Raw genomic sequence first — 57671 nt, 5'->3', positions numbered from 1 at the left:
GACCGCCATGCTGGGACGGATCAAGCGCAAGGTCGCCGCAACGTCCCGGTCCGTGTCCTGATCACCTGACCGGAAACTGAACGCTTTGGGACGCAAAAGTTCTTCAAACGGAACGCCGGCCACAGCCGCACTGGCTGCAGCCGGCGTTCCTTTTGTGCTGCATCCGTATGCCCACGATCCTTCCGCGGCCAGCTACGGCACGGAAGCCGCCGAAGCTCTGGGCATCGCCCCGGAGAAGGTCTTCAAAACCCTCATGGTGGAAGTGGAGGGCCGGCCGGCCGTGGGGGTTGTGCCGGTCAGCGGAAACCTTGACCTGAAGGCATTCGCGGCCGCCCTGGGCGCCAAGAAGGCTTCGATGGCAGATCCTGCGGCTGCTGAACGCCGCACGGGCTACGTCCTGGGCGGGATCTCGCCGCTGGGCCAGCGCCAGTCATCACCCACGGTGGTGGACAGCAGCGCCCTCAATCTGGGAACGATGCTGGTTTCCGGTGGCAAACGCGGCCTGGACGTTGAGCTTGCGCCGGCCGACCTCATCCGGCTGACGTCCGCGGTGACAGCCGCCATCGGCACCCGCACGCTTTAGCGGTTCTGGCCGGGATTAAGCCGCGGAGCCAACTGGGGCCGGAGCCACGCCTTGATCAGGTTCTCCCAGCGCTCGGGATCGACATTCCATTCCTTGGTGTGCCTGGCGTGATTGAACGTTTCGAACGTGACCATGTCCGGATTCCGCTCACCCAGGAGGGCGGAGGGCTCATAGGGGACGTACTCGTCATCAACGCTGTGGATGATCAGGGTGGGCGTCCGGACTTCGACGGCGCGCGCCACCCAGTCCATCGCCTTGAGGTCCACGGGTGCGGCCAGGCCGGTGAGCCTGCGGCCCACGGGGTGGCCCAGCATCAGCTGCCCGTAGCGGCCCACAAGGGACGGAATGCGGTTGATCTGCGCATGGTGGGCCAGCACATTGACCCAGTTGATAACAGGCGCATCCAGGACCATGGCCCGGATCAGGTGACGGTGAGGCGACAGATCGGCCGTCTGCAGGCAGATGGCGCCGCCCATGGACCAGCCGAAGAGGACAATTTCCTCGGCGCCGTTGGCCAGGGCGAACTCGATGGCCGCCTCCACGTCATGCCATTCCGTGGATCCCAGGCCGTACCGGCCATCCTCGGCCGACGGCGCCAACCCGTCATTGCGGTAAGAGACCAACAGGCTGGTGAGCCCGAGTTCGAGGGCGGGGCCTACGGCACGGAGGGCCTCCTGGCGGGTGGCCCCGCGGCCGTGAACCATGACTGCCCAGGTACGGGCAGGTCCGCCGGCCCGGACCAGCCACGCCGGTGCTGTGCCGCCGTCGACGTCGATCTGCACGTCCTCCGCCGCAAAGCCGGCGGCAGCGGGATCCGGGTAGAGCGCACCGCTCCACCATCCGCGGCGGGCCGTATCAAGATCGCCGGCATAGACGGCTTCCACTTCGCGCAGGACCGTGCCGTCCGCCGGCGAATAGGAAACGATCCGCCCGATCCGCGCGTGCCCCTTCCCGCCGTCGAAAAACAACCCATAGACGCCCTCCACAGTGGTCTCCGGAGTGGCTGTCAGGATGACCTGGCGGCCGCCTCCTTCCCGGAGCACGGCGAGGACTTCCTGGTCCGCCGTCCGCTGCCGGACGGGGGTGATCACACGCCGGGCGAAATAAAGCGCCAGCGCGGAGGAGCCTGTGGCCAGCAGGCCGGCAAGGGCCCCGCCGCCAATGACGCCGCCGAGCGCCCATTTGGCGCGCAGCGACATACGGCCGTCGGCCTGGGTCGGAACTGCCGCCGTCAACGTGGAGGTGCGCGTGGAAGGTGCCATGGAACCATTCTTACTGCCGCAGACGGGTTGACCATATTCCGTCCGGCACGTGGCATCGGAATTCTGCCGGCCCCGGGGACGCCGCGCTCATGACACCGCGCGCATCGTGCGGCCCAAATGGATGCAGGCGCCGGTGCGCACGACTAGGCTGATGCCATGAGCGATCCAATCGTCATCCTGACCGAAGAACCCCTGGGCGCGGACGACCGCGTCAACATAGAACGCCTGGTGGACGGGCAGGACACTCCCCTTGTCCTGCTGGTTCCAGGGAACACTGAACGGCATCTGCTGGTGGATTTCCTTGAGAATCTCTCCCTGCTGGACGTTGCTAAGGCGTTCCGCGAACTGACCGCCCACGCCCCGGATCCCACCGTTGAACGGGCCGAGGCTGCAGAGACGCTGGCCGTCTCGCTTGCCGCCTTGGAGGGGCTGGGCGCAGGGGTAACGGGCGAGGTAGTGGACGGCGGGGCCGTCAATGGCCTCGTTGCCAAGGTCAAGGAACTCGGCGCAGCCCAGGCAGTGGTGATCACCCGTCCTCACGCCGTTGCGGATACGTTCCACACGGACTGGGCCAACAAAGCCCAGGACCAGTTAGGGCTCCCCGTGCTCCACCTGTATGCCGGTTCGGGATTTATCGGCGACTCCTGAGCGTTGAGCTGACTATGAGCATCTTTGGTAAGAGCATCTTCGAGAACAAGGCCACGGATTCCGTACCCGGTCCGGCCGCCGACGCCGTCGCTGCGGAACCCGCCTACCGGAAATCCGACGCCGAGTGGCGGCAGGAACTCACGCCGGAGGAGTACCACGTGCTGCGGCAGGCGGGCACGGAGCGCCCCTTCACCGGCGAGTACGTCGACACCCATACGGAGGGTGTCTACCAATGCCGTGCGTGTGGCACCGAGCTCTTCCGGAGCAACGAAAAATTCGACTCGCATTGTGGCTGGCCGTCCTTCTGGGCACCGCTCGCCGAAGGCACCGTCCGTTACATCCACGACCGGACGCTCGGCATGAAGCGGGTGGAGGTACGGTGCGCGCACTGTGATTCACACCTGGGCCACGTATTTGAGGGTGAGGGCTACGGCACGCCCACGGACCAGCGCTTCTGCATCAATTCGGTGTCCCTGAAACTGGTGCCGCGCGGCGCTGCGGGGGACGAATCTACGAAGTCCTGAGTCAGCCAGCCGTGGCTCCGCCTACATCTGGCGGAGCCACGAGGCGCCTCGAGCCCGAGAGTATCTTATGCTCAGGCTCGATTTGAGTTAGAGACTCTGGTTGCTTGCTACGCTCGCCGTAGATGCCCCAAGCAATGAGAAAGGCAGTCGCACCATGACCGTCACCGTGACCGTGGCCCCTCCGAGGATCACCGCCGAAAATCCCGCCTGGCTCCGCCTGAGGAGCGCCGCCGAATCTCTGCAGGCACTGCAGGTCCAGGACGGCTCCGTGCCTGATGCCGGCCATCACGCCGAGGCAGCCCTGCAGGTTGCCGCCATCACGGAGTCGCTTGCCGAACTGGCACCGCTGTTCCCGCACGACGCGGCCTACCTTGACGCCGTCGTCGCTGATTTCCAGGCGTGGGCCACGGCTGGATTCGCCGTCCCGGACTTCCTCGCATCGCTGCTGGCGTTCCAGCCCCAGCTGCTGCGCCAGGATGGCCTGCAGCATGTTGTCATCTTCCCCATGTACACCCAGAACGGAAGCAGCAGCCGGCTGGTGGAGGCCGTACTGATCGAGGTCATCTGGCCCGATTTTGTGGCCGGCCTTGAGGCCGGGGACTATTCCAACAAGCTCTTTGTGCCCATCCGGTTCCTGGACTTCACCCACGGCTACAACACCAACTCGGCGGTGCTGTTCCCCGAAACCGTTGCTGTCCGGGCGACACCCACCTTCACCTGGGGCGCTATTTTTGCGGACCGTGAAGCTGCCCGGTTCCGCCGGGTCCTGCGCGCGGCCGCAGACATCACCTCCCTGGACCTGCCCGCGGGCGCCGCGGAACTCCTGGCCGACCAGGAACTGACCGAGGCCACGTTTGTGATGTGGGACCTGATCCATGACCGGACCCACATGCGCGGCGACCTGCCCTTTGACCCGTTCATGATCAAGCAGCGGATGCCCTATTTCCTGTATTCGCTGGAAGAACTCCGTTGCGACCTCACAGCCTTCCGGGAATCCGTCCGGATCGAACAGGACAAAGACGCCGGGCCGGAAGCTCGCCGGCACGCGAAACTGGTCCAGTACGCCATCATCTTCGACCGGATCTTCCGCTTCGCGATCACCGGCAACCGGGTGCGCAACTACGACGGCCTCGGCGGACAGTTGCTCTTCGCCTGGCTGCACCAGCACCACGTCCTGCACTGGACCGACAGCCGGCTCAGCATCGACTGGGACCAGGTGGCGGACGCGGTGATCGCCCTCGGCGCCTCGATCGACGAGCTCTACTGGCGCTCCATTGACCGGCCAAAAATGGCCCACTGGCTTGCCGCATACCAGCTGATCTCCGCCACACTCACGCCCAACCCCGCATCAGCCTGGGCCAAGGGCCCCGACGCGCTTCCCGTCGCCGGTCCGCCCCGCGGCCTCACCGACCAGGTGCTGGACGACGAATTTCCGCTGTCCATGTTCTACGAAGCCTTGGAGAAGAAAATGCGTCCAGTCATCGAATCCACCGCCGGCATCACCGGAGCGTCCGCGCTGTGAGCGAACCCGGCGCCCCGCGCGTTGTACCTGTTCCGGATAATGCCCTCGGGCTGAACGTCCTGGTCACCGGCGGCAGCGGACCGTCCGGGATCGCGGTGGCCCGGGCACTGCACGAGGCGGGGTTCCGGGTGTTCACGGTCGGCTCGGACAGGACGCGCATCCACGCTGCTGCGAGGCAGGCGGGCGACGGCGTCACTCCCCTGGTGTGCGATCTTGCGGATCTCGCTGACGTCCAGGCCCTCCGGAAGACCCTGACGGGCACGGCAGGTCTGATGGACGGGGTCATCCACCTCGTGGGCGGCTGGCGCGGCGCCCAGGGTATCACGGACCAGAGCGACGCCGACTGGGACTTCCTGGAGCGCGGCGCCATCACCACGCTCAGGAATGTGTCCCGGGTCTTTTACGGCGACCTGGCCGCCGCCGGAACCGGACGGTTTGCCATGGTGTCCTCCACCGCGGTGGACAAGCCCACGGCGGCGACGGCCAGCTACGTGGCGGCAAAGGCTGCCGCCGAGACCTGGACACTGGCGATGGCGGAAGGGCTGGCCCGCACGGCTGCGGATGAGGGCGCCGCCTTGCGCGGCGCCGCCGTCGTCCTCGTGGTGAAAGCCCTGGTGGACGACGAACTCCGGAAGGCGCACCCGGAACGGACTTACCCCGGCGCCACCGACGTCGAGGACCTGGCCGCCGTCGTCGTCGGACTGTTCAGCCGCCCGGCAGCCGAACTGAACGGCCGGCGCCTGCCCCTGACCCCCTGACCGCAAATCCCCAGACTGGCCCCTGACCGGCCGGACCCGACCTCCCTAGACTGAGAACGTGAGCAAAGCAATGACAACTACGGCAGATGCTGCCCCCCGGCTTGAAAATCCCGCCGCCCGGCTGCATGACGCGTCCATCCGCGGTTTCGCCTCGGACAACTACTCCGGTGTGCACCCCGAGGTCCTGGCCGCCCTCGCGGCAGCCAACGAGGGCCACCAGGTGTCCTACGGCGAGGACGACTACACGGCACGGCTGCAGGGGCTGATGGAGGATCACTTCGGCGCGGGCATCGAATGTTTCCCGGTGTTCAACGGCACGGGGGCCAACGTGCTGTCCCTGCAGTCGCTGCTCCCGCGCTGGGGTGCTGTGGTGTGCGCTTCGACGGCGCACATCAACATGGACGAAAACGGCGCTCCGGAACGGATCGGCGGGATCAAACTCCTGCATGTCCCCACCCCGGACGGCAAGCTGACGCCGGAGCTGATTGACCGCGAGGCGTGGGGCTGGGGCGATGAACACCGGGCCCAGCCGCTGGCAGTGTCCATCACGCAGACCACCGAGCTTGGCACCTGCTACACCCCGGATGAGGTCCGGGCTATTGTCGATCATGCCCACGCCAAGGGCATGAAGCTCCACATGGACGGCGCGCGGCTGGCCAACGCGGCCGCGCACCTGGACGTGCCGCTGCGGGCTTTCACGCGCGACGCCGGCGTGGACATCCTCTCCTTCGGCGGCACCAAAAACGGGCTGCTGTACGGCGAAGTGGTGGTGGCCCTGAACCCCGAAGCGGCCCACGGCCTGAAGTTCCTGCGCAAGATGAACATGCAGCTGGCCTCGAAAATGCGCTTCCTGTCCGCCCAGTTCATCGCCCTGCTGGAAGGCGACCTGTGGCTCCGTTCGGCGTCGCACGCCAACGCCATGGCCGCCCGCCTCCGCGCCGCGGTGGACACGATCGAGGGCGTGGAGCCCACACAGAAGACGGAGTCCAACGGCGTGTTCGCCGTCCTGCCGGCCGGCATAGCTGACCGGCTGCGGGAGTCCTTCCGGTTCTACGACTGGGATGAAGCCGCCCGCGAAGTCCGTTGGATGTGCTCCTTCGACACCAGCGAGGACGACGTCGACGCCTTTGTGGCCGCGATCCGACGGGAACTCGCGGCCCACTATTCGGGCACGGAAGCCGGATAGCATGGACCGGCCGACGGCGAGCCTGCACTGCCCGCCCCCTGCTGTTGCGTAATCTGCGAAGGTGAACGCACTAGCCCAGGTTCCCCCGGATTTTCTCCACGCCTTGGGAACCCTCAGGAAGGCCCAATGCCGCAGTGAACTGCGCCTGGCGGAAATTCCCGCCCCGGCGCGCCTGGCGCCGTTCGCCGTGGCACTCGGGGCCGAGGTCATGGCGCCCGGACCGGGCAGCGGCACCACGCCCGTCCACGGGCCCGCCGCCATGGCTCTGGCGGCGGCGTCCGGCACCGAGGACGACGACGACACCGAGCTGGCCACGGGCCGCTTCATCCTGCTGCACGACCCCGAAGGCTCAGCAGTCTGGGACGGCGAATTCCGGATTGTCACCTACATCCGGGCCCAGCTTGAGCCTGAAATGGGCAACGACGAAATGCTGGGCACCGTCGCCTGGACCTGGCTGGTCGAGGCGCTGGAGAACCACAAGGCCCCCTACCGGGCGGCCGGCGGGACCGCCACGCGCGTCCTGTCGGAGAGCTTTGGAACACTTTCGGACCGGCCCGGATCGATCGATATCGAGCTGCGCGCCTCCTGGACACCGGAGTCCTCGGACGTTACTGCCCATCTGGAGGCGTGGTCAGACATGGTCTGCACGTTCGCCGGCCTCCCCCCTCTGCCCGACGGCGTCACGGCCCTTCCGCGCCGGCGCCGGAACTAGGACTGCCCCTTGTCGGTAAACTGAAGGCATCATGACCCCTCATATTCCGGAAAACACCACGGCCGGCGCTCCGGCTGCTGATACCACTCCCCACATCACGGTGGAAGGCTTCGACAGCCAGGTCCCCGTGGTCATTGACCTCGATGCACCGCGCGACGGCGTGCCGCTGGTTATCGAAACGCAGTCCGGGCTGGAACGGTGCGCGGCAGCCATCGCCGCCGGAACAGGGCCCGCAGGGGTTGATGCAGAACGGGCCTCAGGATTCCGGTACGGCCAGCGCGCGTTCCTGGTGCAAATCCGGCGCGAAGGCTCCGGTACCTGGCTGATCGACCCTGAACCGTTCGAGAACCTGTCCATCATCAACGATGCGCTCCAGGGCGTGGAATGGATCCTGCATGCAGCCAGCCAGGACCTGCCCTGCCTGCTGGAGCTGGGCATGTGGCCGGACAAACTCTTTGACACGGAGCTCGCCGCACGGCTGGCCGGCCTGCCACGCGTTGGCCTGGCCGCCGTCATCGAACAGCTGCTCGGGTTTGGCCTGGCGAAGGAACATTCGGCCGCCGACTGGTCCACCCGGCCGCTGCCCGAGCCGTGGCTGCGCTACGCCGCCCTGGACGTGGAAGTTCTGACCGAACTGCGCGAGGAACTCATCGAACTGCTGCAGGCCGACAGCAAGCTGGAATACGCGGAGCAGGAATTTGCCGCGATCCTTGCCGCCGGAGTCGCCCCTCCCCGGGTTGACCCCTGGCGCAAGACGTCGGGCCTGCACCAGATCCGCGACCGGCGCCAGCTGGCCGCGGTCCGCGAAATGTGGCTGGAGCGCGATTCCCTGGCGCAGAAGCGCGATGTGGCGCCGGGACGGCTGATCCCAGATTCCGCCCTGGTGTCCGCCGCCAAGGCCATGCCGTCCACCGTTCCCCAGCTGCTCGGCACCAAGGGCTTCCACGGCCGTGCGGCTCAGCGTGAGGCACCCCGCTGGCTCCGGTGCATCGCCGCTGCCCGCGATCTTGAGGACCTTCCGCCGCTGCACCTCCCCACCAACGCACCGCCGCCGCCGCGGGTGTGGTCCGATCGCGACCCCGAGGCCGCCGCACGCCTGTCGACCGCCCGCCCGCTCCTGCAGGAGAAGGCGGAAGAACTGAACCTTCCCGTGGAGAACCTGCTGACGCCGGACTACCTGCGCCGCGTGGCGTGGCGTCCGCCGTCGGGCATTACCGAAGAAGCGGTAGCCGCTGAGCTGCGCGCCCTCGGTGCCCGCGAATGGCAGATCGGCGTGGTGGCACCGCTTCTCACGGACGCGTTCCTCAACCCGCAACCGCTGCCAGCCAAGGAAACCAAGGCAACCGCAGCCACCGAGTAAACGCCCCTCACCGAGCCTTGCACACTATGTTACTGACGAGTAACATAGGGAGCACTGCCGTCCCGCCGAGTGCTGCCCTTTGGCCTCCGGACGGCGCCAACGTCTCGATGAGGAGTAAACGTGAGCCACCACGGAAGCAGCGGATCCCCGCGAACTGTCCGCGACGTCGTTTTTGTTGACGGCGTCCGCACACCCTTCGGCCGGGCCGGCGAGAAAGGCATCTACGCCGGAACCCGCGCCGATGACCTGATGGTGAAGTGCATCCGCGAACTTCTGCGCCGCAACCCCACCCTGCCCGCGGCCCGGATCGATGAAGTCGCTGTCGCAGCCACCACCCAGACCGGCGACCAGGGCCTGACGCTCGGCCGCACAGCCGCCCTCCTGGCAGGGCTCCCCCGCACCGTCCCCGGCTTCGCCATCGACCGCATGTGCGCCGGCGCCATGACCGCAGTCACCACAACGGCCAGCGGCATCGGCTTCGGTGCCTACGACGTCGTGATCGCCGGCGGCGTGGAGCACATGGGCAACCACCCGATGGGATCCGGCGCCGACCCGAACCCGCGCTTTATGTCCGAGCGCCTGGTGGATCCCGCCGCCCTGAACATGGGCAACACTGCCGAAAACCTGCATGACCGTTTCCCCGCAATCACCAAGCAGCGCACCGACGCCTACGCGGTTGCCTCGCAGGACAAACTCCAGGCCGCCTACGCCAAGGGCCAGATCCAGCCGGATCTCGTTCCGGTCGCTACCCTCAAGCCGGGACAGGGCTGGACGGTGAACAGCGTCGATGAGCCGCCCCGCCCGGGCACCACGCTCGAGGACCTTGCGGCCCTGCGGACACCCTTCCGCGCCCACGGCCGCGTGACGGCAGGCAACGCCGCCGGCCTGAACGACGGAGCAACTGCCGCCGTCCTGGCCTCCTCGGAAGCCGCCGCAGAACTGGGCCTGCCGGTCAAAATGCGGCTGGTCAGCTACGCCTACGCCGGAGTCGAACCGGAGGTTATGGGCATCGGACCGGTGCCCGCCACCGAAAAGGCGTTGAAAAACGCCGGCCTCAGCATTGAGGACATCGGACTCTTCGAGATCAATGAAGCCTTTGCCGTGCAGGTCCTGAGTTTCCTGGACCACTTTGGAATTTCCGACGACGATCCCCGTGTGAACCGGTACGGCGGCGCCATCGCGGTGGGCCACCCCCTCGCGTCCTCCGGGGTCAGGCTGATGAACCAGCTTGCGCGGCAGTTCGAAGAAGATCCCTCGGTCCGGTACGGGATCACCACCATGTGCATAGGCTTGGGCATGGGCGCCACCGTCATCTGGGAAAACCCGCACCACGCCGATTACAGCGGCACCGTCGCAGCAGTCGTCCACGAAGCAAACTCAGTAGCCACCACCGAAGGAGCCGCCGCATGAGCGCCGCCGATTTCTCCAAGCTTGCCGAGCTCTTCCCCGACGAAACCGTGACCCACTCGTACGTCCAGGACATCACGCTGCCTGCCGGCCCCGGCCAGCAGAGCCCCGGGGTTTTTGCGCTGATCACCCTGGACAACGGCCTGGACCACTCCAAGCCCACCACGCTGGGACCCAATACCCTCGTGGAACTTGGCACGGTCCTGGAGGGCCTGAAGGAGCGTGCGGCCCGCGGCGAAATCGTGGGCGTGGGGGTGACCGGCAAACCGTACTTCCTTGTTGCCGGGGCCGACCTGTCCGCGGTGAAGTCGCTGGAGAACCGGGATCATGGCCTGTGGATGGCGCAGCTCGGGCATGACGTTTATGCCACGCTGGCCAACCTCGGCGTTCCCAGCTTCGCGTTCATCAACGGCGTTGCCCTGGGCGGCGGCCTGGAGATCGCCCTGCAGTCCACGTACCGCACGGTGTCCACCGGCGCCGGTGCGCTGGCGCTTCCCGAGGCCTTCATCGGCCTGGTCCCCGGCTGGGGCGGCGTCTACATCCTGCCGCGCCTGATCGGACCCGAGAACGCGGTCAAGGTGATGATCGAGAACCCGCTCAGCAACAACCGGACGCTCAACGGGCCGCAGGCCTTCCAGCTTGGTATCGCCGACGCGCTGTTCGAACCGGCAGACTTCCTGGAGCAGTCCCTCGCCTGGGCGGCCACGGTCATCACCGGCGAGGTCCCGGAGCGGGCCAACGCCGTGGACCCGACTGATCCCGCCGTTGCCGGGCGCTGGTCCGCAGCCGTTGCCGCCGGCCGGGCGTTTGTGGAGGCCAAGACCTCCAACGCCTCGCCTGCGCCGGCCAAGGTCCTGGACATCCTCGACGCCAACCGGACCATGTCCCAGGCCGAATCGGCCGCCCTCGAGTGCGAAACCCTCGCCGGTCTGATGCAGACCGACGAGTTCCGCGCCACGGTCTACGCGTTCCTTGACCTGGTCCAGAAGCGTTCCAAGCGGCCGGCCGGCGCACCGGACCGTAGGCTCGCCCGTCCGGTCACCAAGATCGGCGTCGTGGGTGCGGGCCTGATGGCCAGCCAGCTCGCCCTTTTGTTCGCCCGCCAGCTCAAGGTCCCCGTGGTGATGACGGACATCGACCAGGCCCGTGTGGACAAGGGCGTGGGCTACGTCCATGCCGAGGTGGACAAGCTCCTCGGCAAGAAACGGATCAGCCAGGACGCAGCCAACCGCACCAGGGCGCTGGTCACGGGATCGGTCTCCAAGGAAGCGTTCGCGGACGCCGACTTCGTCATCGAGGCCGTCTTCGAAGAGCTGAACGTCAAGAAGCAGGTCTTCGCCGAGGTGGAGGCAATCGTCTCGCCGGACTGCATCCTCGCCACCAACACGTCCTCGCTTTCCGTCACGGCCATGGCACAAGACCTCGCACACCCCGAACGGCTGGTAGGCTTCCACTTCTTCAACCCGGTGGCCGTGATGCCGCTGCTCGAAATCGTGCGCGCGCCCAAGACCGACGACGCCGTGCTGGCGACCGCTTTTGAGCTGGCCAAGGGCCTGAAGAAGACGGCTGTGCTGGTCAAGGATGCGCCGGCCTTTGTAGTCAACAGGATCCTGCTGCGGCTGATGGGCGAAGTGACGGCCGCGTTCGACGAAGGCACCCCTGCCGAGGTGGCCGACACTGCGCTGCGTCCCATGGGCCTGCCGATGACGCCGTTCACGCTGGGTGCCATGGTGGGCCTGCCGGTGGCCCAGCATGTCCAGGAGTCCCTGCACGCCGCTTTCGGAGACCGCTTTGCCGTGTCCACGAACCTGCAGAAACTGATCGAGAACGGCGTGAAATCGCTCTGGGCCGCCGCGGAGGCCGACGGCGCCCAGGAGATCCCGGAGTCCACCCTGTCGCTGATGTCCTTCGGCACGTCACCGTCCACCGGGGACGACGTGCTGCGCCGTGTGCAGGACGCCCTCGCGGAGGAGATCGGGCTGATGCTGGATGAGGGCGTAGTGGCCGGTCCTGAGGACATCGACCTCTGCATGATCCTCGGCGCTGGCTGGCCGATGTTCCTGGGCGGCATCACGCCGTACCTGGACCGTGTTGGCGCCTCCGAACGGGTCAATGGCAGGCGGTTCCTGGCGCCCGGCGTCGCGTCGGGCCTGACGGGTCAGTCCTCCGAATCAGTCAGCCCGGATGCAGCCACCCCGGAATCAGTCCGCGGGTAGCAGGCGGCCGGCATCGATGCGCACCAGCCGGTGCGCGATGGACCGGGCGTAGTCCAGGTCGTGGGTGACCAGCACGACGGCGGTGCCCTCCGCCGTCGTGCTGCGCACCACCCGGTCCAGCGCGGCCAGTCCATGGCCGTCCAGGGAAACGGTCGGTTCGTCCAGTGCAAGGACTGAGGGACGCCGGGCCAGCACTGTGGCCAGGGCGAGAAGCCGCTGCTGGGACGCGGGCAGTTCGGCCGGGTGCCGTCCGGCAAGGTGCTCCAGGCCAACGGCGGCGAGGGCCTGCTGCACCGCCTGGTCAGCCGCCGGCTGCCCACGCTCGAGGCCGAAGCGGACTTCCCGTTCCACGGTCCGCTCAAACAGCTGGTCCCTGGGCTGCTGGAAGAGGAGCCCGACGTCGGCGGCCACGCGTCCCGCGGGCTGTCCGCCGATGTTCCGTCCCTTGACCAGCACGCTGCCTGCCGTTGGTTGGAGCAAGCCGTTGAGGTGCCTCAGGAGCGTGGTCTTTCCGGCGCCGTTGGGACCTGCCACAGCCAGGATCTCGCCCGCGCTGACGGCCAGGCTCAGTCCGTGCAGGACCGGGTCAGCAGGCGGGCCCGGTTGTGCCCTGAACCAGCCTCTGCGCTGCGTCCCCCGGTATGTGAACGAGACGTCACGCAGTTCCAATGCCGGCGGACCATCGACGACGGATGGAAAGCCGGCTTCTGCGAGCGGCCGGAGACCTGTGTGCGGGCGGGGGCAAACCACGCCCGCCAGTTCCAGCGCCCCGGCAGCCACGATTTCTCCCGGCGTGCCAGCCGCGGCCACGGTACCGCCGGCAAGGACCAGCCAGGTACCGGCGTTGTGCAGGAAGGCATCGGCCCGCTGGCTCAGGATCACGACGGCGGTGCCGTCGTGGACGAGGTTCCGCACCAGGGCAGCGAGGTCTTCGGCTCCGTCCGTGTCGAGGGAGGCGAAGGGTTCGTCCATGATGAGAACCGCGGGGCGGGAAATGACCGCGCAGCCGATGGCCAGGCGGCGCAGCTGGCCACCGGAAAGCGTGGCCGGATCCCGGTCCAGCAGCCGGGTCAGGCCGGTCAGTGCTGCCGTGCGCCGGACGGCGCCGGCCATCCCCTCGCGGTCCACCCCGGCGTTTTCCAGCCCGAACGCCAACTCCTCGGCCACCGTGGCACGGACCGTCGACAGGGCGGCGGCGGGATCCTGCGGCACAAAGCCCACCTGGCGGCCCCAGCTCCCGGGATCGATCCGCGGATCGGCGGCTGTTCCGGTGAACCGGAGCCGCGTGCCGGCAAGCTCCAGAAAACCCGTGAGTGTCCCGCCGTCGCCGGGCAGCAACCAGCCGGCGAGCAGGCGTCCCAGTGTTGACTTGCCGCTGCCGGATCCGCCGAGCACGGCTGTCAACGACCCCGCGGCGAAGGCCACGTCAAGCCCCGCCAGAACCGGTTCCTGCTCGCCGGGGAACACAAATTTTTCAATTCTCGCCGCCAGGGCCGGAGGTGAGCTTTGCGCCACTACTAAGCACCCGCCGTCGGCTGCCAGAGGCGGGCGGCGATGGCCGCCACTGCAGCCAGCAGCAGAACAACACGTACGCACCGTTGGGCCGGAGGGTCTGGAACTTCCCGGTAGCTGGTGCGTGGCCCGGCACTGCCGAACCCGCGGGCCTGCAAGGCTGCCGCGCGGGTGCCTGCTTCCTCCACGAGGGACAGCACCAGGGGCACCGCCTGCCAACGGAACGCGCCTGCGCGCCGGACAATTCCAGGCCGGATCACCAGGCCGCGCGCTTCCTGGGCCTGCCGGATCCGTCCCAGCCGTGAGCTGATGGCCGGCAGCAGCGTCAGGGTGGACGCGAGAACAAACGCGAACCGCGCGTGGAAGCCGCGGGTGGACAGGGCAGCAACCAGGTCCGGAACGCTTACAGTAAGGGAGCACAGCAGGAGTACCGTCACCACGGCGGAAAGCTGTGCACCCCGCTCGAGGGCAAACTGGAGTCCTTCAACCGTGACGCGCGCCGGGCCCCACTGCGCCAGGACCTTGGTGCCCTCCGGAAAGAACAGTCCGTGCATGGCCAACAGTGACAGGACCAGCGGAACCAGGATGACCGCCACCGCCGGCAGCATCCGGCGGGCCACTCCCCCGGCTACCGACAAGCCCGCGGCCGCGGCGATCACGGTGAGGGACAGCGGCCAGCTGGCAGCCGCCGTCGTGATGACTGCCGTGCTGCCGGCAGCCGCCAGTGACGTCAGGGGGTGAAGACGCATCAGGGGTGGGTCAGGCGTCCCGGCCGGCGGACTGGCTGGCGGTCTGGCCAACCGACTGGTTGGCGGCTGTTCCCGCAAGCACGCGGTACCGCCGGACAAACGGGAACTGCAGGCGGGTGCGGCGCGGCAGGGCGTACACCAGGACGGCCACCAACGTGAAGACGATGGCCTTGTCCATGGGGTCCGAGATGAGGGCCTGCTTGGTGATGGCCGCCAGGAGGGTGTCACCCATGGAGCGGAAGGCGCTGACGATGGCGCCGGTAGCCAGGCCGGAGGTGCCGCCGAAGACGAATGCGGCAACGGGAGCGGAGACCACACCGCCGATGATGCCGGCCAGGAACCCTGCCACCGGTGCCAGGTAGAAGCGCCGGAACAGGCCGTGGCGTGCGGCGACGCCGGCCAGGAAGCCGATCAGGGCGGCACCGGCGGCGAACGGCAGGACGGTGGGGTTGAAGAAGGACCAGACGATGCTGCTGAGGGCGCCCGTGGCTGCTCCGGCGGCGGGTCCGGCCAGGACGGCGATCAGGACGGTGCCGATGGCGTCGAGGTAGAACGGCACCAAGGTGCTGCCCACAAACTGGCCCAGGACAATGTTCAGGACCAGTGCCACCGGAATCAGCACCAGCGTGGACACGGGCAGTGTGGGCAGTACGCCGATTATCAGCAGCACGGCCCCCACGAGGAAGCCGGACAGGGCGATCAGGGCCGACGCGCTGCCGGGGCCGCCGGTGATGTCCGCGGGCTGGTTCAACACCAGGTAGATGTACGTGCCGGCGATGGCCAACGCTCCGAGGGTTTCCAGCAGGCGGCGGTTCCGGGCAGTGGCCGGTGACGGCAAGGTGAGGGAGGGCGATGACATGGCGTTCCTTCTGGGATGCAGGCTGTGGCGCCCGGATGGCCCGGGCGGTGAGGAACGCCGCCTATGTCACCTCGGCGGCAGCCGGGGGCGTCTGCGCCGGCCCGGATCCGGCACCAGTCTACCGGTTCCGGGACCCGCCAAGCCGGGCGTTGCATGTCGGTGTGACCAGAGAGGTTCCCCGCGATCTGCTGACCTGTGTTTGAGTTAGAGACATGGCCTCCCTGCATACGGACGAAGTTAACCTCAAGGAGAAGACAGTCCGTCGACTCATCAATCACCAGTTCCCTGCCTGGGAGCACCTGGCCCTCTCGCCTGCCGGGGAAGGCACAGACAATCGCATGTTGCGCCTGGGCGATGATCTGGTGGTGAGGTTGCCGCGGACGTCGGGCACCGCGGCCGATGTGGCCAAGGAACAGACATGGCTGCCGCGCCTTGCACCGCACCTTCCGCTCGGCATTCCCGAGCCTGTGGCAATCGGCAGGCCGGATGAAAGCTACCCGTTCCCCTGGTCGGTGTACCGGTGGGTCGACGGTACAGAGCTGAACCCGGAAAGTGAGCAGGATCTGTCCCGGCTCGGCCGGGACCTGGCTGGCTTTGTCCGCGCCCTCCACAGCATCGACCTCATGGGCGCACGGCGGGAAGAGCCACTGTTGTCGTACCGTGGCGGCAGTCTGCGGGATCTCTCCACCGGGACGTCAGCGAACCACGACGCCTGCCGCGGCATACGGGGACTCCAGTTGGATCTCGACGGCCTGCAGTCCATCTGGCAAGCGGCGTTGGAACTCGATCAGCCACGGTTGGCGCACACCTGGATGCACACCGACCTCAAGCCCTCCAACCTCCTGGTCCGAAACAGCGTGCTGGTGGGGGTGGTCGATTTCGGCGGTCTCTCGGTCGGTGATCCGACCTGCGAGCACGCCGCGGTCTGGGATCTCCCGGCCGAAGCCAGGCATGCGTACGCCGAGGAACTGGGCCTCGACAAAAGCACGCGGCTGCGCGCTCGTGCCTGGGCGTTGGCCATCGCACTGTCGGGGGTTCCCTACTACTGGTCCACCTGGCCGGACTTCGCACAGGAGTGCGTTCGCAGGCTTCAACTGATTCTGCGGGACACGGACGATGTGTAACGCGGGGACCTCACAACGTGTCCCGGAAGCGGACCGGTTGACGGAACCTGGAACCCGCCAAACTAAGCTGCAATTAGCCGCCACTCCTGGCTAACAGTCACACTTGCCGTCCTGACCTTTCCGAAAGGCACAAATGCCCCATTACGACCTGGCCATCATCGGATCCGGATCCGGCAATTCGCTGATCACGCCGTTCTGGGACGGCAAGAAGGTAGCCATGATCGACGCCGGCGTGTTCGGCGGCACGTGCCTGAACGTCGGCTGCATCCCCACGAAGATGTTTGTGTACCCGGCTACCTTGGCGGCCGCGCCCAGGGAGGCCGCCCGCCTGGGTGTGGACCTGAGCCTGGACAAGGTGCGGTGGAATGAGCTGCGGGACAGGATCTTTGGCTACTCGCTCCAGGCGGTGGAGGACAACGGCGACGGCAGCGTCACCGTGGTGTTCGCCGACGACGACGGCAAACCTCTGCGGGTCGCGGCGGACATCGTCCTGATGGCCACCGGGCGGGTGCCGAACACCGACCGGCTGGGTGTGGACGCCGCCGGCTTTGACCTGGATGAGGACCATACCCTGTCCGTGGACGCGAACCTCCGGATCCTCGCCGGCGGCAAACCCGTTGACGGTGTCTATGCCCTGGGTGACATCGCCAATAGCTACCAGCTCAAGCACGTCGCCAACCGGGTTGCCCGGGTAGTGGCGCACAACCTGGAACACCCGGACCGGCTCCGGACCATCGACTACACCGCGGTGCCGTTTGCGGTATTCAGCAATCCGCAGGTGGCCTCCGTGGGCCTGACCGAGGGGGAAGCCCGGTCCCAGGCAACAGGCGGGACAGACGTTGTGACCGCCGTCCAGGACTACGGCTCCACTGCCTACGGCTGGGCCATGGAGGACGAGGAAGGGGTGGTCAAGCTTGTGGCCGAGCGGTCCACCGGCCGCCTGCTCGGCGCGCACATCATGGGCCACGAGGCCTCGCTCCTGATCCAGCCGCTGATCCAGGCGATGGCCACCGACGTATCGGTCCACCAGCTCGCGCGGGGACCGTACTGGATCCATCCGGCCCTCATGGAAGTGGTGGAGAACGCCCTGCTCGCGCTGGATGTGGACGTGCCTGAAAACTCGCCGCTGTAGGGCGAACGCTCAGCGCAGCCGCGCCGCGAGGCCGCCGACGGACCGTATCAATTCCCCGAAGGCCTGCTCAGGGTTGTTGTTCGAGACGATCCGGGCATTTGGCGGGTGATTCCACAGGTTCCGGTAATCGGCCACGGTGGTCCCCATCAGCAGGGGCGATTCAACCTCGACGTCCACGGTGGCCAGGCGGGTTGCGTAATCGAGCGTCCCGGCGGCCACACCGGCAGCGAAGTAGTCGTGGACGTGCGCCAGGTAGCCTTGGCCGTAGAGACGGTGAAACTCAAAGTAGAAGCGCAGGGCATCGGACAGGTGCCGCACCAGCGGACTGTCGGCCGTGCTCCTGAGCCCTTCAGGCTGTTTCGGCAGGACCAGCTCCCGCTCACCGCAGCCGGCCGCCTCCGCGAGCTGCAACACATGCTCCGGCCGCAGCTCGATCCGCTCAGTGGTGTCCAGGGAACAGACAATGGGCAGCCGGTCCACCGGCAGGCCGCGGTAGGCCGCATAAACTTCCTTGGCCGCCTGCGGATCAACGTGCGTATTCCATTCGGCGGTGGGAGTGGTATTCCCCTGGTGGTAGAAGCTGCCGCCCATGATCACTACCTTGCCCAGCAGTTCGGGCAGCCGCGGTTCGCGGCGGATGGCCAGCGCGAAGTTCGTCAGCGGCGCCGTGATCAGGGCCGTGAGCTCCCCCGGATGTGCACGGGCCGCCTCCACCCACAGGTCGGCGGCGTGCCGCGCCGAGACCGTCCCGGACGGCGGCGGCAGGACGGCGTGGCCAATGCCCTGGGGTCCGTGGGTTTCCGGCGTGGTCACCAGCGGAATGCTCAGCGGAGCGAATGCCCCGACGGCGACCCCCACACCTGTGCGTCCGCACAGCTCCAGCAGGGCGAGGGTGTTCCGCGCCACCTGGTGTGCGCCCACGTTCCCGGGCGACGCCGTTACCGCCACAAACTCCATGTCGGGCAGCGAGGCCAGGTAGGCCAGCGCCAAGGCGTCGTCAATCCCGGTGTCAACGTCCAGTAGTAGCTTGGTCATCTGCGGAGTCCCTAAAAGAGCGCGGCTTTGGGGACCTTCGGGAAGATCGCATCCAGTTCCGCGAGCTCCGCCGGCGACGGCACCCAGGCCGCAGCGGCCGCATTTTCCCGGACCTGCTCCGGCCTGGTGGCGCCGGCGATCACGCTTCTGACGGCAGGCTGGGCCGCGAGCCAGGAGAAGGCCACCTGGATCTCGGTCAGGTCGCGAACTGCCGCGAAGGAACTGAAACGCTGGAGCTGGTCCCAGTCGGCGTCGTGCACCATGTTGGTCCGTGTATGGCTCAGCCGCGACCCCGCCGGAGCCGAGCCCGGCGAATACTTGCCCGTCAGCAGGCCGTTGGCCAGCGGGAAGTAGGGCAGGACACCCAGGCCGTAGGCTTCTGCCGCCGGGGTGACCTCGAGTTCGGCCCGCCGGTCCAGGAGGTTGTAGTGGTTCTGCGTCGAAATGAAACGGGTGCCGCCGGCGGCCCGGGCCACAAATTCCGCCTCGGCAATCTGCCAGCCGGCGCGGTTGGAGTGTCCGATGTAGCGGACCTTGCCGCTGGAGACAAGGTCATCGAGGGCACTCAGCGTCTCCTCGATGGGGGTCAGTGGGTCAGGCGTGTGGAACTGGTAAAGGTCGATCCAGTCCGTGCCCAGCCGCCGCAGCGACGCCTCCACCGCACGGAGAATGTAGCGCCGGGACCCCCGGGCGCCAAAGTCGTTCCCATTGGCACCCCGGACGTCCATGCCGAACTTCGTGGCTACCACCGCATCATCCCGCTTGCCGGCCAGGGCCTTGCCCAGCATCGTCTCGCTGAGACCGGGTTCGCGCCCGTAGTTGTCGGCGACGTCGAAAAGCGTCACGCCGGCGTCGAGGGCAGCATGGACGACGGCGTCAGTCCCCGCCTGCGATTCGGTCACCGTGTTGGCACGGCCCAGGTTGTTGCAGCCGAGCCCCACCACGGAGACGGTCAGCCCTGAGTTTCCCAGGCGTCGGTAGTCAGGCATGGATTTCCCCTCTAGAGGCTGAAGGTGTTGGCAGACTTTGCGGAGTGCTTGAGTTTGAAGTTGTCCGGTTCGCTGAAGGGGGCGGCGCCGATGCTCAGTTTGGTGAAGTCGAGGTCTTCGCCGCGGCTGCACACCTTGATGGCGCTGACGGCCTTGTTCATGTCGGGGCAGAGGCAGAAGATGTTCAGTTTGTAGTCACTGAACTCCGAGCGTTCCACGGTTCCCAGGCCGCGCCAGGCCAGGTGGCTGATGAGCGCGTCCTTCGCCTTTTCCTCAAGGTAGCGGTCACGGTCGGTGCCCTCCTTGGTTTTGAGGGCGAACTGCGCCACCACCCAGAACTGGTCCTCGTCGGGGATTTCGGCGAAGCCGTCCTCTGCGCACTGCACGGCAAAGGCATCCATCAGGCCCTCAACCGCAGCGGCATCAGCCACATCGGTCTCTTCGGTTTTGCTCTGGTGGCCAACCACACCGTAGTTCATCACAAACTGGCTGTAGTCCTCGTCGAACCAGCCTTCACGGAAGTGCAGTACTCCCTCGTCGTCCCGTTTGTAGACCCTGATGATTCCGCTCATGACCGTCCCTTCGTGAACCATCCGGCGTCTGTTCCGTCGAATGGTGCGTGCTGTGCCTTGACGGCCTGATATAGCTCGTCCGCGGCCGCTTGGATGTCATCCACCAGGAGGTCCGGGTAATTCATGGCGATGCGGTGCAAGGCGAACTCGTCCTGGTCATCGATGAAGACTCCCCGGCCGGCCATGCGGATCACGTCCAGGTCCATGTCGATCACATGGAACTCGGTGACCGCGGGCCGGATGTCCGTCCACTCGTGGGCGACGGCGAGGTCCACGTAGACCTTGACGCCGCTGGGGTGGGCGTCGTCGTAGAACGTGGCCACCCAGTCTCCGGACCGCGGCACCAGGAGCACGGCGTCGGATGCTGTGTAAAAGGCAGCGCCCGGGCGCGAACAGAATTCGTTGGTTCCCTGGAAGATCCACCAGCCGTGCCGGTCCTCGCCGAGGTACCGCCCGGGGACCACCCAGTGGGCTTGCCCGTTCCATTTCCGGTTCCGGGCCACCACCAGCTGGCCTGGCTGCAGTCCCGCGGGAACGCGGGTGGTGCTGGTGTGCCTCGCCGGGCTTGAATCCCCGACGGCGGCCGGATACTTCAGTGCGTCTTCTTCCCTCACAGGATCGGCAGGCTGCCGGTGGTGGGGTGTTCCTGGCCTGGCAGGGGGCGCGCGAAGGGGACCTTTGTGCCCAGAACCTGGGCGACGACGTCGTGCGTGATCTGCTGTGCCGTCAGCCCCACGCGCTCCAGCACCTGGCTGCGTGTGCCATGGTCCAGGAACTCCGCAGGGAGCCCCACCTCGTTCAGGGCGGTGTCCACGCCGGCGGCGCGCATTTCCTGCCGGATCCGCGATCCGACGCCGCCTGCCCTGACACCGTCCTCGATGCAGATGACCAGCCGGTGGTGAGAGGCCAGCGCAATGATGGAACGCCGCACGGGCAGCACCCAGCGTGGGTCCACCACGGTGGTGCTGATGCCTTGGGCGCCCAGGCGGTTGGACACGTCCAGGGCCAGTTCGGACATGGCTCCGACGCTGACGATCAGGACATCGTTTTCGGTGGAGCCGGCCGGCCGGCGGGCCAGCACGTCAACACCGTCGCCCAGGCGTTCGATGGCTTCCACTTCGGCGCCCACGGTGCCCTTGGAGAAGCGCACCACAGTGGGGGCGTCGTTGATGGCCACGGCCTCGCGCAGCTCTTCCCGCAGCCGGGAGGCGTCGCGCGGCGCGGCCAGGTGGAGTCCGGGAACGATCTGGACCATTGCCATGTCCCACATGCCGTGATGGCTGGCCCCATCCGGGCCGGTGACGCCGGCCCGGTCCAGGACGATGGTGACGCCGGCTTTGTGCAATGCCACGTCCATGAGGAGCTGGTCAAAGGCACGGTTCAGGAAGGTGGCATACACGGCCACCACGGGGTGGAGCCCGCCGAAAGCCATGCCGGCGGCGGACGTCAGCGCATGCTGCTCGGCGATGCCGACGTCGATCACGCGGTCCGGGTGCTTGGCCGCAAACTTGTGCAGGCCCACTGGAATGAGCATGGCCCCGGTGATGCCCACAATGTCGGGGCGTTCGTCGGCGATCTTCGCGATCTCGTCAGCAAAAACAGACGTCCAGGACTGTGCCCCGGAAACTCCCGTCGGCTCACCCGTCTCCGGATCGATAATGCCGACGGCGTGGAACTGGTCCGCTTCATGAGCCCGGGCCGGGGCGTAGCCGTGGCCCTTTTCGGTCATGGCGTGGACAATCACGGGTCCGGCGTAATTCCTGGCAGTGGACAGGGCGTGCTCCATGGCCTGCAGGTTATGGCCGTCAACGGGGCCGATGTACTTCATGCCGAGGTCTTCGAACATACCCTGCGGCGCCCACCAGTCCTTGATGCCCTTTTTCATGGCATGCAGGCTCTTGTAGGTGAACTGACCTACGGGGCCGCCATTCTGAAGCTTCTTCTTCCACCAGTCCAGCGTGCCCTCATAGGCAGGGGCGGCGCGGAAAGAGTCGATGGTGGGGCGCAGTGAGGCAAGGTAGTCCGCGAAGCCGCCCACCGTGGGGGCATAGGAGCGGCCGTTGTCGTTGACCACGATCACCACGCGGCGGCGCTTGTCCGCCGCAATGTTGTTGATGGCCTCCCAGGCCATGCCGCCGGTCAGCGCCCCGTCTCCGACGACGGCGACGGTGTATCGCTCCGACTCGCCGGTGAGCTGCCTGGCACGGGATATGCCGTCCGCCCAGGAGAGGGAGGAGGAAGCATGGGAGCTTTCCACGATGTCATGCTCGGACTCGGCGCGGGACGGGTAGCCGGACATGCCGCCCTGCTGGCGCAGGGTACTGAAGTCCTGGCGGCCGGTGAGGAGCTTGTGCACATAGGACTGGTGGCCCGTGTCGAACACAATGCTGTCCCGGGGCGAATCGAAGATGCGGTGCACGGCCAGGGTCAGTTCCACAACGCCGAGGTTCGGTCCGAGGTGTCCACCTGTCTGGGAGACGTTGGTGATCAGGAAACTCCTGACCTCAGCGGCCAGCTCTTCGAGCTGCCCTTGAGACAGCTGGTTCAGGTCCTGCGGATTCCGGATGGTGTCCAAGATTCCCAATGACCCCTCCTTCGGGTGGTAGACGTGCCTGTTAACTCTAACGCCTCGCGGAAAATGCAAAGCCGAAGCCCCGGCTGGTCGGTGACCGGCCGGGGCTTCGAAGGAGTACTGCGTGGGTTCAGATTCCGGCTAGTTGGCCGAGATCTGGCGCAGGACGTACTGCAGGATGCCGCCGTTGCGGTAGTAGTCGGCTTCGCCCGGAGTATCGATGCGGAGTACTGCATCGAAGGACTTGGCGGAGCCGTCTTCTGCGGTGGCGGTGACTTTGAGGGTCTTGGGCGTGGTCCCTTCGTTCAGGGCAATGACGCCCTCAACCGAGAAGGTTTCCGTGCCGGTCAGGCCCAGGGTGGCTGCGGACTCTCCAGCCGGGAACTGCAGGGGCAGGACGCCCATGCCGATCAGGTTGGAGCGGTGGATACGTTCGTAGCTCTCGGCGACGACGGCCTTGACGCCCAGCAGCGCGGTGCCCTTCGCTGCCCAGTCACGCGAGGATCCGGAACCGTATTCCTTGCCCGCCAGGACCACCAGCGGGGTGCCGGCTGCCTGGTAGTTCTGCGCGGCGTCGTAGACATATGCCTGCGGGCCGTCAGCCTGGGTGAAGTCGCGGGTGAAGCCACCTTCGACGCCGTCCAGGATCTGGTTCTTAATGCGGATGTTCGCGAACGTGCCGCGGATCATGACTTCGTGGTTGCCACGGCGTGAACCGTAGGAGTTGAAGTCCTTGCGCTCCACACCGTTGGCCAGCAGGTACTGGCCGGCGGGGGTGTCCGACTTGAAGGAACCGGCCGGGGAGATGTGGTCGGTGGTGACCGAATCGCCCAACTTCAGCAGCACGCGTGCGCCGGAGATGTCCTGGACGGGTTCCGGCTGCGCCTTGATGCCATCGAAGTACGGGGGCTTCCGGACGTAGGTGGAGTTCGGATCCCAGGCGAAGGTGTCGCCGGCCGGGGTGTCGAGCGCCTTCCAGCGTGCGTCGCCGTCAAAGACGCCCTCGTAGCCGCGGGCGAACATGTCCTTGTCGATCGAGGAATCGATGACCTGCTGGACCTCAACCGGGTTGGGCCAGATGTCCTTCAGGAAGACGTCGTTGCCGGCTTCGTCCTTGCCCAGGGAATCGGTGTCGAAGTCGAAGTCCATGGAACCGGCCAGGGCGTAAGCAATGACCAGCGGCGGGGAGGCCAAGTAGTTCATCTTCACGTCCGGGTTGATCCGGCCCTCGAAGTTGCGGTTACCGGAAAGCACCGCGGTGACGGAAAGGTCGTTGGCCTGAATGGCCTCGGAGATTTCGGCGTCCAGCGGGCCGGAGTTGCCGATGCACGTCGCGCAGCCGTAGCCCACGATGTAGAAGCCGAGCTTCTCCAGGTACGGGGTGAGGCCCGACTTGTTGTAGTAGTCGGTGACAACCTTGGACCCGGGAGCCACGGAGGTCTTGACCCACGGCTTCGAGGTCAGGCCCTTGTCGACGGCGTTGCGGGCCAGCAGGGCTGCGGCCAGCATCACCGAGGGGTTGGACGTGTTGGTGCAGGACGTGATCGAGGCGATGGATACCGCTCCGTGGTCCAGCTCGAACTCGCGGCCGTCTTCAGTCTTGATGTGCACCGGGTTGGACGGACGCCCGTGGGCGCCGTTCGCTGCGGACACAACACGGCTGGTCTCGGTGGTGTGCGAGTCGGCGTGCGTGAACGACGGCGCATCCGATGCGGGGAAGGACTCGTCCAAGGACTCGTCCACGCTGCCGTCTTCGATGGCGACGTAGTTGTGGATGTCCTTGCGGAACTGTTCCTTGGCATCCGTCAGCTCAATGCGGTCCTGGGGACGCTTGGGGCCGGAGATGGAGGGAACAACCGTGGACAGGTCCAGCTCGAGGTACTCGGAGAACTTGATCTCGCGGGAAGCATCGTGCCAGAGGCCCTGCTCCTTGGCGTAGGACTCCACGAGTGCCACATTTTCGTCCGAGCGGCCGGTGAGGCGCAGGTAGTCCAATGTGACGTCGTCGATGGGGAACATTGCGGCGGTGGAGCCGAATTCGGGGCTCATGTTGCCGATGGTGGCGCGGTTGGCCAGCGGCACGGCCGCGACACCTTCGCCGTAGAATTCCACGAACTTGCCCACAACACCGTGCTTGCGCAGCTGCTCGGTAATGGTCAGCACCACGTCCGTGGCCGTGGCGCCGGCCGGAATAGACCCGGTCAGCTTGAAGCCCACAACACGCGGGATGAGCATCGAGACAGGCTGTCCCAGCATGGCCGCTTCGGCTTCGATGCCGCCAACGCCCCAGCCCAGGACACCCAGGCCGTTGACCATGGTGGTGTGCGAGTCGGTGCCGACGCAGGTGTCCGGGTAGGCCCGGAGGACGCCGTCGATTTCGCGGGTCATGACCGTGCGGGCCAGGTATTCGATGTTGACCTGGTGCACAATGCCGGTTCCCGGGGGAACAACCTTGAAGTCATCGAATGCGGTCTGGCCCCAACGCAGGAACTGGTAACGCTCGCCATTGCGCTGGTATTCGATCTCCATATTGCGCTCCAGTGCGCCGGAGTTACCGAAAGCGTCGATCTGCACGGAGTGGTCAATGACCATTTCCGCAGGAGCGAGGGGGTTGACCCGCTTGGGGTCGCCTCCGAGTTCCTTGACCGCTTCACGCATTGTCGCCAGGTCCACCACGCAGGGGACGCCGGTGAAGTCCTGCATGATCACGCGGGCAGGCGTGAACTGGATTTCTGTATTGGGCTGGGCATCAGGATCCCAGCCAGCCAAGGCACGCACGTGATCGGCCGTGATGTTCGCGCCGTCCTCGGTCCTCAACAGGTTTTCAAGCAATACCTTGAGGCTGAACGGAAGGTTTTCTGCACCTTCAACGGAGTTCAACCGGAAAATTTCGTATTCGGTTCCGGCTACATTAAGTTTGCCTTTTGAACCGAAGCTGTCCACAGTGCTCATCGCAGGACTCCTCTCGCAACAGTTTCATCTTTGTCGCGCGGTAGACCGCTTGCTAGTTAGGCAGGCCTAATTAGTGCTGGCCACACAAATTGCAGGAGGTCAGCCGTGAATACGGGGCGCGACGTGGGATTACTACGGCCATCCTAGTAGCATCACGGACCCGGCGTCAGCAACGCCACCGTCTCCAGGTGGTGCGTGTGCGGATAGAGATCGAAGGCCCGCAGGCCCGCCAGGGACCAGCCAGCCAGCTGGAAGTACCCAACATCCCGGGCAAATGATGCCGGGTCGCAGGAGACGTAGGCGATGGCGCGGGGCCCGGCAGCGATCAGCTGGCTGACCACGGGCTTCCCGGCGCCCGCCCGGGGCGGGTCCAGCACAATGGCATCGAAATTCCGCGGCTTTTGGCGGAGGACTCGTTCCACCCGGCCGTGTTCGATCTCCACCTGCGGAGCACCGTGAAGGTTCTTGCGGGCGTCCCGGCTGGTTCCCGGAGCACCTTCCACCGAGAGAACGGACCCGGTCTCTCCCACCGCGTCAGCCAAGGGAGCCGTGAACAGCCCGGCCCCGGCATAGAGGTCGGCCACCACGGAACCCGGCGCCAGGAATCCGCCATTGTGGAGGAATTCTGTGATGGCTCCCACAAGCGTCCCGGGCGCGTCGCGGTGGATCTGCCAGAAACCGGCGCCCGTCACCCTGTAGTCGTGGCCGGCTGCCGACTCCTGGACCCAGGTCCGGCCACGCAGCTGCGCGACTTCCCCGGTCAGAGGGTCGAACGTGGCCACGGAAACGTCGTCCGGAAGCTGGGCCGCGATGGCACTGAGCCGCTTGGGCTTGGTGCCGGGTGCAGGAGCCAGCAGCACCAGTGGGCGTGAACCGTTCGACGGCGCTGCCACCTCCACGCGTTCGATGCCGGTCAGGTCGAGGTCCCACAAGCGCAGCCGGTTGATGCGCTCCGTTGCGAGCGGCATCTCCCGGACGGCAATGATGTGGTCGGAACGGTGCGCGTGCATGCCAAGTTTGCCGCCCGGAGTCACCGAGAAGCTGGCGCGCGTCCGCCACCCCAGGCCAGTGCCGGCGTCGTACGTTGGCTCAGTCTCCTGGCTGGAATCCGGCCCGCCCGCGTCCACAGCCTCCACGAGGTTTCCGAGGTCCAGCCCGTCGGGCAGGCGTTCGACGGCGGCGAGGCGCTGAAGCTGTTCGGCCAGTACCGCCGACTTGAGCGTGCGCTGTCGGGCCAGCGAGATGTGGCCGAATTCGGCTCCGCCCACCGGTGGATGTCCGTGGGCCCAGGCGCGGAGGGAGTCCGCCGGACGCCAGAAGTGCTCCACGCGGTCCGGGGACGCTTCGAGGACTTCCACCACGTCGGCGCGCCAGAACTTGGCAGACTCCCCCGCGTCGGTGAGGCGGACGCGTACCTTTTCGCCGGGGATGGCGTGCCGCACGAAGATTACCCTGCCCTCATGCCGCGCCACGCAGTGGCCGCCGTGGGCCACGGGGCCGACATCGACCACAAGTTCGGTGGGGGCTGCCGTGGCAGTTGCGGGGTGGCTCTGGGTCTGGGGGTTCATCGGATATCCTGCATGTTTTTGGCTTCTTCGGACGATTTCAACTGCCACGGGACACTGGCCACCATCACGCCAGGTTCGAAGTGCAGCCGGGTTTTGATACGCAGTGCCGTCTGGTTGTGAACCAGCTGTTCCCACCATTTACCGACCACGTATTCGGGAATGTAGACCACGATCAGGTCGCGGGGGGAATCACGGCGCATGTTCTTGACGTATTCCATAATGGGCGTGATGGTTTCCCGGTACGGGCTGGCGAGGACGGTCAGCGGCACGGGGATCTCCAGCTTTTCCCAGTCGGCAACCGTGTGCGCGGTTTCCTCTGCGTTGATGTCCACCGTGATGGCGTCCAGCCGCGACGGCCTCGACGCCCGGGCGTAGGCCAGGGCACGCAACACCGGCTTGCGCACGTGGGACACCAACAGTACCGCGTGCACCCTTGATGGCAGGGCCCGCGGCGAGGAGTCCTCGTCCACGGCCAGTTCCTTGGCCACGTTGTCATAGTGTGCCCGGATGCTCCACATGATCAGGAACAGGATAAACATGGCCAGCACCGCGATCCACGCGCCTTGCTGGAACTTGGTGATCAGCACGATCACCAGCACCAGGGACGTCATGCCAAACCCGATGCTGTTGATGGTGCGGGACTTCACCATCCGGCGCCGGGTGGCTTTGTCCTTGGCGAGCTTGAGGTGCCTCCCCCAATGCCGGATCATGCCCAGCTGGCTGAGGGTAAACGAAATAAAGACGCCCACAATGTAGAGCTGGATCAGTTTCGTGACGTCGCCGTTGAACGCGAGGATCAGGACCAACGCTCCGGCGGCCAGGGCAAGGACACCGTTGCTGAACGCCAGGCGGTCTCCCCTGGTCCGCAGCTGGCGCGGCAGGTAGCCGTCCTGGGCGAGGATGGAGCCAAGTACCGGGAACCCGTTGAACGCGGTGTTCGAGGCGAACACCAGGATCACTCCGGTGGCGGCGACCACGATGAAGAACAGGATTGATCCCGGGCCGAAGATGGTCTGGGCGATCTGGCTGATGGCAGGACTCTGAATGTAATCCTCCGGCAACGGCAGGCCGTTCATCAGGAATTCCGTCGCCGGATCCAGCACAATGTGCACCTTCGTGGCGTTGGCCAGAAAGATGATACCGGCCAGCATGGACGAGGCGATGACGCCGAGCAGCAACAGCGTGGTGGCCGCGTTCTTGCTCTTCGGTTTCTGGAAGTTCGGCACACCGTTGCTGATGGCCTCAATGCCGGTCAGCGCGGCGGCGCCGGAGGAGAACGCCCGGAGCAGGAGGAAGGCGCCGGCCAGGCCCACCAGCCCTTCGTCGAAACCGGGAGCCGGCACAATCTCGAAGGCCGCCGACGGTGCTTCGCCCAGCTGGCCTGTCGCGGCCTGGAAGACTCCCACCGCTGTCATGCCGAGGATCGCCGCCATAAAAATGTACGTGGGGACAGCGAAAACGCTGCCGGCTTCCTTGATGCCGCGGAGGTTGACGAGGGCAAGGATTACGACGCCGATGGTGGCGAACAGGGCCTGTTGCCCGTGCAGGGACGGCACCGCCGTGGTGAGGTAGGTGGCCGCCGAGGACATCGAGACGGCCACCGTCAGGACGTAGTCCACCAGGAGCGCCGAGGCCACAGTCAGCCCGGAAAACTTGCCCAGGTTTTCGTTGGCGATCTCGTAGTCTCCGCCACCGGAAGGGTAGGCGTGCACGTTCTGCCGGTAGGACGCCACCACCGTCAGGAGGACCACCATCACGGCCAGGCCCACCCACGGCGAAAAGGCCACGGCACTCACGCCGGCCAGGGCCAGCGTGAGCAGGATTTCATCGGGCGCATAGGCCACCGAGGACAGTGCGTCGGAAGCGAAAACCGGGAGTGCTATCCGTTTGGGGAGCAAGGTATGGGCGAGCCTGTCATTCCTGAAGGGCCTGCCCACCAGCACCCGTTTCACGGCATTCAATATAGTCAGCACTCCACAAAGCTAGTCTGATTCTCTGCCCATGTCATGACGGCGTCCGAGCGGATGCAGCACGCGCGGTGCCGGTAGAGTTCTAGCAGCAGCAGCAGGCTACGGAAGTTGAGGAGATACGTTGGCGCATTTCGTGATCATGGGATGTGGCCGGGTAGGGGCCACTCTGGCGCACACCCTGGAGGACGCCGGTCATTCCGTCGCCATCATCGACCAGGACGACCGCGCGTTCCGCCGGCTTCGGCAGGGCTTCACCGGCCGGAAAGTCACCGGTGTGGGCTTCGACCGGGACACGCTCCAGCAAGCCGGCGTGGCAGAGGCGTACGCCTTCGCGGCCGTTTCAAGCGGTGACAACTCCAACATCCTGGCCACCCGCGTGGCGCGCGAAACCTTCCACGTCCCCCACGTTGTGGCCAGGATCTACGATCCCGGCCGGGCGGAAATCTACCAGCGGCTCGGCATCCCCACCGTGGCAGCCGTCCGGTGGAGCGCAGACCAGGTCTTGCGCCGCATCCTGCCCGAACAGCATCTCGCCGGCGATTTCCGCGAGCCTTCCGGCCGGCTGGTTCTCGCCGAAGTGGACCTCGACGCCGGCTGGATCGGCCACCGGATCAGCGAGGTCGAAAAAGCTGCCCACATCCGGGTGGCATACCTCACGAGGTTCGGCGAGGGCATGCTTCCGGAAACCGGGACTTCGTACCAGGACGGCGACACAGTCCACGCCATGCTGCCGGTGGACCGCAGTTCCCAGGTCGCCCAGATTCTGGCCAAAGCCCCCGCCAAGGAGTTGTAGTGAAAGTTGTTATCGTCGGCGCCGGCAGCGTCGGGTCATCAATCGCCAGGGAACTGCTGGCCCACAAGCACGAAATCCTGCTGATCGACCTCAAGCCTGAGGTCATCGGACGCAGCGGGCTGCGCGGCGCGCACTGGCTGGTGGGCGACGCCTGCGAGCTCAGCACCCTGCAGGGAGCGAAAGTGGAGGACGCCGACGTCGTTGTTTCAGCCACGGGCGATGACAAGGTGAACCTGGTGGTCTCGCTCCTGGCCAAGACCGAATTCGGCGTGGGCCGCACGGTGGGCCGGGTCAACAACCCCAAAAACGACTGGATGTTCAACGACTCCTGGGGCGTGGACGTTGCCGTCAACACCCCCCAGCTGATGACCGCGCTTGTGGAGGAAGCGGTGGAGATCGGTGACCTGGTCCGGCTCCTGACGCTGCAGACCGGCGTCGCTTCGCTGGTGGAGTTCACGGTGCCGCACGATTCCTACGTCATTGGCCTGACGGTGGGCGACATCCATTGGCCCGAGGACGCCACTCTGGTGGCAATCCTCCGGGACCACGCGCCCATCACTCCCAGCCGAGATGACGTGATCGATGGCGGGGACGAGTTGTTTTTCGTCACCACCATCGCGGCCGAGGACGAGTTGCGTGCGCTGTTGTCGCCCGAATCAGCGGAGGAGCCGGAGGAGGCCTCCCGTGAGCCCGAGGGCCTGCAGCCTGCCGAAACTCAGGCGCCGGAGGACGACGGCTTCGGCGGCTGATCCGACGTCGGGGCGTCGGCGTCCGCCGGTACCGGCCGGGTGACAAGCCACGCGATCCAGACGCCGAGGATATAGAGCGGCGCCCCCATGATCAGGCGGGTCGTGGCCAGGGCGGCGAGTCCAGCCTCGCCCATCAGGTACAGGGGAACCTGGACGATCAGCCGAAGTACCAGGACCGCCACGATGATCCACGTGCCCAGGCGGTAAGCCTTAAGCCGCGCGGGGTCCTTGCGCCAGTCCAGCCCTTCGTTGCGGATGATCCCGAACAGCAGGCCGGCCACCGGCCACTTGATCGCGATGGAGATCACCATGGCGAGGATGTAGGCGGTGTTCGTGAAGAAGCCCGGCAGGTAGAAGTCCTCGGCCTTGCCCGTAGTGTTCGCGAGCCAGGCCGAGATTCCCACGCCCACCACGCCGGCGAGGGCCTGGGTCAGCGGGCGCCGCTGGACGAGGCGGACCACCGTAAACACCGCGGCGGAGGCCAGCGCGGCCACCAGCGACGGCGTCAGGTCCCGCGTGATGGTAAAGGCGATCAGGAAGACCAGGCCGGGCACAATGCTCTCGGCGATGCCCTGGATTCCGCCGGCGCTCTTGAGGACATCGATCCGGCCGTCATGGGTGCGGTGCAGGCCGGCTTTGGCTGCATAGCCCTCAGCAAGTCCCTTCACCGCGGACGGCTCGGGCTGTTTGGACGGCTCGGGCTGCTGGGACGAGGTCATTCGTTCTCCTGGCGGGAAAGTATTTCATAGCGTGGATTGAACATGGTGGGCAGGCCTTGGCTTTGGGACAGCATGCCCTCAAGGCGGACTACGGTCCCGGCCTCGATGCCCGGCACCCTGCGCCGCCCCAGCCAGACCACACGCAGGCGGCCACCCGTTCCCTGGGCCGGTTTGGCGCCCGTCTCGCGAATGTCGGGGTCCGAGACAATGGCGGTGAATGCCGCGTTCCGGTCCGCGGGCATGTAGGTGACCGATTCGATGTGCCCCTGGCACACCACCCTCCCCCGTTCCGGCAGCCGGTTGACCGGCATCCCCGCGTCCGGGGAGGAGTCCGGGGGACCTTGGCGGGAATCAGCCAATCTGGGTGGTTTCCGGACCACGTTCGGGGCCCTTGAACTCGGGGGCATTGAATTCGGGGGCACCAGGCGGCGGGGTGACGCTGGCATCCTTGGGCAGCCGCAGCTGAAGCAGGTCCCGGGGCGGCATGGGGCTGTCGCCCCGGATGACCACAATCTTGCGGAAAAGGGACTCAAGCGGTGCCGCAGCCTCCCGCTCCATCGCTGCCGCGCCGCCCAGGACGCCGCGCAGGAACCAACGCGGCCCGTCGATGCCTATGAAACGCGCCACCCGGTAGCCCTGGCTGCCGTCCTGTGCACCGGCGGGCAGTTTGGCAATCAGTTCGGTTCCGAAGCCACCCTGGACTTCTTCAACCTGCCCGCCCTGGCTTCCCACGGACTGACCGATCTGTTCGCGGATCTCGTCCCACAGTCCCTCGGTCTTGGGAGCAGCAAACGCCTGCAGCTGAAGGCTGGAGCCGTTCAGGTCCATGGTCACAGCGACCACGCGCTGGGTGGCTTCCTCAACTTCGAGCCGGAGCTGGAGCCCCTCGCTCGGGGAAATCAGCAGCGCGCCGAGGTCAACATATCCCTCGCGGCTGGAGACCTCGGAAACATCAAAGGGGCCAGAGACCCGACGCCCGGTGTCCACCGAGGCCGTGTCAGCGGAATCCGTTGATTCCACTGAGGCCTGGGATTCGTCCGGGTCGGCCGGATGTTCCTTCTTTGATTTCCTGCCGAGCCCAAAAACCATGGGGTTTGTCTCCTTAGTTGTGAAAGTGACTCGCCGGGCCCGGTGGGTACCGTCGGAAGTCTTGCTGCCGCGGGCAACCAACGCTGGTTGCCGCCGTCGGCTGTGTCAGGCGTTTGGCGAGGTGAAGCCGCCGGTGGATCCGAATCCGCCGGCTCCCCGCACCGATTCGCTCAATTCGTTGACGGGGACAAACTGCGCATATTCCACCCGCTGGATCACCATCTGTGCAATTCTATCGCCGCGCCGCAGCTCGATGGCGTTCCTGGAGTCGGTGTTCAGGAGGGTCACGGAAATTTCCCCGCGATAACCGGCATCCACAGTGCCGGGCGCATTGACGATAGTCAGCCCATGCTTCGTGGCCAGGCCGGAGCGAGGGTGGATCAGGGCTACAAACCCGTCCGGCAGCGCGATGGAAACACCGGTAGCCACCAGCTTCCGCTCCCCCGGCGCCAGGACCACATCTTCCCGGGTCCGCAGGTCAGCTCCCGCATCGCCGGGGTGGGCATAGGAAGGTGCCTCCAGCCCGGCGTCGAGCATTTTCAGCTGCACCTGCAGCGTCGGGGCCCCGTAGGCTGCGGCGGCATCCGGTGCAGAGCCGGCCAGCTCATTGTCAGGAACGGTTTCAACAGTGGCAAGTTCGTCAGTCACAGTCACTCACTCTAACGCCCAGCCGCAGTTCCGTCCTAGATTCAACGGGACCCCGCAGGCCAAGACAGGATGAACCCAAGATGAAATAGCCAGCCAAAGGTGGAAAGCTGGTGGCATGCCCGAATCCAGTTCCACCGCGCCCGTCCCTGACGCCCCCTCCGCCGGCACCCCGGCAGTTTTCCGGGAGAGGCTGTGGCCGAACGTCTGGATCTGGATCATCGCAGCGGGGATCTCCGGTGCCGGGATCCTCGTTTTCGCCCCGATCAGCATGGTTGCGGGCTATACGGCGGCAGGCGTCCTGTTCACGATCATGGCTGTCCTGCTCGTGCTGTCCACTCCGACGATCCTGGTCACCAGTGACGCCTTGACGGTAGGACGCGCCACCATTGAGCGCCGCTTCGTCGGCGAGGCGGCAGCGTTCCACGGCAAAGACGCCACGGCCCAGCGGGGGACCCGGCTCAATGGCCTCGCCTACCTGTGCATCCGTGGCTGGATCGACCCGGTGGTGCGGATCGAAATCACGGACCCGTCCGACCGGACCCCCTATTGGCTGACGTCGTCCAGGCGGCCCGAAGAACTCGCTGCCGCGCTTTCGCGGAAATAGGCACCCCGGATCAGCCCTCGCACTCCTTGCAATAGAAGTGGCTGTCCTTTTCCCGCGCAATCTGCGAACGGTGCCGGACCAGGAAGCACGAGGAACACGTAAACTCGTCCGCTTGTGGAGGCACCACCAGCACCAGCAGCTCCTCGCCGGACAGGTCCGCCCCGGGAAGCTCGTAGCCTGCGGCGAGGTCGCTTTCGTCCACATCAACCGCGGCCGTCGGGTTATCTGATCGCCGCGTTTTCAGATCTTCCAGCGAATCCTCGGTGAGGTCTTCTTCGGATTTTCGCGGCGCATCGTAGTCGGTGGCCATCTCGGCTTGACTCCGTTCCTTTCCGGTCAGCGGGTGACTCCCTTGATAACGCCGGACACCTCATGTTTGTGCCCGGCGTGGGCTCATCCTTCCGCATGCACGCGGCAAAATCCAGACTTCCGCGCGGGTGCGGTCCGCTGGCACTGCGCAAACTCCCGCTGCTGACCGCACTGGCGTCCGAAAGTGCCGGAATATCGCGGCGCGCCCTTGCTCCTAACCCAAAAGGGTGCCGGTGAGTGGCAGAGTTTCGATTGATAGTAATGCCAGGGTGGAGGATTTGTATGCAGGATCTACGGCTTGTAGGCGTACACGACGACGGGGAGCATCTCCTGTTGAGCGGTGCCGGCGGCGAGATGTTCCAGCTGCCGATCGACGAAGCACTGCGGACGGCCAGCCGGTCTTCGGCGAAGACGGCTTCCGCGGCTGCGCCCATTGCCATGTCCCCGCGGGACATCCAGTCTCGGATCCGCAGCGGTGCCACCGCAGCGGAGGTGGCTGAGCTTTCCGGGCTTCCCCTCGCAAAAGTCGAGCGGTATGAGGGCCCTGTCCTTGCCGAGCGGGAGTACGTAGCGCAACAGGCGCGGAAGGTGGAAGTGGCTTCGCCTTCCCCTGGCCATGACACCTACCGCTCCATTTTCGGCGACCACCCGGCTTCCCTCCACGACATGGTCAACCACCGGCTCTCAGCCCACGGGATTGAACCTTCCACGGTGGAGTGGGATTCGTGGCGGCGCCAGGACGGCAACTGGACTGTGGTGGCCCGTTTTGAAGCCAAAAAGGACGGCACCTCCGGCATCGGGGAAGAGCCGCCCGCGCAGTGGTCGTTCAGTCCGGCCCGGAAGTCGCTGCAGAACGCCAACCGCTGGGCCCAGCAGCTCAGTGAGCTGGAACCGCTGGACGGTCCCGTTCCGGCCCGCCGCCTCACTGCCGTCTCGGACCGCCCGTTTGACTTTGAAACCGACGCGGAAGCAGCGGCCGCCCGAAATTCGACCGGCCCGCAGGCCGTCCCGCAGGCCAGGGAATCTGACGGTCTCCTGGATATGCTCCGTTCACGCCGCGGCCAGCGTCTGGGTGTCGACGAAGACGCGGACGACGCCCTGGCGCTGCTGCTGACCCACGGCGTGCCCGCTGCCCATCCACGTCCCTCTGAGGTGTTCCCTGAACTGGATTCCAGGGAACAGAAGTACCGGGAGCCCGAAACGCGCGAGGCAGCACCTGCCGAGTCCACCGCGCAGGACGACGCCGCGCCTGCCGCGGCCGCCGATCCCCTCACCCGCAAGCGTGATGCTCGGCCGTCAATGCTGTCCCGGCTGAGCCTCATCCCGCCACACCGGGACTCCGAGGATGACGACGTCCTGAAACTGCACGACGGCGTCAGCACCGACACGAGGGAAGTCACCATTGTGGCGTCCCCGCTTCGTCCCGCAGGGCAGGGTGCCCCCGGCGAGACAGCTCCGGGGCCTCCCGCGCCGAACGTGGGCCTGGACGAACTGCTGGGCGGCGGCAGCCCGCGCCGGGCAGCCTACGCGGCCGGCACCGACGACGCAGGATCGGGCCAGCACCACGACCATGACGCGGACCAGCCTGAACGGCAGCCCGCAAAACCGAAGCGGTCCACGGTTCCCAGCTGGGACGAGATCGTCTTCGGGACCAAGCGGGACTGACGCCTCAGCGTCGCCGTGGCTTGCCTTCGGCCTTAAAGCACAGCAGCGGTACTTCGCGTTCCGCTTTGGTCAGCGAGCCGTGCTGGCCCACCACCTCCATGGCGGCTGGCCGCCCGCGGCGGGTGTCGTAGAGGGCCAGCGCGTCCCGCGCTGCAATCATGATGTCGCCAATCCGGGGCCCGACGGCCGGGCGCAGTGTCCCGAACAGTCCGGCGGCGATGGCATCTTCCCGGGTAAAGGCCCAGATCCTGTCGCCGAAACGGGCACGCCACGCGTCCAGCAATCGCGCCCGGCCCGCGGCGTCTGCCGCATCCTCAAGGTAGAGATGGACCATCCGGGGCTCCCCCGCCGTATGCCGCACGCCGTCAACAAGCGACGCGTCCGCGGCGAAGTCGATCCGCTGCTGTTCCGGGACGTCGAGCATCCCGTGGTCCGCGGTGAGCAGGACGGTGGTCCCGGCCGGGAGCGACGCGTTGAGCCGTTTGACGGTTGCGTCAAGCTCTTCGAGCTGGTGTTCCCACTGTTCGGACTGGCAACCGTGCCGGTGGCCGGCCTTATCGAGTTCGTTGACGTAGAAGTACATCAGGGACTTGCCGGCTGTGTCCATGGCTTCGGCGGCGGCTTCTGTGCGCGCGTGGGCCGTCACGGCAGAGACGAAATTCCCGCCGCGGAGGGCCGCCTGCGTCATGGGCGAGTTGCCGAACTGCGGCAGGCTGACCGTGGTCACATTAACTGATTCGGCGGCCCGTTCGAGGACGGTAGGAAACGGCTGCCACTCAGCAGGGTCCACCTTGGCATCCCAGTTGCCGAGCATGTTGACGACCTTGTCCTGGTCAGGGTCCAGGACGTCATAGCCCACCATTCCGTGCTGGCCGGGCGGGAGTCCTGTGCCGAAGCTGGCCAGGGCAGCGGCCGTGGTTGAGGGGAACGTGGAGTCCAGCCAGACGGGAACTTCCCCCTGCCCGGACTTCATCACGGAGCGCAGGAAGGGTGTGTGGGCAGACTTCTGTTTGAGCAGGTTCCGGCCCAGGCCGTCGGCCAGGACCACGCAGACGCGCGACGCCGGCGGAAGGCCCAGGGAGTTCGTGAAACCTTCTACCCCGAGGCTGGCCGCAGCGCTGGTGAGGACATCCCCGATGGACCGCCGGCCAAAGGCAGGCGCGGGCGGCATGCTCAGCTGCGGGGCGGCCCCTTGGGAAACCGCTGCGGAAGAGGCTGAGGAGACTGTTGCTTTCCCTTGGTCCGGCATCTCAGCGCTGCTGGTGCCCGCGGCTGAGCCGGTTTCCGAACACACCCGTCCGGGGCCGGGGCTGGAGCGTCTGGCCGGCGTGCGGCACGGGAGCCGTGGAGCCGGTGTTCACGGCCCGCAGGGCGCGGGCAAAGAGTTTGGCGTCCTGGACGGCCTGCGGACCGTCGGCTTCGGCGCTGATCCGCAGGACGATGTCCTCCTGGGCAATGGTGCCGCTGTAGCCGTGGTCTGCCTCGCATTGCGGGTCTCCGCAGCTGGCGGGGCCCATGTCCAGCCGCTGGCCGCCGGACCAGGCAATGGCGAGGGTGACTTCCCGGACCGGATCCGAGGGCTTGTAGTCCTGCGGCTGGGAGTACATGTAGCTCAGGACCACGGAGCGGATCTGCGCGACGGGCACGGATTCGGTGGAAATCTGGGCCACGATCTGTTCGCCGGCGTCATCGAGCTGCTGGTCGTCCACGTGGGTGATCACCAGCATGTCTGCGGTCAGGACCAGCACGGTGATGTGGCGGCGGACTTCGGCCCGGTCAAAGTGGGTTTCCAGGTGCACCAGGTGGGCCACGCATTCGCGGCCGTCCAGGGCGTCGTCAACGACGTCGGCCACCAGGCGCGGGTAGAAGCCCGCCTTCTGGAGCGCACCGTCCAGGCTCTGGCCCTGCGGCGTGTGGCTGTGTGAGCTGTGGGGGCGGGTTGCCTGGCTGTCACTGCCGGAGGTGGAAGGCGTCGACGGGGAAGGCTGTGAGCTCATCCCCCCATTTTCACAGATCGGCCGGGGACATGCTAACCGCGGTCAGCCCAGCATGGCCCGGCGGGCGCTGTCGGTACGCTGTGCTGCGTTGCCGATCCGGATATCTGCGGCCAGGATGGACACGCCCCGGGTTCCGCAGAGGACCGGATTGAATTCCACCAGGGCGATTTCCGGATGGTTGTCCTTCATCCAGGCCAACCGCCCGGCGACTTCCTCCAGGGCGTCAATGTCCACGGCGGGAAGGCCTTGGTAGCCGAAGAGTTTGCGGGCGGCCCGGGGCCCACGGATGAAGTCTTTCACGTCGGCCGCGGACAGCGGAGGAACGCGATGTGCCCAGTCATCCAGCAGGTTGACCGCGTCCCCGGCGAGCCCGAAGGAGACCACCGGTCCAAGCAGCGGATCCTCAATGGCCCGGAACGTGCACGCCTGCCCCACCGGGGCCATGGACTGCACCTCCAGGGCCGGCGAACCGTAGGGTGCCAGTGAGCGCCGCATCTGCACGATGTTGCGGCGGAGGGAATCCGGATCCTCGACGTCGAGGCGGACTCCGCCCAGGTCCAGGCGGTGGCGAAGCGCCGGGTCGGTGGTTTTCAGCGCGACCGGCCAGCCCAGCCGGCCGGCGGCAGCAACCGCCTCGTCCTCTGAGTCGAAACCGGCGGACGGGAGCACCGCAATGCCGTAGTGCGCCAGCAGCTCTGCCGCGGACCCCGGATCGAGGGTCTTGAGCTGCTCCCCGTGGACATCGCGCAGAAGCTGATCCAGCAGGATCCGTGCGCCTTCCGGATCGCAGCCGTCGGGTTGGACAAAGTGGCCGGGGTCCCGCGCCACCCATTCCGCGTAGCGCACGACGGCGGCGAGCGCCGCCACAGCCGCACCGGCGTTCGAGAAGCATGGCACTGTCCGGCCCTCACCTCCCACCATGCCCTCCACGTAGATGGAGGGATCAAGGATGCCGGTGAAGGCAGCGACTACCGGCTTTCCGGCGGCGGCCGAACATTCGGCCAGGACCTCGGCGATATGGTCCACGGTCAGGCCGCGCACCGGCAGCAGCGCGGCCACCACGGCGTGGACGGCGTCGGACGCGAGCGTGTCCTGGAGGCTGCGGCGGAGGGCGGGCAGCGCCAGGGACATGCCGGCGTCGAGATCCACGTCCGTGATGATGCCATCCACGGTCAGGCCGTGTGCCTCGGCGCTGTCCGCCACCACTTTGCCCAGCGCCAGGGAGTTGCTGAAAATGGCCAGTCCGGGCCCCGCCGGGAGCGTCTGGCCGGACACTATCTGGGTGATGTCCATCAGCTGTTCGATGGTCTCGACGCGGATGACGCCGGCCTGGCGCATCATGGCGTCAAGCGCACCGGCGGGCGCCTGGGTGGTCCGGACGGCGTGGCCGGGCGGCAGCCGCAGGCCCATGGTTTCCGATTTCGCCACCACCACGGGCTTAGTGCGGGCGAGCCGCCGGGCGATCCGGGAGAATTTGCGGGGGTTCCCGATCGACTCCAGGTAGAGGCCCACCGCGGCGGTGTCGGCGTCGTCCTCCCAGAACTGCATCATGTCGTTGCCGGAGACGTCCGCGCGGTTGCCCGCCGACAGGAACGTGGACAGGCCCAGCCTGCGGCGGTGTGACGCCGCGTAGAGGGAAACACCTATCGCCGCCGACTGGCTGAACAGTCCCAGGCCCCCGCGCCGCGGCAGTGAGGGCGCCATGGAGGCGTTCAGTTTCACGTCGGGATGGGTGTTCACGATCCCCAGGGACGCGGGCCCGATCACCCTCATGCCGTTGGCCCGGGCCTTGCGGACCAGGTTGCGCTGGCGGGTGAGGCCGCGTTCGCCGTCGTCCGCGAAGCCCGCGGAGGCAATCACCAGCCCCTTGACCCCGGCCGCGGCGCACTGGTCAACCACGGTGGCCACTTCCTCGTAGGGGACGGCGATCACGGCCAGCCCCACCGGCTCCGGGATCTCGGAAATCCGGCCGAAGGACAGCATTCCGGCGAGCTCCAGCGCCTCCGGGTTGATGGCGTAGACCTGCCCGGAAAAACCGCCTTCAATGATGTGTTCCAGCAGCTGGTACCCCACGGTCCCCCACTTGCGGCTCGCGCCGATGACTGCAATGGACGACGGCGCCAGCAGGTCCCGGACGCTCCTCGCCTCGGCGCGGTGCTCGCGTGACTCCATCACCGCCCGGGACTTTTCGGTGGGGTCGATGTTGAACTCCAGGCTCACCACGCCGTCGTCGAAGTGGCGTTTGACGTCGTAGCCGGCGTCGGCGAACACCATCAGCATTTTGCGGTTTTCGGGCAGCACTTCGGCGCTGAAGCGGCGGATCCCGTTTTCGTGGGCGGCTGCGGCAAGGTGTTCGAGCAGGATTGAGCCGATTCCCCGGCCCTGGTGGGCGTCGGCGATGTTGAACGCGACTTCGGCTTCGAGGGGGTCATCCAGCCTGTCGTAGCGGCCGATCCCCAGGATTTCGCCGCCGAAGGTGATCACCAGGGCAACCCGGTCCTTGTAGTCCACTTCGGTGAAGCGCTTGAGCTCCTTGCTGGACAGCCGGGCCTTGAATGCGAAGAAGCGCATGTAGATTGAGTTCTGCGATTGCCCGGTGTGGAAAGCCTGGACCGCGTCCGCATCGCTGGGGTGGATGGGCCTCAGATGGGCTGTGCCGCCGTCACGGAGCACGACATCGGCTTCCCAATGTTCCGGATATTCGCCGTCCCCGGGCTGATCCACCATAGGCTTAGCCTAACCACAAACTGACGGCGCAGGCCGTGTGCCCGGAGTTATCCTCCACACCTGCGCCCAGACCACAGCACCACCCGTAACCCAGAAGGATCCACCAGCCCTATGGCCCGCCGCCAAAGCCCAGCCCCTGCCGGGGACGCACCCCAGGATTTCGTCGAGAACATCGTGGACATCGATGTCACGTCCGAGATGGAAGGCTCCTTCCTGGAGTATGCGTATTCGGTGATCTACTCCAGGGCCCTGCCTGATGCCCGGGACGGGCTCAAGCCGGTCCAGCGCCGGATCCTGTACATGATGAGTGAGATGGGCCTGCGTCCGGACCGCGGCCACGTCAAGAGCGCCCGTGTGGTGGGCGAGGTCATGGGCAAGCTCCACCCCCACGGCGATACCGCCATCTATGACGCCATGGTGCGGATGGCCCAGGACTTCTCGCTGCGCCTGCCGCTGATTGACGGCCACGGCAACTTCGGCTCCCTCGACGACGGTCCGGCGGCCCCCCGGTACACGGAGGCGAGGCTCGCGGCAGCAGCCCTGACGCTGACCGACCACCTCGACGAAGACGTGGTGGACTTTGTCCCCAACTACGACAATCAGCTGACCCAGCCGGATGTCCTCCCGGCCGCGTTTCCCAACCTGCTGGTCAACGGCGCCACGGGTATCGCCGTCGGGATGGCCACCAACATGGCCCCGCATAACCTGGTGGAGGTCATCTCCGCCGCGCGGCACCTGATCGCCCACCCGGACGCGACCCTCGATGACCTCATGCGCTTTGTACCGGGGCCGGACCTGCCAACAGGCGGCCGGATCGTGGGCCTGGACGGCATCCGGGACGCCTACGCCACTGGACGCGGTTCCTTCAAGACCCGGGCGAAGGTGGAGATCGAGCAGCTCTCGGCCCGGCGCACCGGCCTGGTGGTCACCGAGCTTCCCTACATGGTGGGCCCCGAAAAGGTGATCGAGAAGATCAAGGACGCCGTCAATGGCAAGAAACTGACCGGGATCAGTGACATCGTTGACCTGACGGACCGCCAGCATGGCCTGCGCCTGGTCATCGAGCTGAAAAACGGGTTCAACCCGAACGCCGTGCTCCAGCAGCTCTACCGCTACTCGCCGATGGAGGATTCCTTCGGCATCAACAACGTGACGCTGGTGGACGGCCAGCCGCAGACCCTCGGCCTGGTAAAGCTGCTCTCCGTGTACGTGGAGCACCGGATCGATGTGGTGCGCCGGCGGACGTCGTTCCGGCTGGGTAAGAAGAAGGACCGCCTGCACCTGGTGGAGGGCCTCCTGATCGCCATCGTGGACATCGATGAGGTCATCCAGATCATCCGCTCCTCGGATGAGGTGGCGGCGGCCAGGGTCCGGCTGATGTCCATCTACGATCTTTCCGAGATCCAGGCCAACTACATCCTGGAACTGCGGCTGCGGCAGCTGACCAAGTACTCCAGGATCGAGCTTGAAAAGGAGCAGGAGGAGCTGCGCCGCGAGATCGCGGAACTGGAAGCCATCCTCGGCTCCGAGGAGCGGTTGCGCGGACTTGTGTCCTCCGAACTCGGCGAAATCGCCGAAAAATACGGCACTCCGCGGCGGACGGTCCTGCTCGAATCCGAGGCCGTCTCCCCCACCGTGGCGGCAGCCATGGCCGCCGCCCCCAACGGCAAAGGCCAGGCCGCGCCGCTCGCCCTGGAGATCTCGGACGATCCCTGCTGGGCCATCCTGACGGCGTCGGGCCAGATCGCGCGCACGTCCAACCAGGAGCCCCTCGCCGAGTCCGGGCCGCGGGCCAAGCACGACGTTTTCCGTTCAGTGGTCAAGACCTCGGCCCGCGGGGAAATAGCAGCGGTCACCTCACAGGGCCGGATGCTGCGGCTTCAGGTCATGGACATGCCGGTGCTGCCGCCGATGTCCGGCCTGCCCAACCTCGCCGGCGGTGTTCCGGCCAAGGACTTCATCACGCTGCTGAAGGGTGAAGCGCTGGTGGCGTTCGCCCCGCTGGATGAAGTCCTGGCCATCGGCACCGCCCAGGGTGTGGTCAAGCGGGTCCAGCCCGATTACCCCCTGAACCGCGAGGACTGGGAAGTCATTGCGCTCAAGGACAAGGACGAGGTGGTGGGTGTGGCGCCGGCCGGGTCTGAGGAGACCGATCTGGTGTTCCTGACCCGTGAGGCTCAATTGCTCCGTTTCAGCGCCGCCAACGTCCGGGCCCAGGGCAGGACGGCCGGCGGCATGGTGGGTATCAAGCTCGGCGCCGGGGACCAGGTGCTGTTCTTCGGGGCGGTCACCGCCGCCGACGACGACGCCGTGGTGGTCACCATTGCCGGCACGAACGGCGCCCTGCCGGGCACCGCTCCGGGTGCGGCGAAAGTGACGGCCTTCGCCGAATACCCTGCCAAGGGCCGTGCAACAGCCGGCGTTCGCGCCCACAGGTTCCTCAAGGGCGAAGACACGCTGCTGCTGGCGTGGGCCGGGCACGGACCCGCGAAGGCCTCATCGCTCGCCGGTATTGCCAGGTCGCTGCCGCAGGAGCACGGCCGGCGCGACGGTTCGGGGATTCCGCTGTCCCAGGCAGTGGACGCGGTGGGTCCGGCCATGGCCTGGAGCGATCCGTCCTAGACTGCTGCCATGCCTATCATTCCTGATGAAAAGGACTGGACCTGGGTCCTCTCCCGGCCGTGCCCCGAGTGCTCCTACGACGCTTCCACCGCCACACCGGCCACGGTGCCGGGCAGCGTGGAAAACATGCTCCCGCGCTGGCGGGCCGTCCTCCGCCGGCCTGACGTTGCAGAACGCCCGGATGACAGGACGTGGTCGGCGCTGGAATATGCCTGCCACGTCCGCGACGTCTTCACGCTGTTCGACCAGCGGCTGAACCTTATGCTCGACGCCGACGGCGCCCGGTTTGAGAACTGGGACCAGGACCAAACGGCAGTCGACAAGGATTACGCCAATGCCGATCCCGCCGTGGTCAGCGCCGAACTGACGGCCGAGGGCAAGCAGATTGCCGAGTCCTTCGCCGGCGTCCGGGAGTCAGAGTGGGGACGGCGGGGCCTGCGCAGCAACGGATCCGAATTCACGGTCATGACGCTGGCCCAGTACTTCCTGCACGACGTCGTCCATCACCTCCACGATGTAGACGGCTGAGGGGACTCAACCCACCAGCGAAGCAGCCGTGCCCGTCCGGGACACCGCCGAGAGCTCCAGCCGGGCGTCATCCGGCTGGATGTCGGCCGGATTGTGGGTGACCATGACCACTGTGCGGTCTTTCAGGCCGGCGCGGAGGTCTGCCAGCATTTCCCGTCCCGACTGTGCGTCCAGATGAGCCGTGGGCTCATCGAGCAGGATAACCTCGGCCCCCGTCAGCAGGGTCCGCGCCACGGCCAGCCGTTGCCGCTCGCCGCCGCTGAGGAAGGAACCACCCGGCCCGATCCGGGTGTCCAGCCCCGCCGGCAGCCGCGACACCAGGGCGCTGAGGCCGACGGCGGCCAACGCCGCTTCCAGCTCGGCTTCACCGGCGGCAGGCGCATCAGTGGTAGGCGGCGCATGGACGCCCAGCATCAGGTTGCCCCGCAGCGTCGAATCGAACAGGTGTGCCTCCTGCGGGCACCAGGCCGCCGTCCCGGTCACCGCGGCCCGGCCCGTGGCGGCCGGCAGGAATCCCAGCAGGACGGCGAGCAGCGTGGATTTCCCCGCGCCGGACGGTCCGGTGACCGCCAGCCACGTGCCGGGTCCGGCCGTTGCGGAGACCCCGGAGAACACGGGTTCCCCGCCGGGCCAGGCCGCCCCGACGCCTTCCAGTTCAACCCCCGCGGCGGCACCGGAACGGGCGGGGACAGCATGCAGGCCGTCGCCGGCCCCGGTTTCGGTGGCGCCGCCATCCAGCACCCCTGACTCACCGACCCGGCGCATAACGCTGCGTAGCGCCGGGTACTGGCGCACCGCCGTCGTCATCGCCGCGTACGGTTCCACGAGTGCAAGCTGCAGCAGGACAACAACCGCGGCCGTGGCGGGCTCCATGGTTCCTGCCATCACCTGGGGTGCGGTCAGCACGGCAGCAGCCAAGGCGGCGGTGCCGCAGGCGGCGACGGTGATGGCCTGGCCGAGGCCTTCGGCCCAGGCGGAACGCTGCGATGCCCGGGTGGCCAGGCGGTCCTCGGCGCGCAGCGCGTCCAGGACTGTTGCAGCGATGCCGTTCGCGTGCAGCTCCGCCCGGGCATCCAGCGCAGCGGACGTGCGCCGCAGGACGCCTGCCCGCAGGCTCTGTTCCGCTGTGGCCGAGCGGCGGTCCCCCCACAGGGCGGCGGCCGGCGCCACGAACAGGCTGACAGCTGCTGCCAAGGCAACGGCCGGCAGAGCGGCAGGCGCCACGAGGGCGCTTGCCACCAGCGCTGAACCGGCCACGGCGAGCGCCGTGGCGGACGGCAGCACGACCCGCGGCAGCAGGTCCCGGACGGTGTCGACGTCGTCAATCACCGTACCCAGGACGTTGCCGCCCTGCAGGAGCCGCCGGAGTGAGAGTGCCTTGCGGCTCAGTGATTCCCAGAGCCGGCCGCGCAGGCGGGTGAGGGCGCCGAACACGGCATCGTGCAGCAGGAGCCGTTCCCAGTAGCGCAGGACGGCGCGCCCGATCCCAAAGAACCGCACACCGACGATGGCAGTGAGCAGGTACAGGATGGGCGGCTGTTCGCTGGCCCTGATGATAAGCCAGCCGGAGAGGCCGGACAGGGCAACAGCGAAAAGGGCGGCAAAAGTGCCCACCACGGCGGCGCCGGTGAACCGGCCAGCCACCGGTGCCAGCAGGCCGGCCAGCAGGCGGGCGGTCCCGCCTGGCCGGGAATCCCCGGCCGCGGGCGTCTGCGTTCTCGCCGGGCGACGCCCGGAAATTTCCGGGGCATGCTCTTGCTCCACGGTGGCCCCGGTTCCGTCGCACACGGTTCCGGACGGCCCTGTCCCTGCCGACAGCACAGCTCGGTCGGAGGGGGCTGTGATGCCGTGGGTGGAAACAGGCACCAGGTGGTCAGCCAGCTCGCGGGTCTGCTGGTCGTGGGCCACCAGGATGACGGTGACCTGGCCCCGGAGCGCACGGATCGAGTCCTGCACCAGCGCCGCCGACACGCCGTCAAGGTGTGCGGTGGGCTCGTCGAGAAGCAGCAAGGTGGCACCGGACCTGATGCGGGCCAGGCCGCGCGCCAGCGCAACACGCCGCAGCTCGCCCGGGCTAAGTTCGGCCGGATGGTGGCCGGCGAGGTGCCCGGCAGCCGCAGCGGCCAGACAATCCGTGGCCGCCTCGGCTGCTGCCGGAGTATCCGAGCCCCTTCCGCCACCGAGGTACAGCATGACCTCCTCAAGCACGGAGTCCGCCACCATCACCGGATGCTGGGGGACCCAGGCGATCGCGTCGCGTGCCAGGCCGGAGAGGCGGCCGGACACGGTGGTTCCGCCGCCGTCGCCGATGGTCCCGGCCAGCACGCCAAGGACGGTGCTTTTGCCGGCGCCGCTGGGACCGTCCAGGGCGGTGATCAGCCCGTGCGGGGCAGTGAACGTTAACGGCCCGACGGCGGGAGCGGACCGTCCGGAGTAAGTGACACTGAGGTCGGTGACCGTCACTCCCCCGGACCCGGGCACGGAACCCCGGCTGCCGCCGTCGGACGCGGCAGCTTCGCGTCCCTGTGCGGGCAGCGGCTGCGGCTCGGGTGCTTCAGTGACCTTCCTGGTCTCGGCCAGGGCCGCCCGGCCGTCATCACTGGCGTGGTGGGCGGTGCCCAGCTCGCGCAGCGGCAGGTAGCAGTCCGGCGCAAGGATCAGCGCCAGGAGGCCGGCCTCAAGCGGCATGTCGCCGTGCACCAGGCGGACGCCGATGAACACGGCAACCACTGCTACGGAAATGGTTGCGATCAGTTCCAGCGCCAGTGCGGACAGGAACGCGGTGCGCAGAGTCCCCATGGTCCTGGCGCGGTATTCCTCGGAGATCTCCTCAAGGGCCTTGCGCTGCGCGGTGGCACGGCCCAGTCCCACCAGGACGGGCAGGCCCTTGGCCAGCTCCAGCATGTGGGCGGAAAGCCGGGTCAGGGTTTCCTGCGCCTCACGGACATGGTCCTCGGTGTAGCTGCCGATCAGCACCATAAACAGCGGGACCAGCGGAACCGTCAGGACAATCACCACCGCGCTGACCCAGTCCGTGAACAGGATGCGCGCCCCGAGCAGCAACGGGATCGCGGCACAGTTCACCAGTGCGGGAAGAAACTGCGTGTAGTAGCTGTCCAGCGCGTCCAACCCGCGCGTAGCCAGCACGGCCAGTCCGCCGTCGGCCGGGCCGGTGCTGCGCGCACCGTTCCGCAGGGCCCGGGCCAGCAGCTCGGACCGGAGTTCTTCCTTGATGCCCAGCGCGGCGCGGCGCGCGGCGATGCCCTGGGCCCACACGGTGGCGGACCTCAGGACAACGCCCGCCAAGCCCCAGGGCAACTGCTCGGGCCAGGACCCGTTCCCGGTGGCCAAGCCGGCCAGCATGGCAGCCACGGCCTGCCCCATCAGAACCAGCGACAGCGCCTTAAGCGCCGCCAGCAGGCCAAGCCAGTAGATGGCGGAACGGGTGGCCGGTCCGGCCGGAAAGTCCGGGCGCACGTGCCGGTCAGCCCTTCGTGGTGAATGCCCGGACGGCAATGGCCGGCAGGAAGCTGTGCGCCGCGGGGATCTGGGACGCGCTGACACGCCGCCGGAATACCCAGTAGGTCCACGCCTGGTAGGTGATCACGAGGGGCAGGCCAACGGCTGCCACCACGCTCATGAGCCCGAGCGTGTAATCGGACGACGACGCATTGGCAACGGTGAGGTCAAACGCAGGGTCCAGGGTGGAGGGCAGCACCACCGGGAACACGGCGCCGAAAATGGACGCGCTGCCAAGGAGGAGGAAGGCTCCCATCGCCATAAACGCCCTGCCTTCGGATCCACGCCGAGCCAGGAACCACGCGGCTGCTGCGGCCACCACGGCCACGATCACGGCCACCCAGGTCCACGGCTTGCCCTCCAGGAACTGGAGGATCAGTGCCCAGCCGGCCAGGGGCAGCAGCAGGACCGGAAGCAGCCGGACGAACCAGCGGCGCGCACGGTGGCGGATGTCGCCGTCGGTCTTCAATGCGAGGAAGGCCAGCGCGTGCAGCAGGGAGAATCCCACCACTGCCAGCCCGCCCAGCACGGCGTAACCACTGAACCACGCGAATGCGCCACCGACGCGGTCACCGTTCGCGTTCAGCGGCAGGCCGGTGGTGGTCAGGGCCAGGGCGGCGCCGACACCGAAGGCGGCAAAGAAGGAGCCCAGGGCGATGGCCCAGTCCCAGCGCGACCGCCATTTGTCCGTGTCACCCTTGCCGCGGTATTCGAACGCCACGGCACGGAAGATAAGGGCAACCAGCACCACCAGCAGGGGGAGGTAGAGGGCGGAAAACAGCGAGGCGTACCACAGCGGGAAGGCCGCAAACGTTGCGGCCCCGGCCGTGATCAGCCAGACCTCGTTGCCGTCCCAGACCGGGCCGATGGTGTTCAGCAGCACCCGGCGCTCAGTGTTGTTCCGCGCGAACAGCTTCATCAGCATTCCGACGCCGAGGTCAAAGCCTTCAAGGAAGAGGTAGCCGGTCCAAAGCACCGCGATGACGATGAACCAGATGGTGGGAAGCAGTTCCATGCTCGAGTATCCTCTGCTCTTCTTAGTAGGCGAATGCCAGGACGTCGTCGGCGGGCTTGCCGGGGCCCTTGTTGGCGTCCCCGTTTTCGTCGGCGGGGGTGTGTGCAAGTTCCGGCATGGCGGATACCACGCCGCCCCGGATGAACTTGACCAGGAGCTTGACCTCCACCACAAGCAGCGCGGCGTAGACGGCGGTCAGGACGATCAGTGACGTCAGCAATTCACCGGCAGACACTCCGGGTGAGACTGCGGCCGCGGTGAACATAAACACCTGGTCGATGCCGTTCAGGTCCGGGTTGGGGGCCACCACAAACGGCTGCCGGCCCATCTCGGTGAAGATCCAGCCGGCGGCATTGGCGCCGAACGGGGCCAGGATGCCGAACACCGCCAGGCGCATCAGCCACCGCGACGCTGGCACGGTGCCCTTCCGCGTCACCCACAGCGCGATGAGCGCCGCCAGCGCAGCCAGCCCGCCGAAGCCGATCATCATCCGGAAGCCCCAGTAGGTGACTTCCATGACCGGGACGTACTCGATCTCCTGGCCGGCCCGCTCGCCGTAGATCGGGCTGTCGGGGAGGTGGGTTCCGTAGTCGGCCTTGTACTGGTCCAGGAGGCTATTGACGCCCTTGACTTCGGTAGTGAAATCGCCCTTGGCGAGGAAGGACAGGATGCCCGGGACCTCGATCAGGGCCACAATCTCGTCGCAGTTCTTGGAGCCAAGGTTCCCGACGCTGAGCACGGAAAAGCCGGTGCCGTCGTGGCAGGCGGCTTCAGCCGCGGCCATCTTCATGGGCTGCTGCTCAAACATCAGCTTGCCCTGCAGGTCGCCGGTCAGGGCGGTGCCGGCGAAGGAGATCATGGCGACGACGGCCCCGATCCGCAACGAGCGGATCCACACTTTGTAATCGGTCCGATCACGGCCGGGGATGGCTGCTTCGCCAGGAATCACCTTCCCGTCGGCGCCGACGGTGTCGATACCGTCGGTGCGCCTTCGCCAGAGGTGGTACCAGGCAATGCCGAGGAGGAAGCCGCCGGCAACGGCCAGCGCTCCCATCAGGGTGTGCGGAAAGGCCACCAGAGCGGTGTTGTTGGTGAACACAGCCCAGGCGTCCGTCATGACCGGCCGGCCGTCAATAATCTCCGCGCCCACCGGATGCTGCATCCAGCTGTTGGCCACGATGATGAAGTAGGCGGAGAACACCGATCCCACCACTGCAACCCAGAGGCAGGCCAGGTGGATGCCCGGCTTCAGCTGCTTCCAGCCGAAGATCCACAGGCCCAGGAACGTGGACTCAACGAAGAAGGCCAGCAGCGATTCCAGGGCCAGCGGCGCCCCGAACACGTCTCCGACAAACCGGCTGTACTCGCTCCAGGCCATGCCGAACTGGAACTCCTGCACAATGCCGGTGGCCACGCCCATGATGAAGTTGATCAGGAAGAGCTTGCCCCAGAACTTGGTCATCCGGAGGTATTCCTCCTTGCCGGTGCGGTGCCAGAGCGTCTGCATCACGGCCACCACCAGGCCCAGTCCGATGGTGAGAGGCACCATCATGAAGTGGTAGACGGTGGTGATGCCGAATTGCCAGCGTGCGATTTCCAGAGCTTCCACAGCAGTCCCTCGGGTTGGCGGTGCAACTTTTCTACGTTTCGTAGAACTTTGACTTCTACAGAGTGTAGAACAATGCGGCGGGCACTGTAAACCAACAGTTCCATGTGGAAGTGGCGCCCACAAGGCCGCGGCGCGCCGAGTGTTCTACCGTACGTAGAAACTCAGGCGAAAAACAGGTAACTTTGTTCTTGTATATGTAGCGCTGGTGCAGTCACCGCGGCCGTCGACGGTCCGGTGCGGGGAAATCGAAGGATGTATCGCAATGGCAAGTCTTGGCGAACTGGAACGGGCAGTGATGGATCTGCTCTGGGCGGGCCACGAAGCAGCCACCGCGAATACCCTGCGCGACAGACTGGCAACAACCACCGAGGCAAAAGGGGATGCTGCCGGGCATGAGGGCAAGGAGCTCGCCGTCACCACGGTCCTGACCGTCCTCTCACGGCTTGAGAAGAAGGGCCTTGTGGAGCGGGAACGCGGTATGCGGCCGCACCGCTACCAGGCCGTTTCCAGCAGGGAAGACCACACAGCGGAGCTGATGCACGAAGTGCTGGGCTCAGCGCCTGACCGTGAAGCCGTGCTGGCACGGTTCATCGGCTCCGTGACGGACAGTGAAGCGGAAACACTGCGCAAACTGCTTGGCCACATCTAGCGGACCATGTTCTGGACCTCGTACCTGCTGGCGGTCCTAGCGATAGTCCTGGCGTGGCCAGTGCCTATCCTCCTTTCCCGTGCCTCGTGGCCTGCCCGGTCACCGTTCACGGCCATGCTGCTGTGGCAGGCAATAGCACTTGCGGGTGGGCTGTCCATGATCGGCGCCATGCTGGTCTACGGGCTCGAACCGATCGGTGACAACCTCATCTCCGGGCTTCGCGGGCTGGCGGATATGGTCCTGTTCAACGCGCCCACCACGGCCTTGGGCTTCTGGCATTTGTTCGCCCTGTCCGCCGCGGCGCTGCTCACCGCCCACCTGGTCTTCACCCTCTTGCTGACCTACTACAAGATCGAACGGCAGCGGCGTAGGCACCGGGAACTCCTGGCCCTGTTGGCCGCCCCGTCCGTCGACGCGGCCCGCACGGTGGTCATCAGCCACGATTCACCCGTCGCCTATTGCCTGCCCGGCGGGGCCCGCTCCGTCACGGTGCTCTCGGACGGCCTGATGGCCGCGCTGGAGCCGGCTGAGTTACGGGCCGTCCTGAGCCACGAGAATGCCCACCTCAACCAGCGCCACCATCTCCTGCTCTGGGCGTTTGCGGCTTGGCGCCAGGCGCTCCCCTGGCTGCCCACCACGCGCCTCGCTCAGGAGGCGGTGAACTCGCTCATCGAAATGCTGGCGGACGACGTCGCGCTGAAGTCGGAGAGCAAGGCCACGCTCATCAAGGCGATCGCCATTGTTGCCAGCGGACCTACCGGAGGTATGACGGCAGGGATGGGGGCGGGGATGGCGGGAAGCATGGCGGCCGCCGCCATACCGTCCGCGCACCCCGGCCTTGCCCTGGACGGGCTTGAGGCGCCCACCGGCGCCGTCTCAGGTTCTGCCCGGACCACCATCTCCCGGGTCAGCCGGCTGCTGTCCCCTGAGCCGCAGCTGCCTGCCGCCGCCCGCGGGCTGGTGCTTGCCGGCTCCGCCCTGCTCCTGGCCGTGCCCACCGCCCTGCTGATCGTGCCGGGCCTGCTGGGCTAATCCCCCCGGCGTGAGCCGTCAGGCGTCGATCCGCTCCCGGTCCAGGCTGGAGGCGCCGGCGATGATGAAGTCTTTGCGGGGGGCAACATCGGATCCCATCAGCAGGTCGAACGTGTCTTCGGCATGCTTGGCGTTCTCGATCCCCACCTTGCGCAGCGTCCGGTGCCGCGGGTCCATGGTGGTCTCGGCAAGCTGTCCGGCGTCCATCTCGCCCAGGCCCTTGTACCGCTGGATCGGTTCCTTGTAGCGCTTGCCTTCCTTGGCCAGCCGGGCCAGGAGCACATGGAGTTCCGCCTCCGAGTAGGTATAGATCATTTCGTTGGCTTTCTGCCCGGCGTTGATGACCTCCACCCGGTGCAGCGGCGGCACGGCAGCATAGACCCGTCCGGCGTCGATCATGGGGCGCATGTACCGGAAGAAGAGTGTCAGCAGCAGGGTCCGGATGTGGGCGCCGTCGACGTCGGCGTCGGTCATGAGAATGACCTTGCCGTACCGGGCCGCGTTGATGTCGAAGCTGCGTCCGGATCCCGCACCCACCACCTGGATCAGCGCAGCGCACTCCGTGTTGGACAGCATGTCCCCGACTGACGCCTTCTGCACGTTCAGGATCTTGCCGCGGATGGGCAGCAGCGCCTGGAAGTCCGAGGACCGCGCCAGCTTGGCGGTTCCCAGTGCGGAGTCGCCTTCCACGATGAAGAGTTCGGAACGGTCGACGTCGTCCGTCCGGCAGTCGGCAAGCTTGGTGGGCATGGACGAGGTTTCCAGGGCATTCTTGCGCCGCTGGGTCTCCTTGTGCACCCGCGCGGAAATCCTGGACTTCATCTCGCTGACGATCTTTTCCAGGAGCAGCGCTGAGTGGGCTTTGTCGTTCCGGTTGGCCGAATTCAGCTTTCCGGTGATCTCCTGCTCCACCACCTTCGAGACGATGGCGCGGACGGCGGAGGTGCCCAGGATTTCCTTCGTCTGGCCTTCGAACTGCGGTTCGGCCAGCCGGACCGTCAGGACAGCCGTAAGGCCGGCGAAGATGTCATCCTTCTCGATCTTGTCGTTGCCGGCCTTCAGCTTGCGGGCGTTGGCCTCCACTGCTTTCCGGAACGTCTTGACCAGCGCCTGCTCGAAGCCCGACTGGTGGGTTCCGCCTTTGGGCGTGGCGATGATGTTGACGAAGCTGCGGACGGTGCTGTCATAGCCGATGCCCCACCGCAGAGCCACGTCCACTTCGCAGTCACGTTCAACCTCGGCGAGCTGGCTGTGGCCCCGTTCGTCGAGTACCGGCACGGTTTCCTTGAATTTTCCTGAACCGTGCAGCCGCCAGACGTCGGTCACGGCGGGATCGGCGGCGAGGAACTCGACGAACTCGGACAGGCCGCCGTCGTGGTGGAACACCTCTTCGTGGCCGGCTGCCTCACCGGGGGTTCCGGGCAGCCTGCGCTCATCGCGGACGGTGAGCTTGAGTCCCGGTACCAGGAAGGAGGTCTGTCGTGCCCGTGCGGCCAGTTCGTCGTAGGAGAACTTGGCGTCCGGCGTGAAAATCTGGCGGTCCGCCCAGTAGCGGATCCGGGTCCCGGTCACACCACGCTTCGCCTTGCCCACCACATCCAGCACCGAGCCATCCACAAACGGCGCAAACACCGCCGACGGGTCCAGCTTGGATCCCTGGTCCTTGAAGCGCCCAGGCTCGCCGCGCCGGAACGACATTTTGTAGGTCTTGCTGCCGCGGTCCACTTCAACGTCCAGGCGCGCAGACAGGGCGTTCACCACGGAGGCGCCCACGCCGTGCAGGCCGCCGGAGGCCGTGTAGGACCCGCCGCCGAACTTGCCACCCGCATGGAGCTTGGTGAAGACCACTTCGACGCCGGTGAGTCCCGTCTTGGGTTCCATGTCCACGGGGATGCCGCGGCCGTCGTCGTGGATTTCCACCGAGTTGTCCGCGTGCAGGATGATCTTGATGTCGTGGCCAAATCCGGCAAGCGCTTCGTCCACCGAGTTGTCGATGATCTCCCACAAGCAGTGCATCAGCCCGCGCGAATCGGTGGAACCGATGTACATGCCGGGGCGCTTGCGGACGGCCTCGAGGCCCTCCAGGACAGAAAGGTGCCGGGCGGTGTAATCAGAACTTGGTGCCACGGGTTGTGAACTCCTTCAGTGACGGAACAGCTGGCGCTGCGGGCGCTCCATCAAGCCTAGTCGGCGCGGCAGCAGACAGAGGGCTGCCACACTTCCCACTGGCTGTGGGCAAGGCCACTCGTTATCCTTCCGTGACCGAAACCTGGCGGCTTGATCAATTCTTGTGGCTACGCGGACAGCGAACTTGACCCGTCCTTGCGATGGGATTGGTACGAATACTGGTTATATAGACATACAGATCTACTAAGGAGGCCGACATGACAACAGCAGTGGCAGACCGCACACTCAACGCACTGGACCGGTGCGATCGTTGCGGGGCTCAGGCATATGTCCGCGTTGTACTCGAGTCCTCCGGCGGTGAGCTGCTGTTCTGCGGCCACCATGCCCGTGCAATCGAGGCTACGCTGAGGCCGTTGAGCTCAGACTGGCACGACGAGACGGGCAGGCTTCACGAGAAGGCTCCCGTGTCCGTCGACTGACCAGGCGCACCACAACCTGATACACCTCGAAGAGGACCCCTCCAGCCGGAGGGGTCCTCTTTTGTCGTTATCTCTTGCTATGAAGCCCCAGACAGGAAAATGCGGGTCCCCTTCCACCCATCGATCCGAAGATGATGGGCCGAAGGGGACCCGCGCTGCCTGAGTCCTGATCTAGTCCAGGTAGTCCCGCAGCACCTGCGACCGTGACGGGTGGCGGAGCTTGGACATGGTCTTGGATTCGATCTGGCGGATGCGCTCACGCGTAACACCGTAGACCTTGCCGATTTCGTCTAAAGTCTTCGGCTGGCCGTCGGTCAGGCCGAAACGCATGGCCACCACGCCGGCTTCGCGCTCGGACAGGGTGTCCAGGACGGAGTGCAGCTGTTCCTGCAGGAGCGTGAAGCTCACGGCATCGGCGGGAACCACAGCCTCGGAATCCTCGATGAGGTCGCCGAACTCGGAGTCACCGTCTTCACCCAGCGGGGTGTGCAGGGAGATCGGTTCGCGGCCGTACTTCTGGACCTCGACGACCTTCTCCGGAGTCATGTCCAGTTCGAGGGCCAGCTCTTCGGGCGTGGGTTCGCGGCCCAGGTCCTGAAGCATCTGGCGCTGCACGCGGGCCAGCTTGTTGATGACTTCAACCATGTGCACCGGGATGCGGATGGTGCGGGCCTGGTCTGCCATGGCGCGGGTAATGGCCTGGCGGATCCACCACGTGGCGTACGTGGAGAACTTGAAGCCCTTGGTGTAGTCGAACTTCTCGACAGCGCGGATCAGGCCCAGGTTGCCTTCCTGGATAAGGTCCAGGAACAGCATGCCGCGGCCGGTGTAGCGCTTGGCCAGCGAGACCACGAGGCGGAGGTTGGCTTCGAGCAGGTGGTTCTTGGCGCGCTTGCCGTCGTGGATGACGAACTCAAGTTCGCGCTTGAACTTGGGGTCCATCGAGCCGTCGTCGGCGTTGATTTTCTCTTCGGCGAAGAGTCCGGCTTCGATCCGGAGCGCGAGGTCGACTTCCTGCTCGGCATTGAGCAGCGCAACCTTACCGATCTGCTTGAGGTAGTCCTTGACGGGGTCAGCCGTGGCTCCGGCCGACATCACCTGCTGGACAGGGGCGTCGTCATCATCGGCATCCGAGTAGACAAAACCCTTGCCCGTGGCTGCCGATGCGGCCTTGGCGGCGTTGATCTCGCTGTCATCGGCGATGTTGATGTCGTCGAGGTCCTCCTCAACGTCCTCATCATCGTCCGATGCGCCGCGGGCTGATTTTCCGGCTGCTTCGGCAGCGGCTTTGGCGCCGGGCTTGGGCCCGCGCTTCTTGGGCTCAGGCTTGCCGTCCAAACCGGTATCACCGGAGGCATCCTTGATGGCTTTGTTGGCTGCCCGCGTCGCTGCTCGCTTGGCGTTCGTTGCAGCCTGCTTCGCCTCAAGGGACAAATCGTCCTGGGCGGCGGGTTCCTTCTTCGCGGAAGACGGGGTCACAGAAAACCTTTCTAGCGGCGGTCTGTGGAATCACCATACGGGCAACACCACTATGACCCTGTCAAGTCCGTGATGAATATCAGGTGCAACCACGGCCGGCAGAGTCTACAAGTAGAACTGCCGGGGCGGCTGTAATGTTCCCAACTGGGCTTCACCACATGCACTTGATTCACGGACCCAACCGGGTCTCGGCAACCATTGTCTCACGGTTTTCCCAAACCCGACCTCAACGCTGCCCCATCCAAACCGGTCAGGCGGAATTCGGTCAGGCTGCATCCGGTTCGAATTTCCGCCAGGCGGCCTCCTTCCGTGCAGCCCAGCCGCAGAGGGTGCCGCGCCGGACCAGCTCAAGCATGAGTTCGGCGAGCCGGTAGCCCGGCTCCTCGTCAAGGGCGCGGCCGAGGTACGCAGCAGCGTAGGAGCCCCTCCCCCTGCACCACGCGATCCACCCACGCCCGGTCAGCGCGGCTGCACCGGCCTGCCCGCCGCACGCCGACAGCTGTTCCAGCACTTCGTCCAGGCTGTTAAGGGTGTGCCAGGCAGGAACCACCGGGTCCAGTCCCAACAAGACTTCGCCATATCCTGGAATGCCCTGCATGCTCCGTCCTCTCAGTCCGGCTCCCGACGCTGGAAGTCCGGACGGAAAGGGCCCCGGGAGTACGGGCCCCACCGGAGCCAGGATGCAGCCGACATCGAAGATGCCGAACATCTCGGCACCCGCCAGGGCTGCCGCCTGACCGGCGGCGGCCATCACCAGGACGGCGTCACGCCAGGCGGGGACCCGGAGCGACGCGCGAAGGAAGGCAACGTCATTGACGGGCAGAGGCTGACCAGGCTCGTTGGCAAGCAGGGCCTCCCACTGGACCATCAGCTGGCCGAACTGTTCCCTGCTCCCCCGTCGCCGGTCCAGCTGTGCCGCCCACGTGGCCTCAGAGGCAAGGACGGCTGCCCGGTCCTCGCCGGAAAGCAGGGGTGGAGGATGCGCCCCGTCCTCCGGCGCGGGCCCGACGCTGCTGCCGCGGAAGACCATCTCGGCATTAAGCATGCTGTCCCGGATCGCCTGAACAGACCGGCCCGGCGAGGGGCAGCAGGACGGATCGGCGCAAAAAGCATCACGCCAGAAGGAGTCGCCGACATACCAGGCGTCCCGCACCGGCATCCCCGCTGCCCCTAGGACCATCTGGAGTGCATCCAATAGCCCGCGGTAGGTTCCAGGTGGTTCCATCCAGCCGTCGTTGGTGAAACAGGCCAGCAGGGCGGCGTCGGCATTCTCGTCAGCCAGGAGATAATCGCGCACCGTGCGGGCGTAGTCCCGCGGGTCCGCGAGGGTTTCCGGGCCTGGAAGATCCAGCCTCAGGGTTGCTCCCAGCCGGTTCCCCTGCAGGGTCATCGCAACCAGGCTGTCGGCCGGCCAGTAGCCCAGGGAATGCGGAATGAACCCGAGGATGTCTTCAGGGCCTCGGACGGTCAGGTGTTCTGAAGGTTTCATGGTTCCAGCTTTGGCGCAGCGCGAGCCGCGGTGAAGCGCCAACTTACCGTATGTGAATAACCTGCCTGTGCAGGAAAGGTGTCAGTCTTTGCCCGCGCGGTCCTTGGACTCGGACGGCTGGCGACGCTGGGCAAGGTTCGCCCGCCGCTGCTGCGCCATGGCCCGAAGCAATGGTGCCACCACAACACCTTGCGCTGCCATCTGGCGCCGTACTTTGCGCCGACAGACAATCGTCATGGCGGCGCCAAAGCCCAGCAGCAGGAACTGTACGCTGAGTGCGATCCGGAACGGTTCCAGCCCGTACAGGACGCCGCCGGAATAACCGCTGGCCAGCAGGACGTCCAGCACCAGGCCGATCAGGAAGATGGCCACGAGGGCCGCGATAAAGCCGCCCACATTCACGATGCCCGTTGCGGTACCGATCCTGTGCGCCGGATTGAACGTCCGCGCGAAATCAAACCCGATCATCGATCCCGGCCCCCCGATGGCCAGGACTACCACCAGGCACGCCAGCAGCCACAGCGGGGAGCGGCCTGGCGTCAGCAGCACCGCGGCCCAGGCAGCGGCCGTGGCGCCGGCGATGAGCAGGACCATCGTTGACCGGCGAAGCG

Annotated in this window: 49 protein-coding genes (2 of these 49 cut by a window edge); 22 read left to right on the top strand and 27 right to left on the bottom strand. The window is 66.5% G+C overall.

Annotated elements, in window-relative coordinates:
• Nucleotides 1-61, top strand: partial view of a SufE family protein gene (locus tag ACX80V_RS07585; RefSeq protein WP_485842622.1) — the end only. The gene continues 401 nt to the left of window position 1, outside the view; only the last 61 of its 462 coding nucleotides appear in the window; its start codon lies beyond the left edge, outside the window; it ends in the stop codon at nt 59-61.
• A 24-nt stretch (nt 62-85) separates the two neighbouring features.
• Nucleotides 86-583: a Cys-tRNA(Pro) deacylase gene (gene ybaK, locus ACX80V_RS07580; RefSeq protein ID WP_485842621.1), complete on the top strand. Its 498-nt coding sequence runs from the start codon at nt 86-88 to the stop codon at nt 581-583.
• Here the strand turns inward: ybaK and ACX80V_RS07575 are convergent.
• A complete protein-coding gene (locus ACX80V_RS07575) occupies nt 580-1782 on the bottom strand; it encodes an alpha/beta fold hydrolase (RefSeq protein WP_099093418.1) in 1203 nt (400 codons plus the stop codon). The genes ybaK and ACX80V_RS07575 overlap by 4 nt on opposite strands.
• Nucleotides 1783-2001: 219 nt before the next feature.
• Between ACX80V_RS07575 and ACX80V_RS07570 the strand changes: the two genes are divergently transcribed.
• The 9 genes from ACX80V_RS07570 (at nt 2002) to ACX80V_RS07530 (ending at nt 12178) form a co-directional block, all read left to right on the top strand.
• Nucleotides 2002-2493, top strand: coding sequence for a hypothetical protein (locus ACX80V_RS07570; protein ID WP_485842620.1), 492 nt, complete (start codon nt 2002-2004; stop codon nt 2491-2493).
• Between the two features lie 14 nt (nt 2494-2507).
• Nucleotides 2508-3017, top strand: coding sequence for a peptide-methionine (R)-S-oxide reductase MsrB (msrB, locus tag ACX80V_RS07565; protein ID WP_485842619.1), 510 nt, complete (start codon nt 2508-2510; stop codon nt 3015-3017).
• Nucleotides 3018-3171: 154 nt separating this feature from the next.
• Nucleotides 3172-4539 carry a DUF6421 family protein gene (locus tag ACX80V_RS07560; RefSeq protein ID WP_485842618.1) on the top strand — a complete coding sequence of 456 codons (1368 nt, stop codon included), beginning with the start codon at nt 3172-3174 and terminating at the stop codon, nt 4537-4539.
• Complete coding sequence (locus ACX80V_RS07555; RefSeq protein WP_485842617.1) at nt 4536-5297, top strand: SDR family oxidoreductase; 762 nt, start codon at nt 4536-4538, stop codon at nt 5295-5297. The genes ACX80V_RS07560 and ACX80V_RS07555 overlap by 4 nt, the downstream gene beginning before the upstream one ends.
• Nucleotides 5298-5367: 70 nt before the next feature.
• Nucleotides 5368-6483, top strand: a complete 1116-nt coding sequence (locus ACX80V_RS07550) for a threonine aldolase family protein (protein ID WP_485842696.1) — start codon at nt 5368-5370, stop codon at nt 6481-6483.
• A 61-nt stretch (nt 6484-6544) separates the two neighbouring features.
• A complete protein-coding gene (locus tag ACX80V_RS07545; protein ID WP_058929308.1) occupies nt 6545-7195 on the top strand; it encodes a DUF3000 domain-containing protein in 651 nt (216 codons plus the stop codon).
• A gap of 31 nt (nt 7196-7226) precedes the next feature.
• Complete coding sequence (locus ACX80V_RS07540; protein WP_485842616.1) at nt 7227-8555, top strand: HRDC domain-containing protein; 1329 nt, start codon at nt 7227-7229, stop codon at nt 8553-8555.
• A gap of 120 nt (nt 8556-8675) precedes the next feature.
• Complete coding sequence (locus ACX80V_RS07535) at nt 8676-9965, top strand: thiolase family protein (protein ID WP_485842615.1); 1290 nt, start codon at nt 8676-8678, stop codon at nt 9963-9965.
• A complete protein-coding gene (locus ACX80V_RS07530; RefSeq protein ID WP_485842614.1) occupies nt 9962-12178 on the top strand; it encodes a 3-hydroxyacyl-CoA dehydrogenase NAD-binding domain-containing protein in 2217 nt (738 codons plus the stop codon). The genes ACX80V_RS07535 and ACX80V_RS07530 overlap by 4 nt, the downstream gene beginning before the upstream one ends.
• On the opposite strand, the gene ACX80V_RS07525 is transcribed toward ACX80V_RS07530, so the two are convergent.
• The 3 genes from ACX80V_RS07525 to ACX80V_RS07515 are packed head-to-tail and all read right to left on the bottom strand — an operon-like array spanning nt 12164 to nt 15298.
• Nucleotides 12164-13693, bottom strand: coding sequence for an ABC transporter ATP-binding protein (locus ACX80V_RS07525; RefSeq protein ID WP_485842613.1), 1530 nt, complete (start codon nt 13691-13693; stop codon nt 12164-12166). The genes ACX80V_RS07530 and ACX80V_RS07525 overlap by 15 nt on opposite strands.
• 2 nt (nt 13694-13695) lie before the next feature.
• Complete coding sequence (locus ACX80V_RS07520) at nt 13696-14439, bottom strand: energy-coupling factor transporter transmembrane component T (protein ID WP_485842612.1); 744 nt, start codon at nt 14437-14439, stop codon at nt 13696-13698.
• A gap of 10 nt (nt 14440-14449) precedes the next feature.
• Nucleotides 14450-15298 carry an ECF transporter S component gene (locus ACX80V_RS07515; RefSeq protein ID WP_485842611.1) on the bottom strand — a complete coding sequence of 283 codons (849 nt, stop codon included), beginning with the start codon at nt 15296-15298 and terminating at the stop codon, nt 14450-14452.
• A gap of 212 nt (nt 15299-15510) precedes the next feature.
• On the opposite strand from ACX80V_RS07515, the gene ACX80V_RS07510 reads away from it, so the two are divergent.
• Nucleotides 15511-16422: an aminoglycoside phosphotransferase family protein gene (locus ACX80V_RS07510; RefSeq protein WP_485842610.1), complete on the top strand. Its 912-nt coding sequence runs from the start codon at nt 15511-15513 to the stop codon at nt 16420-16422.
• A 133-nt stretch (nt 16423-16555) separates the two neighbouring features.
• Nucleotides 16556-17554: an oxidoreductase dimerization domain-containing protein gene (locus tag ACX80V_RS07505; RefSeq protein ID WP_485842609.1), complete on the top strand. Its 999-nt coding sequence runs from the start codon at nt 16556-16558 to the stop codon at nt 17552-17554.
• Nucleotides 17555-17563: 9 nt separating this feature from the next.
• On the opposite strand, the gene ACX80V_RS07500 is transcribed toward ACX80V_RS07505, so the two are convergent.
• The 8 genes from ACX80V_RS07500 to ACX80V_RS07465 all read right to left on the bottom strand — a co-directional run bounded on the left by ACX80V_RS07500 (nt 17564) and on the right by ACX80V_RS07465 (nt 29215).
• A complete protein-coding gene (locus ACX80V_RS07500; protein WP_485842608.1) occupies nt 17564-18589 on the bottom strand; it encodes a nucleoside hydrolase in 1026 nt (341 codons plus the stop codon).
• Nucleotides 18590-18600: 11 nt separating this feature from the next.
• Complete coding sequence (locus ACX80V_RS07495; protein WP_485842607.1) at nt 18601-19578, bottom strand: aldo/keto reductase; 978 nt, start codon at nt 19576-19578, stop codon at nt 18601-18603.
• Between the two features lie 11 nt (nt 19579-19589).
• A complete protein-coding gene (locus ACX80V_RS07490) occupies nt 19590-20150 on the bottom strand; it encodes a hypothetical protein (RefSeq protein ID WP_485842606.1) in 561 nt (186 codons plus the stop codon).
• Complete coding sequence (locus tag ACX80V_RS07485; RefSeq protein ID WP_485842605.1) at nt 20147-20764, bottom strand: DUF402 domain-containing protein; 618 nt, start codon at nt 20762-20764, stop codon at nt 20147-20149. Before ACX80V_RS07485 ends, ACX80V_RS07490 begins: the two co-directional genes overlap by 4 nt.
• Complete coding sequence (gene dxs / locus ACX80V_RS07480) at nt 20761-22734, bottom strand: 1-deoxy-D-xylulose-5-phosphate synthase (RefSeq protein WP_485842604.1); 1974 nt, start codon at nt 22732-22734, stop codon at nt 20761-20763. The genes ACX80V_RS07485 and dxs overlap by 4 nt, the downstream gene beginning before the upstream one ends.
• A 129-nt stretch (nt 22735-22863) precedes the next feature.
• A complete protein-coding gene (gene acnA / locus ACX80V_RS07475) occupies nt 22864-25674 on the bottom strand; it encodes an aconitate hydratase AcnA (protein ID WP_485842603.1) in 2811 nt (936 codons plus the stop codon).
• 152 nt (nt 25675-25826) lie between these two features.
• A complete protein-coding gene (locus tag ACX80V_RS07470) occupies nt 25827-27242 on the bottom strand; it encodes a class I SAM-dependent RNA methyltransferase (RefSeq protein ID WP_485842602.1) in 1416 nt (471 codons plus the stop codon).
• Nucleotides 27239-29215 carry an APC family permease gene (locus ACX80V_RS07465; RefSeq protein WP_485842601.1) on the bottom strand — a complete coding sequence of 659 codons (1977 nt, stop codon included), beginning with the start codon at nt 29213-29215 and terminating at the stop codon, nt 27239-27241. The genes ACX80V_RS07470 and ACX80V_RS07465 overlap by 4 nt, the downstream gene beginning before the upstream one ends.
• A 118-nt stretch (nt 29216-29333) precedes the next feature.
• Between ACX80V_RS07465 and ACX80V_RS07460 the strand changes: the two genes are divergently transcribed.
• Both ACX80V_RS07460 and ACX80V_RS07455 read left to right on the top strand, forming a co-directional pair.
• Complete coding sequence (locus ACX80V_RS07460; protein ID WP_485842600.1) at nt 29334-30005, top strand: potassium channel family protein; 672 nt, start codon at nt 29334-29336, stop codon at nt 30003-30005.
• On the top strand, nt 30005-30754 hold the full coding sequence (locus ACX80V_RS07455; RefSeq protein ID WP_485842599.1) for a potassium channel family protein: 750 nt from the start codon (nt 30005-30007) through the stop codon (nt 30752-30754). Before ACX80V_RS07460 ends, ACX80V_RS07455 begins: the two co-directional genes overlap by 1 nt.
• Here the strand turns inward: ACX80V_RS07455 and ACX80V_RS07450 are convergent.
• From ACX80V_RS07450 to dut, 4 genes are all read right to left on the bottom strand, one after another.
• Nucleotides 30721-31473, bottom strand: coding sequence for a DUF3159 domain-containing protein (locus tag ACX80V_RS07450; RefSeq protein WP_485842598.1), 753 nt, complete (start codon nt 31471-31473; stop codon nt 30721-30723). The genes ACX80V_RS07455 and ACX80V_RS07450 overlap by 34 nt on opposite strands.
• A complete protein-coding gene (locus ACX80V_RS07445) occupies nt 31470-31832 on the bottom strand; it encodes a single stranded DNA-binding domain-containing protein (RefSeq protein WP_485842597.1) in 363 nt (120 codons plus the stop codon). Before ACX80V_RS07445 ends, ACX80V_RS07450 begins: the two co-directional genes overlap by 4 nt.
• Nucleotides 31825-32562 (bottom strand): DUF3710 domain-containing protein, encoded by a 738-nt coding sequence (locus tag ACX80V_RS07440; protein WP_485842596.1) that lies wholly within the window; start codon nt 32560-32562, stop codon nt 31825-31827. The genes ACX80V_RS07445 and ACX80V_RS07440 overlap by 8 nt, the downstream gene beginning before the upstream one ends.
• Nucleotides 32563-32667: 105 nt before the next feature.
• Nucleotides 32668-33210 (bottom strand): dUTP diphosphatase, encoded by a 543-nt coding sequence (gene dut, locus ACX80V_RS07435; protein ID WP_485842595.1) that lies wholly within the window; start codon nt 33208-33210, stop codon nt 32668-32670.
• Between the two features lie 115 nt (nt 33211-33325).
• On the opposite strand from dut, the gene ACX80V_RS07430 reads away from it, so the two are divergent.
• The gene (locus tag ACX80V_RS07430) at nt 33326-33814 is read left to right on the top strand and encodes a DUF3093 domain-containing protein (protein ID WP_058929330.1); all 489 of its coding nucleotides are present in this window, start codon (nt 33326-33328) and stop codon (nt 33812-33814) included.
• A 10-nt stretch (nt 33815-33824) separates the two neighbouring features.
• Here ACX80V_RS07430 and ACX80V_RS07425 read toward each other — a convergent pair whose 3' ends face one another.
• Entirely contained in the window at nt 33825-34124 is a 300-nt protein-coding gene (locus tag ACX80V_RS07425; protein ID WP_485842594.1) for a DUF4193 domain-containing protein, read from the bottom strand.
• A 281-nt stretch (nt 34125-34405) separates the two neighbouring features.
• Between ACX80V_RS07425 and sepH the strand changes: the two genes are divergently transcribed.
• Complete coding sequence (gene sepH, locus ACX80V_RS07420; protein ID WP_485842593.1) at nt 34406-35788, top strand: septation protein SepH; 1383 nt, start codon at nt 34406-34408, stop codon at nt 35786-35788.
• A gap of 4 nt (nt 35789-35792) precedes the next feature.
• On the opposite strand, the gene ACX80V_RS07415 is transcribed toward sepH, so the two are convergent.
• The 3 genes from ACX80V_RS07415 to ACX80V_RS07405 form a co-directional block, all read right to left on the bottom strand.
• Nucleotides 35793-36959 (bottom strand): alkaline phosphatase family protein, encoded by a 1167-nt coding sequence (locus ACX80V_RS07415; RefSeq protein WP_485842592.1) that lies wholly within the window; start codon nt 36957-36959, stop codon nt 35793-35795.
• A 79-nt stretch (nt 36960-37038) separates the two neighbouring features.
• On the bottom strand, nt 37039-37785 hold the full coding sequence (locus tag ACX80V_RS07410) for a DUF5998 family protein (protein WP_485842591.1): 747 nt from the start codon (nt 37783-37785) through the stop codon (nt 37039-37041).
• A 42-nt stretch (nt 37786-37827) separates the two neighbouring features.
• Nucleotides 37828-40512 carry a bifunctional acetate--CoA ligase family protein/GNAT family N-acetyltransferase gene (locus ACX80V_RS07405; protein WP_485842590.1) on the bottom strand — a complete coding sequence of 895 codons (2685 nt, stop codon included), beginning with the start codon at nt 40510-40512 and terminating at the stop codon, nt 37828-37830.
• 111 nt (nt 40513-40623) lie between these two features.
• Here ACX80V_RS07405 and ACX80V_RS07400 point away from each other — a divergent pair, with 111 nt between their 5' ends.
• Nucleotides 40624-43134: a DNA gyrase/topoisomerase IV subunit A gene (locus ACX80V_RS07400; RefSeq protein WP_485842589.1), complete on the top strand. Its 2511-nt coding sequence runs from the start codon at nt 40624-40626 to the stop codon at nt 43132-43134.
• 9 nt (nt 43135-43143) lie between these two features.
• Nucleotides 43144-43662, top strand: coding sequence for a DinB family protein (locus ACX80V_RS07395; protein ID WP_485842588.1), 519 nt, complete (start codon nt 43144-43146; stop codon nt 43660-43662).
• Between the two features lie 6 nt (nt 43663-43668).
• Here the strand turns inward: ACX80V_RS07395 and cydD are convergent, their stop codons facing one another.
• The 3 genes from cydD to ACX80V_RS07380 are packed head-to-tail and all read right to left on the bottom strand — an operon-like array spanning nt 43669 to nt 49805.
• A complete protein-coding gene (gene cydD / locus ACX80V_RS07390; protein WP_485842587.1) occupies nt 43669-47139 on the bottom strand; it encodes a thiol reductant ABC exporter subunit CydD in 3471 nt (1156 codons plus the stop codon).
• Between the two features lie 7 nt (nt 47140-47146).
• Complete coding sequence (gene cydB, locus ACX80V_RS07385; protein ID WP_485842586.1) at nt 47147-48196, bottom strand: cytochrome d ubiquinol oxidase subunit II; 1050 nt, start codon at nt 48194-48196, stop codon at nt 47147-47149.
• Nucleotides 48197-48218: 22 nt separating this feature from the next.
• Nucleotides 48219-49805, bottom strand: coding sequence for a cytochrome ubiquinol oxidase subunit I (locus ACX80V_RS07380; protein ID WP_485842585.1), 1587 nt, complete (start codon nt 49803-49805; stop codon nt 48219-48221).
• Nucleotides 49806-50067: 262 nt separating this feature from the next.
• On the opposite strand from ACX80V_RS07380, the gene ACX80V_RS07375 reads away from it, so the two are divergent.
• On the top strand, nt 50068-50454 hold the full coding sequence (locus tag ACX80V_RS07375) for a BlaI/MecI/CopY family transcriptional regulator (RefSeq protein WP_056345326.1): 387 nt from the start codon (nt 50068-50070) through the stop codon (nt 50452-50454).
• Nucleotides 50455-50460: 6 nt separating this feature from the next.
• Nucleotides 50461-51486, top strand: a complete 1026-nt coding sequence (locus ACX80V_RS07370; protein ID WP_485842584.1) for a M56 family metallopeptidase — start codon at nt 50461-50463, stop codon at nt 51484-51486.
• A gap of 18 nt (nt 51487-51504) precedes the next feature.
• Here ACX80V_RS07370 and ACX80V_RS07365 read toward each other — a convergent pair whose 3' ends face one another.
• Entirely contained in the window at nt 51505-53613 is a 2109-nt protein-coding gene (locus tag ACX80V_RS07365) for a DNA gyrase/topoisomerase IV subunit B (protein ID WP_485842583.1), read from the bottom strand.
• Between the two features lie 257 nt (nt 53614-53870).
• Here ACX80V_RS07365 and ACX80V_RS07360 point away from each other — a divergent pair, with 257 nt between their 5' ends.
• Nucleotides 53871-54092, top strand: a complete 222-nt coding sequence (locus tag ACX80V_RS07360; RefSeq protein WP_056345317.1) for a DUF7455 domain-containing protein — start codon at nt 53871-53873, stop codon at nt 54090-54092.
• Nucleotides 54093-54263: 171 nt separating this feature from the next.
• Here ACX80V_RS07360 and ACX80V_RS07355 read toward each other — a convergent pair whose 3' ends face one another.
• From ACX80V_RS07355 to ACX80V_RS07345, 3 genes are all read right to left on the bottom strand, one after another.
• Complete coding sequence (locus ACX80V_RS07355) at nt 54264-55571, bottom strand: RNA polymerase sigma factor (RefSeq protein WP_485842582.1); 1308 nt, start codon at nt 55569-55571, stop codon at nt 54264-54266.
• A 265-nt stretch (nt 55572-55836) separates the two neighbouring features.
• Complete coding sequence (locus ACX80V_RS07350; RefSeq protein WP_485842581.1) at nt 55837-57060, bottom strand: DUF4192 domain-containing protein; 1224 nt, start codon at nt 57058-57060, stop codon at nt 55837-55839.
• A gap of 81 nt (nt 57061-57141) precedes the next feature.
• Nucleotides 57142-57671, bottom strand: the end of a protein-coding gene (locus tag ACX80V_RS07345; protein ID WP_485842580.1) for an MFS transporter. The gene runs 832 nt beyond the window's last position; 530 of the gene's 1362 nt are visible here — the last part of the coding sequence; its start codon lies off the right edge, out of view; its stop codon occupies nt 57142-57144.

This window comes from Pseudarthrobacter arbutini, from assembly GCF_054510915.1.
Note: the sequence above shows the minus strand (reverse complement) of the source record. Positions and strands in the feature narration are given on the sequence as shown.

What these genes read in the sequence shown, in the direction of transcription:
- ACX80V_RS07575 (WP_099093418.1), bottom strand. Translation starts at nt 1,782, where the DNA reads ATGTCGCTGCGCGCCAAATGGGCGCTCGGCGGCGTCATTGGCGGCGGG.
- ACX80V_RS07570 (WP_485842620.1), top strand. Translation starts at nt 2,002, where the DNA reads ATGAGCGATCCAATCGTCATCCTGACCGAAGAACCCCTGGGCGCGGAC.
- msrB (WP_485842619.1), top strand. Translation starts at nt 2,508, where the DNA reads ATGAGCATCTTTGGTAAGAGCATCTTCGAGAACAAGGCCACGGATTCC.
- ACX80V_RS07560 (WP_485842618.1), top strand. Translation starts at nt 3,172, where the DNA reads ATGACCGTCACCGTGACCGTGGCCCCTCCGAGGATCACCGCCGAAAAT.
- ACX80V_RS07550 (WP_485842696.1), top strand. Translation starts at nt 5,368, where the DNA reads ATGACAACTACGGCAGATGCTGCCCCCCGGCTTGAAAATCCCGCCGCC.
- ACX80V_RS07540 (WP_485842616.1), top strand. Translation starts at nt 7,227, where the DNA reads ATGACCCCTCATATTCCGGAAAACACCACGGCCGGCGCTCCGGCTGCT.
- ACX80V_RS07530 (WP_485842614.1), top strand. Translation starts at nt 9,962, where the DNA reads ATGAGCGCCGCCGATTTCTCCAAGCTTGCCGAGCTCTTCCCCGACGAA.
- ACX80V_RS07520 (WP_485842612.1), bottom strand. Translation starts at nt 14,439, where the DNA reads ATGCGTCTTCACCCCCTGACGTCACTGGCGGCTGCCGGCAGCACGGCA.
- ACX80V_RS07515 (WP_485842611.1), bottom strand. Translation starts at nt 15,298, where the DNA reads ATGTCATCGCCCTCCCTCACCTTGCCGTCACCGGCCACTGCCCGGAAC.
- ACX80V_RS07510 (WP_485842610.1), top strand. Translation starts at nt 15,511, where the DNA reads ATGGCCTCCCTGCATACGGACGAAGTTAACCTCAAGGAGAAGACAGTC.
- ACX80V_RS07505 (WP_485842609.1), top strand. Translation starts at nt 16,556, where the DNA reads ATGCCCCATTACGACCTGGCCATCATCGGATCCGGATCCGGCAATTCG.
- ACX80V_RS07500 (WP_485842608.1), bottom strand. Translation starts at nt 18,589, where the DNA reads ATGACCAAGCTACTACTGGACGTTGACACCGGGATTGACGACGCCTTG.
- ACX80V_RS07495 (WP_485842607.1), bottom strand. Translation starts at nt 19,578, where the DNA reads ATGCCTGACTACCGACGCCTGGGAAACTCAGGGCTGACCGTCTCCGTG.
- ACX80V_RS07490 (WP_485842606.1), bottom strand. Translation starts at nt 20,150, where the DNA reads ATGAGCGGAATCATCAGGGTCTACAAACGGGACGACGAGGGAGTACTG.
- acnA (WP_485842603.1), bottom strand. Translation starts at nt 25,674, where the DNA reads ATGAGCACTGTGGACAGCTTCGGTTCAAAAGGCAAACTTAATGTAGCC.
- ACX80V_RS07470 (WP_485842602.1), bottom strand. Translation starts at nt 27,242, where the DNA reads ATGAACCCCCAGACCCAGAGCCACCCCGCAACTGCCACGGCAGCCCCC.
- ACX80V_RS07450 (WP_485842598.1), bottom strand. Translation starts at nt 31,473, where the DNA reads ATGACCTCGTCCCAGCAGCCCGAGCCGTCCAAACAGCCCGAGCCGTCC.
- ACX80V_RS07440 (WP_485842596.1), bottom strand. Translation starts at nt 32,562, where the DNA reads ATGGTTTTTGGGCTCGGCAGGAAATCAAAGAAGGAACATCCGGCCGAC.
- ACX80V_RS07430 (WP_058929330.1), top strand. Translation starts at nt 33,326, where the DNA reads ATGCCCGAATCCAGTTCCACCGCGCCCGTCCCTGACGCCCCCTCCGCC.
- ACX80V_RS07425 (WP_485842594.1), bottom strand. Translation starts at nt 34,124, where the DNA reads ATGGCCACCGACTACGATGCGCCGCGAAAATCCGAAGAAGACCTCACC.
- sepH (WP_485842593.1), top strand. Translation starts at nt 34,406, where the DNA reads ATGCAGGATCTACGGCTTGTAGGCGTACACGACGACGGGGAGCATCTC.
- ACX80V_RS07415 (WP_485842592.1), bottom strand. Translation starts at nt 36,959, where the DNA reads ATGCCGCCCGCGCCTGCCTTTGGCCGGCGGTCCATCGGGGATGTCCTC.
- ACX80V_RS07410 (WP_485842591.1), bottom strand. Translation starts at nt 37,785, where the DNA reads ATGAGCTCACAGCCTTCCCCGTCGACGCCTTCCACCTCCGGCAGTGAC.
- ACX80V_RS07405 (WP_485842590.1), bottom strand. Translation starts at nt 40,512, where the DNA reads ATGGTGGATCAGCCCGGGGACGGCGAATATCCGGAACATTGGGAAGCC.
- ACX80V_RS07400 (WP_485842589.1), top strand. Translation starts at nt 40,624, where the DNA reads ATGGCCCGCCGCCAAAGCCCAGCCCCTGCCGGGGACGCACCCCAGGAT.
- ACX80V_RS07395 (WP_485842588.1), top strand. Translation starts at nt 43,144, where the DNA reads ATGCCTATCATTCCTGATGAAAAGGACTGGACCTGGGTCCTCTCCCGG.
- cydB (WP_485842586.1), bottom strand. Translation starts at nt 48,196, where the DNA reads ATGGAACTGCTTCCCACCATCTGGTTCATCGTCATCGCGGTGCTTTGG.
- ACX80V_RS07375 (WP_056345326.1), top strand. Translation starts at nt 50,068, where the DNA reads ATGGCAAGTCTTGGCGAACTGGAACGGGCAGTGATGGATCTGCTCTGG.
- ACX80V_RS07370 (WP_485842584.1), top strand. Translation starts at nt 50,461, where the DNA reads ATGTTCTGGACCTCGTACCTGCTGGCGGTCCTAGCGATAGTCCTGGCG.
- ACX80V_RS07360 (WP_056345317.1), top strand. Translation starts at nt 53,871, where the DNA reads ATGACAACAGCAGTGGCAGACCGCACACTCAACGCACTGGACCGGTGC.
- ACX80V_RS07350 (WP_485842581.1), bottom strand. Translation starts at nt 57,060, where the DNA reads ATGAAACCTTCAGAACACCTGACCGTCCGAGGCCCTGAAGACATCCTC.